This is a genomic window from Bacteroides ihuae, assembly GCF_900104585.1.
Lineage (GTDB): Bacteria > Bacteroidota > Bacteroidia > Bacteroidales > Bacteroidaceae > Bacteroides > Bacteroides ihuae.
The window spans coordinates 1,038,088-1,095,758 of the sequence record NZ_FNVX01000006.1 but is presented as its reverse complement, the minus strand read 5'-3'; the positions used below and the strand labels follow the sequence as shown (position 1 = coordinate 1,095,758).

At 39.8% G+C, this 57,671-nt stretch carries 53 protein-coding genes and 1 tRNA gene (2 of these 54 only partly in view); 23 read left to right on the top strand and 31 right to left on the bottom strand.

Annotated features, from left to right (window positions below; all coding sequences use genetic code 11):
- From purD to BQ5338_RS15095, 10 genes are all read left to right on the top strand, one after another.
- On the top strand, positions 1-292 hold the 3' end of the coding sequence (gene purD, locus BQ5338_RS15140) for a phosphoribosylamine--glycine ligase (RefSeq protein WP_071147610.1). It extends 983 nt beyond the left edge of the window; 292 of the gene's 1,275 nt are visible here — the last part of the coding sequence; its start codon lies off the left edge, out of view; its stop codon occupies positions 290-292.
- Positions 292-1,290, top strand: a complete 999-nt coding sequence (locus BQ5338_RS15135; protein WP_071147609.1) for a hypothetical protein — start codon at positions 292-294, stop codon at positions 1,288-1,290. Before purD ends, BQ5338_RS15135 begins: the two co-directional genes overlap by 1 nt.
- The gene (locus BQ5338_RS15130; RefSeq protein WP_071147608.1) at positions 1,275-1,754 is read left to right on the top strand and encodes a YqaA family protein; all 480 of its coding nucleotides are present in this window, start codon (positions 1,275-1,277) and stop codon (positions 1,752-1,754) included. Before BQ5338_RS15135 ends, BQ5338_RS15130 begins: the two co-directional genes overlap by 16 nt.
- A gap of 54 nt (positions 1,755-1,808) precedes the next feature.
- On the top strand, positions 1,809-2,471 hold the full coding sequence (mnmD, locus tag BQ5338_RS15125; RefSeq protein ID WP_071147929.1) for a tRNA (5-methylaminomethyl-2-thiouridine)(34)-methyltransferase MnmC2: 663 nt from the start codon (positions 1,809-1,811) through the stop codon (positions 2,469-2,471).
- A gap of 48 nt (positions 2,472-2,519) precedes the next feature.
- Positions 2,520-3,392: a metal ABC transporter solute-binding protein, Zn/Mn family gene (locus BQ5338_RS15120; RefSeq protein WP_071147607.1), complete on the top strand. Its 873-nt coding sequence runs from the start codon at positions 2,520-2,522 to the stop codon at positions 3,390-3,392.
- Complete coding sequence (locus BQ5338_RS15115; RefSeq protein WP_071147606.1) at positions 3,389-4,159, top strand: metal ABC transporter ATP-binding protein; 771 nt, start codon at positions 3,389-3,391, stop codon at positions 4,157-4,159. Before BQ5338_RS15120 ends, BQ5338_RS15115 begins: the two co-directional genes overlap by 4 nt.
- Positions 4,160-4,283: 124 nt before the next feature.
- Positions 4,284-7,622 (top strand): DUF2723 domain-containing protein, encoded by a 3,339-nt coding sequence (locus BQ5338_RS15110; RefSeq protein WP_071147605.1) that lies wholly within the window; start codon positions 4,284-4,286, stop codon positions 7,620-7,622.
- A gap of 1 nt (position 7,623) precedes the next feature.
- Positions 7,624-8,232 (top strand): polysaccharide deacetylase family protein, encoded by a 609-nt coding sequence (locus tag BQ5338_RS15105; protein ID WP_071147604.1) that lies wholly within the window; start codon positions 7,624-7,626, stop codon positions 8,230-8,232.
- A 10-nt stretch (positions 8,233-8,242) separates the two neighbouring features.
- Positions 8,243-9,232, top strand: coding sequence for a tRNA epoxyqueuosine(34) reductase QueG (queG, locus tag BQ5338_RS15100; RefSeq protein ID WP_078063514.1), 990 nt, complete (start codon positions 8,243-8,245; stop codon positions 9,230-9,232).
- 180 nt (positions 9,233-9,412) lie between these two features.
- A complete protein-coding gene (locus BQ5338_RS15095; RefSeq protein ID WP_078063513.1) occupies positions 9,413-13,762 on the top strand; it encodes a hybrid sensor histidine kinase/response regulator transcription factor in 4,350 nt (1,449 codons plus the stop codon).
- Positions 13,763-13,915: 153 nt separating this feature from the next.
- Here BQ5338_RS15095 and BQ5338_RS15090 read toward each other — a convergent pair whose 3' ends face one another.
- The 4 genes from BQ5338_RS15090 to BQ5338_RS15075 form a co-directional block, all read right to left on the bottom strand.
- Positions 13,916-15,508, bottom strand: coding sequence for a pectate lyase family protein (locus BQ5338_RS15090; RefSeq protein ID WP_317042354.1), 1,593 nt, complete (start codon positions 15,506-15,508; stop codon positions 13,916-13,918).
- 216 nt (positions 15,509-15,724) lie between these two features.
- Entirely contained in the window at positions 15,725-17,890 is a 2,166-nt protein-coding gene (locus BQ5338_RS15085) for a hypothetical protein (protein ID WP_071147602.1), read from the bottom strand.
- 21 nt (positions 17,891-17,911) lie between these two features.
- Positions 17,912-19,900, bottom strand: a complete 1,989-nt coding sequence (locus tag BQ5338_RS15080; protein ID WP_071147601.1) for a RagB/SusD family nutrient uptake outer membrane protein — start codon at positions 19,898-19,900, stop codon at positions 17,912-17,914.
- A gap of 20 nt (positions 19,901-19,920) precedes the next feature.
- A complete protein-coding gene (locus BQ5338_RS15075) occupies positions 19,921-23,178 on the bottom strand; it encodes a SusC/RagA family TonB-linked outer membrane protein (RefSeq protein ID WP_071147600.1) in 3,258 nt (1,085 codons plus the stop codon).
- A gap of 317 nt (positions 23,179-23,495) precedes the next feature.
- Between BQ5338_RS15075 and BQ5338_RS15070 the strand changes: the two genes are divergently transcribed.
- On the top strand, positions 23,496-24,011 hold the full coding sequence (locus BQ5338_RS15070) for a TlpA disulfide reductase family protein (protein ID WP_071147599.1): 516 nt from the start codon (positions 23,496-23,498) through the stop codon (positions 24,009-24,011).
- Complete coding sequence (locus BQ5338_RS15065) at positions 24,008-24,601, top strand: thioredoxin family protein (RefSeq protein WP_071147598.1); 594 nt, start codon at positions 24,008-24,010, stop codon at positions 24,599-24,601. The genes BQ5338_RS15070 and BQ5338_RS15065 overlap by 4 nt, the downstream gene beginning before the upstream one ends.
- 321 nt (positions 24,602-24,922) lie before the next feature.
- Here the strand turns inward: BQ5338_RS15065 and BQ5338_RS15060 are convergent, their stop codons facing one another.
- From BQ5338_RS15060 to BQ5338_RS15040, 5 genes are all read right to left on the bottom strand, one after another.
- The gene (locus BQ5338_RS15060) at positions 24,923-25,897 is read right to left on the bottom strand and encodes a sensor histidine kinase (RefSeq protein WP_071147597.1); all 975 of its coding nucleotides are present in this window, start codon (positions 25,895-25,897) and stop codon (positions 24,923-24,925) included.
- A 304-nt stretch (positions 25,898-26,201) separates the two neighbouring features.
- Positions 26,202-27,443: a DUF4861 domain-containing protein gene (locus BQ5338_RS15055; RefSeq protein WP_071147596.1), complete on the bottom strand. Its 1,242-nt coding sequence runs from the start codon at positions 27,441-27,443 to the stop codon at positions 26,202-26,204.
- A gap of 108 nt (positions 27,444-27,551) precedes the next feature.
- The gene (locus BQ5338_RS15050) at positions 27,552-28,346 is read right to left on the bottom strand and encodes a gluconate 5-dehydrogenase (protein WP_071147595.1); all 795 of its coding nucleotides are present in this window, start codon (positions 28,344-28,346) and stop codon (positions 27,552-27,554) included.
- 37 nt (positions 28,347-28,383) lie between these two features.
- Entirely contained in the window at positions 28,384-29,226 is an 843-nt protein-coding gene (gene kduI / locus BQ5338_RS15045; protein ID WP_071147594.1) for a 5-dehydro-4-deoxy-D-glucuronate isomerase, read from the bottom strand.
- Positions 29,227-29,497: 271 nt separating this feature from the next.
- Positions 29,498-29,854 carry a family 20 glycosylhydrolase gene (locus BQ5338_RS15040; RefSeq protein WP_071147593.1) on the bottom strand — a complete coding sequence of 119 codons (357 nt, stop codon included), beginning with the start codon at positions 29,852-29,854 and terminating at the stop codon, positions 29,498-29,500.
- 285 nt (positions 29,855-30,139) lie between these two features.
- Here BQ5338_RS15040 and BQ5338_RS17235 point away from each other — a divergent pair, with 285 nt between their 5' ends.
- The 5 genes from BQ5338_RS17235 (at position 30,140) to BQ5338_RS17230 (ending at position 34,478) form a co-directional block, all read left to right on the top strand.
- Entirely contained in the window at positions 30,140-30,325 is a 186-nt protein-coding gene (locus BQ5338_RS17235; RefSeq protein ID WP_394331136.1) for a hypothetical protein, read from the top strand.
- Between the two features lie 207 nt (positions 30,326-30,532).
- On the top strand, positions 30,533-31,486 hold the full coding sequence (locus BQ5338_RS15035; protein WP_071147592.1) for a HaeIII family restriction endonuclease: 954 nt from the start codon (positions 30,533-30,535) through the stop codon (positions 31,484-31,486).
- 5 nt (positions 31,487-31,491) lie between these two features.
- Positions 31,492-32,502 (top strand): DNA cytosine methyltransferase, encoded by a 1,011-nt coding sequence (locus tag BQ5338_RS15030; protein WP_071147926.1) that lies wholly within the window; start codon positions 31,492-31,494, stop codon positions 32,500-32,502.
- Entirely contained in the window at positions 32,499-33,881 is a 1,383-nt protein-coding gene (locus BQ5338_RS15025) for a DNA cytosine methyltransferase (RefSeq protein WP_139265270.1), read from the top strand. The genes BQ5338_RS15030 and BQ5338_RS15025 overlap by 4 nt, the downstream gene beginning before the upstream one ends.
- A 357-nt stretch (positions 33,882-34,238) precedes the next feature.
- Complete coding sequence (locus BQ5338_RS17230) at positions 34,239-34,478, top strand: transposase family protein (RefSeq protein ID WP_078063512.1); 240 nt, start codon at positions 34,239-34,241, stop codon at positions 34,476-34,478.
- 19 nt (positions 34,479-34,497) lie between these two features.
- Here the strand turns inward: BQ5338_RS17230 and BQ5338_RS15015 are convergent, their stop codons facing one another.
- On the bottom strand, positions 34,498-34,773 hold the full coding sequence (locus tag BQ5338_RS15015) for a hypothetical protein (protein WP_317042358.1): 276 nt from the start codon (positions 34,771-34,773) through the stop codon (positions 34,498-34,500).
- A gap of 117 nt (positions 34,774-34,890) precedes the next feature.
- Between BQ5338_RS15015 and BQ5338_RS15010 the strand changes: the two genes are divergently transcribed.
- Positions 34,891-36,093: an IS4 family transposase gene (locus tag BQ5338_RS15010; protein ID WP_071145038.1), complete on the top strand. Its 1,203-nt coding sequence runs from the start codon at positions 34,891-34,893 to the stop codon at positions 36,091-36,093.
- A gap of 79 nt (positions 36,094-36,172) precedes the next feature.
- Here the strand turns inward: BQ5338_RS15010 and BQ5338_RS15005 are convergent, their stop codons facing one another.
- From BQ5338_RS15005 to BQ5338_RS14930, 17 genes are all read right to left on the bottom strand, one after another.
- Entirely contained in the window at positions 36,173-37,066 is an 894-nt protein-coding gene (locus BQ5338_RS15005; RefSeq protein WP_078063511.1) for an ISAs1 family transposase, read from the bottom strand.
- Positions 37,067-37,384: 318 nt separating this feature from the next.
- Positions 37,385-37,455, bottom strand: a tRNA-Gln gene (locus BQ5338_RS15000).
- 79 nt (positions 37,456-37,534) lie between these two features.
- Positions 37,535-38,827: a tyrosine--tRNA ligase gene (gene tyrS / locus BQ5338_RS14995; protein WP_071147588.1), complete on the bottom strand. Its 1,293-nt coding sequence runs from the start codon at positions 38,825-38,827 to the stop codon at positions 37,535-37,537.
- A gap of 108 nt (positions 38,828-38,935) precedes the next feature.
- Entirely contained in the window at positions 38,936-39,571 is a 636-nt protein-coding gene (locus tag BQ5338_RS14990) for a TatD family hydrolase (RefSeq protein WP_071147587.1), read from the bottom strand.
- Between the two features lie 5 nt (positions 39,572-39,576).
- A complete protein-coding gene (yidD, locus tag BQ5338_RS16575; RefSeq protein WP_078063510.1) occupies positions 39,577-39,798 on the bottom strand; it encodes a membrane protein insertion efficiency factor YidD in 222 nt (73 codons plus the stop codon).
- The gene (gene rnpA, locus BQ5338_RS14985) at positions 39,795-40,184 is read right to left on the bottom strand and encodes a ribonuclease P protein component (protein WP_071147586.1); all 390 of its coding nucleotides are present in this window, start codon (positions 40,182-40,184) and stop codon (positions 39,795-39,797) included. The genes yidD and rnpA overlap by 4 nt, the downstream gene beginning before the upstream one ends.
- 91 nt (positions 40,185-40,275) lie before the next feature.
- The gene (locus BQ5338_RS14980) at positions 40,276-41,031 is read right to left on the bottom strand and encodes a uroporphyrinogen-III synthase (RefSeq protein WP_071147585.1); all 756 of its coding nucleotides are present in this window, start codon (positions 41,029-41,031) and stop codon (positions 40,276-40,278) included.
- 4 nt (positions 41,032-41,035) lie between these two features.
- The gene (locus tag BQ5338_RS14975; RefSeq protein ID WP_078063533.1) at positions 41,036-41,863 is read right to left on the bottom strand and encodes a DUF4271 domain-containing protein; all 828 of its coding nucleotides are present in this window, start codon (positions 41,861-41,863) and stop codon (positions 41,036-41,038) included.
- A 47-nt stretch (positions 41,864-41,910) separates the two neighbouring features.
- The gene (locus tag BQ5338_RS14970) at positions 41,911-42,498 is read right to left on the bottom strand and encodes an LOG family protein (protein ID WP_071147924.1); all 588 of its coding nucleotides are present in this window, start codon (positions 42,496-42,498) and stop codon (positions 41,911-41,913) included.
- A 149-nt stretch (positions 42,499-42,647) separates the two neighbouring features.
- Complete coding sequence (metK, locus tag BQ5338_RS14965; protein WP_071147584.1) at positions 42,648-43,940, bottom strand: methionine adenosyltransferase; 1,293 nt, start codon at positions 43,938-43,940, stop codon at positions 42,648-42,650.
- Between the two features lie 194 nt (positions 43,941-44,134).
- The gene (folK, locus tag BQ5338_RS14960; RefSeq protein WP_071147583.1) at positions 44,135-44,611 is read right to left on the bottom strand and encodes a 2-amino-4-hydroxy-6-hydroxymethyldihydropteridine diphosphokinase; all 477 of its coding nucleotides are present in this window, start codon (positions 44,609-44,611) and stop codon (positions 44,135-44,137) included.
- A gap of 9 nt (positions 44,612-44,620) precedes the next feature.
- The gene (gene queA, locus BQ5338_RS14955; RefSeq protein ID WP_071147582.1) at positions 44,621-45,679 is read right to left on the bottom strand and encodes a tRNA preQ1(34) S-adenosylmethionine ribosyltransferase-isomerase QueA; all 1,059 of its coding nucleotides are present in this window, start codon (positions 45,677-45,679) and stop codon (positions 44,621-44,623) included.
- A 20-nt stretch (positions 45,680-45,699) separates the two neighbouring features.
- Positions 45,700-46,401 (bottom strand): tRNA pseudouridine(55) synthase TruB, encoded by a 702-nt coding sequence (gene truB / locus BQ5338_RS14950; RefSeq protein ID WP_071147581.1) that lies wholly within the window; start codon positions 46,399-46,401, stop codon positions 45,700-45,702.
- Entirely contained in the window at positions 46,401-47,291 is an 891-nt protein-coding gene (locus tag BQ5338_RS14945) for an undecaprenyl-diphosphate phosphatase (protein WP_071147580.1), read from the bottom strand. Before BQ5338_RS14945 ends, truB begins: the two co-directional genes overlap by 1 nt.
- A 3-nt stretch (positions 47,292-47,294) precedes the next feature.
- Positions 47,295-47,528 carry a DUF3098 domain-containing protein gene (locus BQ5338_RS14940; protein WP_071147579.1) on the bottom strand — a complete coding sequence of 78 codons (234 nt, stop codon included), beginning with the start codon at positions 47,526-47,528 and terminating at the stop codon, positions 47,295-47,297.
- A gap of 26 nt (positions 47,529-47,554) precedes the next feature.
- The gene (locus BQ5338_RS14935; RefSeq protein ID WP_071147578.1) at positions 47,555-48,436 is read right to left on the bottom strand and encodes a cell division protein FtsX; all 882 of its coding nucleotides are present in this window, start codon (positions 48,434-48,436) and stop codon (positions 47,555-47,557) included.
- Positions 48,436-49,335 carry a class I SAM-dependent methyltransferase gene (locus tag BQ5338_RS14930; RefSeq protein ID WP_071147577.1) on the bottom strand — a complete coding sequence of 300 codons (900 nt, stop codon included), beginning with the start codon at positions 49,333-49,335 and terminating at the stop codon, positions 48,436-48,438. The genes BQ5338_RS14935 and BQ5338_RS14930 overlap by 1 nt, the downstream gene beginning before the upstream one ends.
- A 187-nt stretch (positions 49,336-49,522) precedes the next feature.
- On the opposite strand from BQ5338_RS14930, the gene BQ5338_RS14925 reads away from it, so the two are divergent.
- Positions 49,523-49,714, top strand: a complete 192-nt coding sequence (locus BQ5338_RS14925; protein WP_071147576.1) for a PspC domain-containing protein — start codon at positions 49,523-49,525, stop codon at positions 49,712-49,714.
- Between the two features lie 167 nt (positions 49,715-49,881).
- Here the strand turns inward: BQ5338_RS14925 and miaB are convergent, their stop codons facing one another.
- On the bottom strand, positions 49,882-51,249 hold the full coding sequence (gene miaB, locus BQ5338_RS14920) for a tRNA (N6-isopentenyl adenosine(37)-C2)-methylthiotransferase MiaB (RefSeq protein WP_071147575.1): 1,368 nt from the start codon (positions 51,247-51,249) through the stop codon (positions 49,882-49,884).
- 500 nt (positions 51,250-51,749) lie between these two features.
- Here miaB and BQ5338_RS14915 point away from each other — a divergent pair, with 500 nt between their 5' ends.
- Positions 51,750-52,937, top strand: a complete 1,188-nt coding sequence (locus tag BQ5338_RS14915; protein WP_205409935.1) for an IS256 family transposase — start codon at positions 51,750-51,752, stop codon at positions 52,935-52,937.
- A gap of 87 nt (positions 52,938-53,024) precedes the next feature.
- Here the strand turns inward: BQ5338_RS14915 and BQ5338_RS14910 are convergent, their stop codons facing one another.
- The gene (locus BQ5338_RS14910) at positions 53,025-53,261 is read right to left on the bottom strand and encodes a hypothetical protein (RefSeq protein ID WP_139265269.1); all 237 of its coding nucleotides are present in this window, start codon (positions 53,259-53,261) and stop codon (positions 53,025-53,027) included.
- 288 nt (positions 53,262-53,549) lie between these two features.
- On the opposite strand from BQ5338_RS14910, the gene BQ5338_RS14905 reads away from it, so the two are divergent.
- Together BQ5338_RS14905 and BQ5338_RS14900 are read left to right on the top strand one after the other, a co-directional pair.
- The gene (locus BQ5338_RS14905; protein WP_071147573.1) at positions 53,550-53,969 is read left to right on the top strand and encodes a hypothetical protein; all 420 of its coding nucleotides are present in this window, start codon (positions 53,550-53,552) and stop codon (positions 53,967-53,969) included.
- A 35-nt stretch (positions 53,970-54,004) separates the two neighbouring features.
- Positions 54,005-55,501 carry a butyryl-CoA:acetate CoA transferase gene (locus BQ5338_RS14900; protein ID WP_071147572.1) on the top strand — a complete coding sequence of 499 codons (1,497 nt, stop codon included), beginning with the start codon at positions 54,005-54,007 and terminating at the stop codon, positions 55,499-55,501.
- Positions 55,502-55,550: 49 nt separating this feature from the next.
- On the opposite strand, the gene dacB is transcribed toward BQ5338_RS14900, so the two are convergent.
- Positions 55,551-56,966 carry a D-alanyl-D-alanine carboxypeptidase/D-alanyl-D-alanine endopeptidase gene (dacB, locus tag BQ5338_RS14895; RefSeq protein ID WP_071147571.1) on the bottom strand — a complete coding sequence of 472 codons (1,416 nt, stop codon included), beginning with the start codon at positions 56,964-56,966 and terminating at the stop codon, positions 55,551-55,553.
- A 9-nt stretch (positions 56,967-56,975) separates the two neighbouring features.
- Positions 56,976-57,377: a PH domain-containing protein gene (locus tag BQ5338_RS14890; RefSeq protein ID WP_071147923.1), complete on the bottom strand. Its 402-nt coding sequence runs from the start codon at positions 57,375-57,377 to the stop codon at positions 56,976-56,978.
- Between the two features lie 185 nt (positions 57,378-57,562).
- Here BQ5338_RS14890 and nadB point away from each other — a divergent pair, with 185 nt between their 5' ends.
- Positions 57,563-57,671, top strand: partial view of an L-aspartate oxidase gene (nadB, locus tag BQ5338_RS14885; protein WP_071147570.1) — the beginning only. Its footprint extends 1,463 nt past the window's final position; only the first 109 of its 1,572 coding nucleotides appear in the window; its start codon is at positions 57,563-57,565; its stop codon lies off the right edge, out of view.

The following is a 57,671-nucleotide window of genomic DNA, read 5'->3' as shown; positions in this document are numbered from 1 at the left end:
AGACCCTCGCACAGCTGTTTGCGTAATGCTAGTAAGCGGAGGATATCCCGAAGAATATCACAAGGGCTACCCCATCACTGGCTTCAACTTAGCAGAAACAACTGACAGCCTTTTGTTTCATGCTGGAACAACCGTCAAAGAAGGACGCGTGGTAACAGACGGCGGGCGAGTAATAGCTGTCTGCTCTTATGGTGATTCAAAAGAAGAAGCACTTGAAAAGAGTTACAAAGTAGCCGACTTAATAAGCTTTGATGAAAAATATTTCCGACGCGACATCGGATTTGATTTATAGTGAGAAACAATTATCTACAGAAAAAGATGACGACGGGCAGATTAACTCTTCCCGTCGCCATTGTTATTTCCATCGCTTGTTGGGTGCTGGCTTCGCTCTTATTACCCGTTTTACCACAGCAAAAGATGACTTATTCGCTCTTCCAACTTCTTGATCTATCAACCATTCCTAATTGGGCAAACAAAACTATCAGTTTCTTGCTCTATGCTGTAATTGGATATTCACTAATAGAATTCAATAGCACCTTTGCCATCATTCGCATGAGAGCATCAGTGCAAACATCCCTTTTCTTTTTGTTCACCGCTGCTTGTCCTACTCTGCAACAAGTACATGCAGGGAACATGGCTGCAATAGCAATCCTAATATCAGTCTATTTTCTCTTTAGAAGCTATCAACGCCACCAGTCATCGGCCGACTTATTTCATTCTTTTGTTTTTATAGGTATAGGCAGTTTAGCATTTCCCCAATTTATTGTGTTAATTCCTATTTGGTTTATCGGAGCCTATAACTTTCAATCTCTCAATATACGAAGTTTCTTTGCTGCAATTATCGGATGGAGCATTCCCTATTGGTTCTTACTTTGTCATGCTTACTATCACAATGATATGAGCCTATTCTATAAACCATTTATTGACTTAGCATCCCTTCAACCAATTGACTTTAGTGTTATTTCATTACCTGAAATAGTTACATCTGCTTATTTATTCATCTTATTTACAGTGAGTTCTATACATTGCTTCGTCACTAGTTATCAAGATAAGATACGTACCCGTTCTTACCTACGATTTCTTATTTTCGTTAACTCTGTCCTTTTTATCCTTCTTGTGCTACAGCCAATGCATATTGCTTGCTTGCTATCCTCATTACTTGTGGGAGTTAGTATCTTAGTGGGCCATTTGTTTGTACTGACAAATAGCAAAGCCTCCAATCTGTTTTTTATCTTTTCATTATTCGGACTTATTTCATTATATCTATTCAATCTATGGACGCTTTTGTAACTGGACTTATACAAATACTCATTGATTGGGGATATTGCGGACTTTTTCTATCTGCTCTTGTGGCCGGCAGCGTTCTTCCTTTCAGTTCAGAACTTGTACTGGTAGCATTAGTGAAAGCAGGGCTCAACCCTACATTTTGTATACTTGCTGCAACAATGGGAAATACCATTGGAGGCATGACATGCTACTATATAGGACATCTAGGGAAAACCGATTGGGTGGAAAAATATCTAGGTGTAAAGCCTGAAAAAATCATCAGAATGCAGACGTTTTTGCAAGGAAAAGGAGCATTCATGGCTTTCTTTGCATTTCTTCCTTTTGTTGGAGAAATTATCGCCATTGCCCTAGGCTTTATGAGGAGTAATGTATGGCTTACTACTTTCTCTATGTTCATAGGTAAACTGCTACGATACATCCTGATGTTATTGGCTTTAGAAGGTATTATAAATCTATTCATCGGTTAATATAAGATGCAAAAAGAGAATCATCATAGACCACAAATGTCCCATAGTACAGAGATAGAACGGCTCGTAGAAGCAACAGCCGATGGCAGTAATACTTTGTTTATACCTGGCATGAATGAGCATTATCATTCGGTGAAAGGCGCCTTGACCGAAGCGGAGCATATTTTCGTGAACATGGGATTCCAACATTCGCCCACTGCCTCACCCCGCATACTTGAAATAGGATTTGGAACAGGCTTAAATGCTTTTCTTACTCTCGTTGCAGCTGAAAAATTCAGGCGAAAAACATCTTATTGTGGCATTGAACTATATCCATTACCTTGGGAAACCATCCAAAAGCTACAATATAGCATTAACCCCTCATTGCATTCCATACACAGTACTAGCTGGGAAGAAGAGGTACAAATCACTCCTTACTTTACACTGCAGAAGATTCAAGCCGATTTTGCATCAAGCTCTTTCAGCTTCAAACAAACAATATATCCCCCATTTGATGTGGTCTATTTTGATGCATTTGCTCCCGAAAAGCAACCAGAAATGTGGGATAGTCAACTATTTGAACGTTTATACGTTAATATGAACAAGGGGGCTATCCTGACCACTTACTGCGCCAAAGGCATCGTACGCAGAATGCTTCAATCAGTAGGGTTCATAGTAGAACGTCTTGAAGGTCCACCGGGAGGGAAACGAGAAATATTACGAGCCATCAAACCTTGATAAGGCATATTTATATACCTTTGTTCATTGAATAACAAACCATTTATTATGAAACCATTCTTCATCATTTATTCATTCGCTCTTTTACTACTGGTCAGTTGCAACGGACAACCGAAGAAAGAGAAAAACGATAAACGAATCATCATGGTTACCATGGAACCGCAACGTTTCTTCACGGAAGCCATCGCTGGTGAAAAGTTCAACATAGAAAGTATGGTCCCCAAAGGAAGTAGCCCCGAAACATACGACCCTACGCCCCAACAGTTAACTCAGTTAAGCAAAAGCGAAGCCTATTTTCGTATCGGATACATTGGTTTCGAGCAATCCTGGATGGAACGCCTAACAGATAATGCACCTCACATGAACGTGTTCGATACATCAAAAGACGTAGAACTGATCCATGAAACCGGGCACGACCATGGAGATCACCACCATCAGGGAGGAATTGAGCCACATATATGGAGTTCGACCGCAAATGCCCAAATTATTGCAAAAAATACCTTCAATGCTCTCTGCACACTGGATAAAAAAAATGAAGCGTATTATTTGGAACGCTACAGTTCATTGTCACAACGCATAACGCGTACAGACAGTATCATTCGTAACATCTTTGCATCCTCTCATGCAGACCGTACATTTATGATTTATCATCCTGCATTATCCTATTTTGCACGTGATTACGGATTACATCAAATATGTATTGAAGAAGGGGGTAAAGAGCCTTCACCTGCTCATTTGAAGAACTTGATAGATATTTGCAAAGCCGAAGGAGTACGAACGATTTTTATACAACCCGAATTCGATCGTCGTAATGCCGAAATTATAGCCAAGCAAACTGGAGCAATAATAGTCCCTATTAATCCTATTAATTACGATTGGGAAAAAGAAATGATACACATTGCAAAATCACTTTGTAAATGAACGAAGATCAATCACTTCTGATTCAGATAGAATCTCTTTCTGCCGCATACGAAAACCAGACCGTATTGCACGATGTAAATTTATGTATCTACGAAAAAGATTTTCTAGGTATTATCGGCCCTAATGGCGGCGGAAAAACAACACTAATTAAAACTATTTTGGGGTTGTTGAAAGCGTCTGAAGGGAAAATAAACTTCTATGACAACGGGCAACCAGTAAGCAATATCTCGATGGGATATTTACCTCAATACAATAGTATCGACCATAAATTTCCCATTTCAGTAGAAGAAGTTATATTGTCAGGCCTCAGTTCAAAAAAATCATTAATAGGAGCATTTACTCATGAACATCGTGAAAAAGTACGCCAAGTTGTAGCGCGTATGGGCCTTGAAGGACTTGAGCACCGAGCTATCGGTCAGCTTAGTGGGGGGCAGCTACAACGTGCATTGTTGGGCCGTGCCATTGCCTCGGATCCTCAAGTGGTGATTCTCGACGAACCAAGTACTTATATTGATAAACAATTTGAAGCACGCCTCTACGAATTGTTGTCTGAAATCAATCATGACTGCGCTATCATACTCGTTAGCCATGACATCGGCACTGTACTACAAAATGTGAAATCAATAGCTTGTGTAAACGAAACGCTGGATTACCATCCAGATACCGGTGTTACTCCAGAGTGGCTGGAACGCAATTTTCACTGCCCCATTGAGTTAGTAGGCCATGGAGGCTTACCCCACAGAATCTTGGGTAAGCATCAGCACTAAGTAGTTACAGTTTCTTAATTCCCCTTTTCAAACACCTATTTCTTTACTCATCATTGTTCATTCTTCATTCAAATAACTATCTTTGCCCTTTGTAACATGTTAATTAATAAACAACTATAGTTTAATGAAACAGTTCAAAACCGTTAACAATCTTGCGGGCTGGCTTACATTTATTATTGCCGCTACTGTCTATTGCCTGACAATAGAGCCCACAGCTAGTTTTTGGGACTGCCCAGAGTTTATCACCACAGGCTATAAGCTTGAAGTAGGACACCCACCTGGAGCCCCTTTCTTTATGCTAACGGCCAACCTCTTTACACAATTTGTAAACGATCCATCACTCGTAGCCAAGATGGTGAACTATATGAGTGCACTAATGAGTGGTACTTGTATTCTATTTCTATTTTGGAGCATCACCCATTTGGTACGTAAGTTGGTTGCTAAAGACGAAAATAATATCACACTCGGACAGATAATAACCATCATTGGCTCAGGATTGGTCGGTGCTTTGGTATATACCTTCAGCGACACTTTCTGGTTCAGTGCAGTAGAAGGCGAAGTATATGCATTCTCTTCCCTGTTTACAGCTCTTGTATTTTGGTTGATATTAAAATGGGAAGATGTAGCTGACGATCCACATTCTGATCGTTGGATCATACTTATTGCCTACCTCACAGGATTAAGTATCGGTGTACACTTACTCAACTTGCTATGCTTACCAGCCATTGTCTTAGTATACTACTATAAAAAGAATCCTAATGCAAATGCCAAAGGTAGCCTTTTAGCTCTGTTAGGTTCAGGAGTTCTTGTAGCGGCTGTACTCTACGGCATCGTACCTGGTGTAGTTAAAGTAGGTGGATGGTTTGAGCTTTTATTCGTTAATAGTTTTGGCATGCCTTTCAATGCAGGAGTTATTGTATACGTTATTATATTAGCCGCCGCCATTATATGGGGTGTATACGAGAGCTATACTGAAGGAAGCCGCACCCGAATGAATATTTCTTTCCTCACCACCATAGCTCTGCTTGGAATACCTTTTTATGGACATGGAGCAAGTAGCATTATCATTGGTCTCATCGTATTGGGAGCATTAGCGATCTATCTATTTGCAAAGTTAAACCAAAAATATCAGATCAGTGCACGCACCATGAATACAGCACTGTTGAGCATGATGATGATTATGATTGGCTACTCTTCATACGCACTAATCGTTATTCGATCCATTGCTAATCCACCAATGGATCAAAATTCACCTGAAGATATCTTCACACTGGGAGAGTATCTTGGTCGCGAACAATACGGCACACGCCCTTTATTCTATGGCCCGGCTTATTCATCGCGTGTAGCCCTTGACAAACAAGACGGCTATTGCGTACCTCACGAATCTGAAAGTGCAACCAAATATATCCGTAAAGAGAAAACATCAGCCAATGAGAAAGACAGCTATGTAGAAATACCTGGACGAGTAGAATACGAATATGCACAAAACATGTTCTTCCCACGTATGTATAGCAGTCAACATGCTGCTCAATACAAACAATGGATGAATGTTAAGGGTTATGACGTTCCCTACGATCAATGCGGTGAGATGGTGATGGTAAATGTGCCTACTCAGTGGGAAAATATAAAGTTCTTCTTCTCATATCAGATGAATTTTATGTACTGGCGATACTTTATGTGGAACTTTGCCGGTCGACAGAATGATATTCAAGGCAGTGGAGAAATAGAACATGGTAATTGGATTACCGGTATATCCTTTATTGACAACATGTTGGTAGGTAATCAACAACTCTTGCCACAAGACCTGAAGAATAACAAAGGGCACAACGTATTTTACTGCCTGCCGCTCTTACTCGGAATCATTGGACTGCTCTGGCAAGCCTACCGTGGACAGAAAGGCGTTCAACAGTTTTGGGTTGTATTCTTCCTATTCTTTATGACAGGAATAGCCATTGTGCTCTACCTCAACCAAACACCTAGTCAGCCGCGTGAACGAGACTATGCTTATGCAGGTTCTTTCTATGCCTTTGCTATCTGGGTAGGTATGGGTGTGGCCGGCATTGCCAAACTATTACAAGACTATGCCAAAATGAAAGAGCTACCGGCAGCAGCTCTTACAGCAGCAGTTTGCCTACTCGTACCTATCCAGATGGTAGGGCAAACGTGGGACGACCATGACCGTTCAAACCGCTATGTCTGCCGTGACTTTGGACAGAACTATCTGATGTCACTACAAGAAAAAGGAAATCCGATTATCTTCACCAATGGCGATAATGATACCTTCCCATTGTGGTACAATCAAGAAACTGAAGGCTTCCGTACGGATGCACGCACCTGCAACTTAAGCTATCTGCAAACAGACTGGTATATCGACCAAATGAAACGCCCAGCCTACAATTCTCCTTCGCTACCCATCACTTGGGATCGTGTAGAATACGTAGAAGGAACGAATGAGTATATTTCTATTCGCCCGGAGATAAAAAAGCAGATTGACGCTCTATATGCACAGGCCGACTCTAATATAGCTAATCCCGAATCAAAAGTTGACGTGCGCAAGGAATTTGGTGATAACCCTTATGAATTAAAGAATATTCTGAAATATTGGGTGCGTTCCGACAAAGAAGGGCTACATGTTATACCAACCGATAGCATCGTAATCAAGATAGATAAAGAAGCCGTTCGACGTTCAGGCATGAAAATTCCTGATGCTTTGGGAGATTCTATTCCTGACTATATGCACATCTCGCTAAAGGGTAAACGAGCACTGTACAAGAGTGAGCTAATCATGCTTGAGATGCTTGCGAACGCTAATTGGGAACGTCCTATATATATGGCAACCACAGTAGGATCAGAAAACCGCCTGAACATGGATAACCATTTTGTCCAAGAAGGTTTGGCTCTACGCTTTACGCCGTTTGACACGCAAGCATTGGGCGCTACTGTAGATAGCGAAAAGATGTATGACAACCTAATGCATAAGTTCAAATTTGGTGGCATAGACAAACCGGGCATTTATATTGATGAAAACACTATGCGCATGTGTTATACCCATCGCCGTATCTTCACCCAATTAGTAACACAATTACTGAAAGAGGGTAAAAAAGACAAAGCTTTGAAGGCAGTTGACTATTGCGAAAAAATGATACCATCATTCAATGTCCCTTACGACTATCAAAACGGCTCCAATAATCTGGCAGAAGCCTACTATCGACTTGGACAAAAAGCAAAAGCTGACAGAATAATGGATGTACTTGCTAATAAATCAGTAGAATATCTCATTTGGTACCTTAGTATGAACGACCAACAGTTAGCCATTTCTAACCAAGAATTTGTCTATAATATCTCTTTGTTGGACGACGAGGTTAAAATGATGGAGAAATATGGCTCTAAACAAGCTCCACATTACTCTACAAAACTTGATGAACTGTACAACATGTACACAGTGCGAATGAAAAAAAAATAAAATGTTTATAGAGCAACCACCGCAATTTTTCCGAGCTCTGTATCCGTGTGCACTATGGCGAATGGACCCAAATGAAAAAGCAGTATACCTGACTTTTGATGACGGGCCCATTCCCGAAGTAACACCTTGGGTACTCGAGCTTCTTGATAAACATGACATTAAAGCCACATTTTTTATGGTAGGCGATAATGTACGTAAGCACCCAGAAGAATATAATATGGTAGTGGAGCGAGGTCACCGTATTGGCAATCATACCTTTAACCACATCCGCGGATTTGAATTTCTGACAAAGAACTACATGGCCAATGCAGATAAGGCAAACGAAGTGATGCAAACAGATCTTTTTCGCCCTCCACATGGGCACATGCGCTGGATGCAATATCTAGCACTGAAGCGTCGATACAAGATAGTAATGTGGGATTTAGTGACACGCGACTACAGTAAGAAACTTCGTGGCCCTCAAGTGTTAGCTAATGTAATGAGATATGCCCGTAACGGCTCCATTATTACATTTCATGACTCTTTGAAATCGTGGAACAATATTCAGTATGCCTTGCCACGCTCAATTGAATTCCTAAAAGAAGAAGGATACGAGTTCAAACTTTTATAGCGTAAACATCATGGAAGCTAAAAAAGCAGTGCAAGTCTCGACAACCTTTAATGAAACGGCCGTTTCAATTCGAGATAAATATACCAACCAGATAAAAGCCGAAGCCTTACGCCTCGGCTTTTCTGCATGTGGCATAGCACCAGCCGAACCCATAACACCCGAAGCGGAACAACATTTCAAAGAGTGGCTATCAGCAGGTTACCAAGGAGAGATGGCATATATGGAGAACAATCTGGAGAAACGATGCGACCCACGCCTATTAGTGGAAGGAACCCGTAGTATCGTCTCCTTAGCTCTCAATTACTACCCACAACAACAATTACACAAAGATCAGTATCAATTTGCCTGGTATGCCTATGGCAAAGATTACCATGACGTGATGCGAGAGAAAATGAGCACACTCTTCGCCTATATCAACGAACAAATCTGCCCCGTAAACGGCCGCGTCTTCTGTGATACTGCTCCCGTACTAGATCGCTACTGGGCTTGGCGTGCAGGGCTCGGGTGGATAGGCAAAAACACTCAACTTATCATCCCTCGGGCAGGATCCACTTTCTTTTTGGGAGAACTCTTCATCGACATAGAGTTGGCTTATGACACCCCACAGAAAAATCGTTGCGGCAATTGTAATCGTTGCCAACAAGCCTGCCCTACGCAAGCTTTTGAAGCTCTTTATAAGCTCAATGCCACTAAATGCTTATCCTATCTTACTATCGAGAACCGCAGCGAAATCCCACCGCAATATGCGTCTAAAATGGATGGCAGAATCTATGGATGTGACGAATGCCAACGCGTCTGCCCCTGGACTCGCTTTGCCACCCCTTGCACCACCCCTGAACTAAAGCCCAGCCAAGACTTTATTCAAATGAGTAAAGAAGAATGGCAAACACTAACCGAAGAGCAATATCGCACCCTCTTCAAGGGAAGCGCCGTAAAGCGAGCAAAATATTCCGGTTTGCAGAGGAATATTGAAGCAGCAGAGTCTACGAATCAGATCTAGCAAAATAAGTAGCAAAACATTTAGTACTAAAAGTTTTAAAGGAACATCCATTCAATAAAGAGGATGCTAGGAGTAAAATACGAGTAAAAATTCGTATTATCTGTTCAATTAAAGACGCTACATCGTATATTTAATCTGATTATTGTATTTTTACTTCAGCAATACCAAAGAGACCTTACTATGAACAAACACTTATCCTTTTCGTGCGCATTCTTTATGATCCATTGCATGACAGTCATCGCCCAACCATTATGTAAAATCAAACAATTTACTGTTAATAACGGTTTGGCCCAGGGCATTGTCACGAACATCTTACAAGATCAAAAAGGGTATATTTGGCTTAGTACTTGGAGCGGACTGAATAGATATGACGGATATGAATTTAAAAACTACAAAGCACTTCCAGGTGACGGATGCACCCTAACCAGTAATCGCATTTCTTATATCTGGAAGACTAAGTATAACGATATTTGGTGTCAGACCTACGACAACAGAATTTACTTATTTGATACAGCCAAAGAAAAGTTCGCAGATATATTGTTACCTATTGAGAAGCTACAACAGCAAACATACAATGTTATATCAGTATATCCATTGACTAAAGGTGTTAGTTGGATCGTTTGCAAAGGGGGAAATGCATTTAGAATGGACGATCGTTTGTGCAAAAAGGGCAAAGGAATATTGCAATATGGAACGTATAATCAAACTTTGAAAGGCGACAATATTATTTCCATTTATGAAGACTCTCAATGCGATGAATGGATACTTACCAATAAAGGCGTTAATATAATCGGTAAAAAAAAGATTGGAAGCGATTTCCCTTTCCAATTTATTAAAGAATACGGCGGCTCTATCTTCCTTGTGTCCTCGTCAGCTAGAATAGCGATTTACAACATTGTCACACAGCAATTAAAATTTATAAAACTTCCCGACGAAGTTAGTAAGATTAATACAGTTGAACAAACAAATGACGGTTCTCTCCTATTAGGAACAAATAACGGATTACTAACAATGAACATGAGAGATGCTCAGTATAAACTATACGATATCCGGACACCCTCGCAAACGATCAATAACATAAAATATGTCTTCAAAGATAGTAAAGGATACGTTTGGATGTTTACAAAATCCCCTGGAATAGTCCGACTCAACATCCATACAGGCAACGTAACCCACATGGAGACACCAGCAGAAGAAGTTATTAAATATGAACGAAAAAATAGAAAAATGATTTTTGAAGACAAACTCGGAACCGTCTGGGTAATACCTACAAATGGCAATTTTTCTTATTTTGACTCTGACTCAAACAAACTAAATTCATTTATGACCGATCCAGGAAATCCTCAATCAATTTTCGCACCTAACATACGAAATTATTACATTGATTATCAAGGAAATTGCTGGCTATCTTGCAATAGAGGCGTACAACAAATTTCTTTCTTTCCTCACACCTATGATCTAAAATTGATCGACCCCAAATATGAAATACGTTGTTTTTTCAAAGATTCTTTGAAAAGAATATGGGTTGCTTCTAAGAGTGGTACAATACGCATCCTCAACCAAGATGGTTCTTTGTTTGGATTCTTAAATGCCAAAGGAGCAATTAGCAATACAAAAACCTCTTTTGGACGAAATGTCTACTGCATATTTGCCGATAATAAGGGAACGATATGGATGGGAACAAAAAAAGATGGTTTATTCAAACTAAATGCAAAAAGTCTAAATCAATTTGAAATCAAACAGTACTTACATCAAGAAAACGATCCATACAGCATTAGTCATAATAGCATATACAGCATTTGCCAAGACAATAAAGGGCATATTTGGCTAGGGTCCTATGGAGGAGGATTAAACCTATTACAGGAGGATCAACATAGCAACTTGAAATTCCTGCATAGTGGCAACCTTTTAAAAAACTACCCGGATGAGCATGGAATGCGCATAAGGCATATCAGTAAGACATCTAAAGGGGTAATTCTTATTGCGACTACAGATGGATTAATAACATTCTCTGAACAATTCAGGCAACCTGAAGAAATTAAGTTCTACCGAAACGTTCGCATGCCCAGAGTTGCATCAAGCCTTAGTAGCAATGACGTTATGTACTCCTTTACAGATAGCAGAAACGTAACGTATATTGCAACATTAACAGGTGGAATCAACAAAGTTCTGTCAAATAGCCTACTCACTGACTTTATCCAATTTAAACATTATACGATAGAAAATGGCCTAGATTCCGATCTAGTATTATCCATATCTGAAGATGCTCACGGTTATTTGTGGACTGTATCCGAAAACAGCTTATCCAGATTCGACCCAAAACGTGAATTATTCGATAATTTTGGCTCTAAGCTTATGCAGCAAGAATTTAATCTATCCGAAGCACCTTCACTTTTAATATCCAATAATCAGCTACTTTTTGGAACAGATATGGGTATACTAATAGTAAATGCTGATAAAATGAGAAAGAGTCATTACATTCCCAACATCGTATTTACAAGACTAAAAATTCAAGGAAAAACTCAAAGATCTTCCTTGGAAAATTTGAACGTATTATCATTAAATCCTTCAGAAAGAAATGTCACTTTTCAATTTGCAGCTATCGACTATACAAATCCTGATGAAATAAACTATGCATACAAATTAAAAGGTTTGGAAGAAAACTGGAACTATGTCGATAAAGCCCGTACCGCCAACTACATTAACCTACCTCCTGGCAAATATGAGCTACAAGTACGTTCTACTAACGGCGACGGAGTATGGGTCAACAATATTCACTGTTTATCCATACACGTTTTGCCTACATTTTGGGAAACTTATTGGGCTTGGATATTATACGCATTTCTATTCACGTGCTTTACATTAACCGTTGTTCACATACAATTTTATATATATCGATTACGGCATCAAGTAAACATAGAACAACACCTATCTGATATCAAATTAAAATTTTTCACAGATATCTCTCATGAGCTTCGCACACCGCTAACGCTGATTTCAAGTCCTGTCAACGAGGTATTAGAATTCGAAGAGCTTTCTCTGAAAGCACGTAAGCACCTTACTCTAGTACAGAAAAACACGGAACGCATGTTGCGTTTGGTAAATCAGATTTTAGATTTCAGAAAAATTCAAAACAAAAAAATGAAACTGTTCATAGAAGAAACAGAAGTATCTGCATTATTGAAAAAAGTGATGGAACATTTTAGTCTGATAGCTGAAGAGAAGCAGATAAACTATGGCCTACAAACAGATGAGAAAAGCATATATGCATGGATTGACAGAGATAAATTCGAAAAAATACTCTTTAATTTACTCTCTAATGCATTCAAATATACTCCTTATGATAAATCGGTCCTGATAAAATTAAGCAGCGAACAAAATTGTTTTTCCATTTCAGTGACGGACGAAGGAAAGGGAATAGAGCCTAGTAAATTGATCTCTCTTTTCCAACGCTTCGAAACACTAGCCAAAAGCAATATACTACAACCTTCATCGGGTATCGGACTTTCATTAGCCAAAGAATTGATCGAACTGCATCATGGAAACATACAGGTGAAAAGCGAATTAGGTAAAGGTAGTGAATTCACTGTAAAGCTACCATTGGGCCGAGATATCTATGAGGCTGACGAGCAAGCAGAGTTCATAATGAGCGATAGTATCGAAACAAATAACCAGCCTCATGCACAGCTCGAATACAATAAAGAGTTGATAAATTGCCCTCATTGCAATGAAGAAGAGTTTTCTATCTTAATCGTAGAAGACAACAATGATTTAAGAAGTTTCCTTCGGGATATTCTTAATACAAACTACCAAATAGTTGAAGCTTCCAATGGACAGGAAGGAGTAGAAAAAGCCTTGCAGTTTATTCCTGATCTAATTATCAGTGACGTAATGATGCCAATTATGGATGGACTCGATATGGTAAAAAGAATAAAAGAAAATCATAATATTTGTCACATACCAATTATCTTATTATCAGCAAAGTCTTCGCTGGATGACCGTATTACAGGACTTGAGCAAGGCATTGACGATTACATCACCAAACCATTTAGCTCATCCTACCTTAAAGTACGAATAATATCTTTACTTAAGCAACGAAAGCTTCTTCAAGAAATGTATATGGCTAATTTCTCCAACAATAAGATAAAAAAAACATCAAGTGCATTTTCTCCCTCTACACCAAAAGTCACCTCTTATGACGACGAATTTATTAAACAAATCATGATATTTATAGAAGAGCAAATGGACAACTCTGAGCTGACAATAGACGAAATAGCCGAGAATCTAATGCTAAGCCGTACAGTTTTTTACAGAAAGTTAAAATCCATCGTAGGCCTTTCACCTGTCGATTTCATACGTGAGATACGGATAAAACGTGCCGCACAACTTATAGAAACTGATGAATTAAATTTCTCACAAGTCGCATACATGACGGGATTCAATGATCCTAAGTATTTCAGTAAGTGTTTCAAAAAACAAATGGGAATCACCCCTTCAGAATATAAAGATAGATTACATGAAAAGCAATAATTCATAATCAGAAAAAGATGCAACATTGGATGTTTCCATCGAAAGAATACTTCGTTTGCGCGCATCAACAGCATCTTTTTTAATGATAAGAAATTAGAATAATCAACAATAGTAGCATTTCAAATCTGGCTATATCTAAAGAACCTCAAATTGCTATGGTTTACCCAAGCCATTTTGCATTGCCGTAGTATGCTCAACAAGGCTATTCAAGTAAACTTCTAGATTCGTATATCCTATCTTACTCAAGGAAATAGCAACACCATCAGAAACCTGATTAGGATTTAGGCTATTTTTCACCTCCCAAAAGTTTGGTATACCATCACCATCAGAATCCTTTAAGTCATCTGCACTAACTCCACCGTTACTTAATTGGGGCCATGGACTAACACTCCCTTCGGGCATTACATCAGCAGGGTTATCAATTAACCCGGGAACCTGATTGGCATCAATAGATTTGCTACCCACATATGTAGCAGTTCCATCGCGTGTTTCTTTAACAATCCTTTCGTCAATAATATCTCTCCACTTAGAACATCCGGCATACAACAGCACTTTTTCAAATGCTTGCTTCGCAGTATGGGTTGTAACAGAATCGACTATTAATGGTCCATTTAAACGAATTGTATCTCGGGTAATTGATGAAAATAGCCCATCACACGAAGCGTTGTCTATTTGCTCATAAATGCCTTTTGTCCAATTATCATTGGTCACTTCTTCCGAACCTTCCATAAAATTTCCTTGCACATAAAATTTTCCCCATACATGCTCCATCAGTTTCCATGCATTAAAAGTGCCATCCGATCTTGTGCAATATTTTGTAGTACGTATGCCAATGGAAGCAATTCGATGTCTAATATTCCCTTTTTTAGGAGTTGCCGGACCAGGTTTATAGTAATTATTAATAATATTTACTTTCATTCCTTCACCTCCATAACATCCATTCCCAGCCCAATTATAGAATACGTTATTCCGTAGATCCATATATTCGTTCTGTTGTGTAGCAGGCCGAGGACCAAGCCGAGGAACCCGACTCTCATGATGGGCCATCAAGTTATGATGAAAAGAAGCTCCTGCTCCACCCCAATTACCACCATATCCATGCTTGCCCTTACTATGTCCTGAAGAACGAAGACTCTCAGAGACAATACACCACTGAACTGTTAAGTTTTCACCTCCATACACAGAACAGCATTCATCAACAGACCAACTGACGGAACAATGATCAATGATAACATTTTCATTTTCTATGCCTCCGAGTCCATCGGGTTCATCTCCGCCTTCATTACCAACCCGAAAGCGCAAATACCGGATAATAATATTATTAGAACTAATAGTCACTGGATATCTTGCAATACAAATACCTTGTCCCGGGGCTGTTTGCCCGGCAATAGTTAAATCACCAGTACTGATATCCAACTTATTTGCAAGAAAAATTGTCCCAGCTACATCAAAAATAACAGTACGTGGTCCTTTCTGTGATAAGGCATACCGCAATGTTCCTTTTTTGTTACTATCTTCAAGCGTTATTACATGATATACCTTCCCGCCACGTCCACCAGTGGTATGCATTCCAAAACCTTCGGCACCAGGGAAAGCTAATAGATCTTCCCCTATTTCAAAATTTGTCGCCAATTTTTCAGAAGAATATCCAGACGAAAACCAAATTCTCTCTGCGCATGCTCCCCTAAGAAACGAAGGGAAAACAAGCAAACATAAAATCACTTTGTAGCAACTATATTTACACATAATTTTTCATTTAAATACCACATTACCATCATCTCGAATCACCTAATTTACTTACATTAAATAAATTCATACATTTTTTGAGATGGAAATCAGCGCAATCTTTTGATTCAACCATTTATTAGCTTTCAAAATAGAGGGTGCATTGATATATAAAACCAAAACACCCTCTATTTAAAAATATTCAATAAAATCTCACATTTTTATCTATATGCTGTTTTAAGGCATTACAGTCTTAGCCCATCTCGGGTCACCGATACCAAGCTTGTAAATTTCGTGGTTACGAACGACATTGGTATTCTTGTAATAGAGACCGTCGAGATTGTCTACTTCGTGCATATTTGGATCAAGATTTATATGAGGTGGATTCGGACTTACCATCAAATCAATCGGCGAAATTCCAACTTCACCCAAATGAACTTCTAACTCGTCTTTACCGGGAAGATTGTATTCTGACCAATAACCAGCACTGTTCTTATTGGCGCTGAATCCAGAAGATGAGAAAATACTTCCGTTGATTAAGTTCGTATTCGTTGAGTAGTTCTTTTCGATATCGAATGTAATCTCACCTGAACCATTTATCTGACGGATATCCATACCTTCCATGTACAAGTTACGATCATCACCATCTTTCTTTGTCAAAATGAAGAGGTTATTCTTCACCGTAATCTTACTTCCACCCGGCAAATAGCGTAGGTCGAAAATTTTACGACCGGAAGAACGGGTACTGTAATTTACAAAGGTATTGTTTTCCAATGTAATGTTATAATGGATATTACTAGGCCATGAAAGGCTCTTCCCATTATCAGTAAAGAAGCAAGTACGCGGAGAATCATAAAACGTATTGTTGCGGAAAATCATGTTTTCGAAGATATTGGACTTACCTGTAGAAGGAGTACCGTCACCGGCTATCCATGCATAACCACGACCGGTATTGTCATAATAGCCGCAATTATAAAACAAGCAATCTTCAACGAGAAATTTTTCAAAATTCTTACGATTACTACCTTGTACACGAACGAAACCACGAATCATGCGTTGGAAAGTACAATCTCTTAATTCAAAAGATTGGAGCGTAACTGCCATACCGTTAGAATACATGTTAATGAAATAGTTACCAGTTGCAGTGCCATCACCATAATTTGTTGCTAGCGGGCAATCAAAATCAATGTCTTCGAAAATAAGCGACTTAATGTTGATACCGCCAAGCTCGCCAGATTGTGGTTGACGGCCAAACATAAAGTTCATTGCCTGACAGACTCCATTAATTGCAGACATACCATTCATTAGCACTTTAGCGCGACCAGTTCCCGCTTTAGTGCGAAGGGTCAAACCTTTACACAGCGACACACTGGTTGCAAAATAGTAAGTCTTTCCACCTTCCAGTTCAAAAACAGTACCTTCAGCCAATGATGCATCGCTATTGTAATTGGATAAAATGGTATCAAGACGTGAAGCATTATAACTCGTTGCTCCCGGAATGGTGTCGTTGGGATCACAGATATGTTCAACTAGAATAGGATCTCCAGATTCACCATCCATACGAATAACGCAGGTGTTATAAATAGCATCCCAATGAACAGGAATATTCTTATTCTCTGCATTAATTACGTACACACTATTTTCTTGCAAACCATCCACGTCAATATAGCCACGTTCAAAGTCTGCGGAAGTAATCGTGTAATTTACCCATTTCTCCGCCACGGTTGCGTCAGGATTAGTAGGAGATGCTCCAACCGAAATAGTCTGAATCACGAAATTGCCATTTTCATCAACTTCAAAATTGGTTTTGAAAGTACCGTCATCACCTGATGTAGCATAAGCACGGTCGATGTTGATACGGAAAGTGGTCTTTGTGACTTCGTTTACTACTATTACTTCAGGCACATTGTATCTATCTCCAGTTGTGATCCCCAGATAGTCAGCCCACTGACGTCCACTGCCATATCCATACCACTTAGAGTGGTAGCCTTCACCTTTTGTAGAAAGAGTTCGAATGGCAAAACGATACTCGGTACTGTATTGAAGGTCTTTTATCAAAAGATCTGTCACTTCGGCACCAACAATCGTATCAATCAAAATATAGTCCTTATTTTCCCAGTCTTTTGCTAAGCCTGAAGAAACATTGGGTTGTAAAGCCATCTTAATCTCGTAACCGGCACAATCTTTCACTCCATACCAATAAAGCTGGATATCGTTTAGATCAACAGTTTGACATTGATACGGGTCAGAGTCCCCCTTACCCGTATTGTCATCTTTACGGAACATCGTCATGAACTCTCTTTCGGAAGAGTAACCATCACTGCTGACCACCTCATCATCCTTACAAGAAAAGGTTGATATGGCAAAGAGGAGCATCAGTAGATAAAATAATTTATTTTTCATATTGTATTATTTTCAATTTGATTATTTGGTATAACCATAATAGTTTTTATACACACCCGCACCGCGTTGAATTGCTGCATTCGGATAAGGAAGGATATAGCGCACTATCGGTAGATTTGTAGGTCCTGTTTGTGCATATGTCTCACCATCTTTTACAAGATAGATATTCCCCCCTCGGTCACCACGTATAAAACCGTAGAATGAGAAGAGACATTGATCTTTCGGACATCCATCAGCGTCATTCCACCATCCGTAATAGTCTCCTGATTGCCATTCCGATCCTGGGTATTTATCAGACTTGTATGGATTATAGAGTTCCAGAACATCCAATGCGGTATTGGGATATGCATTTATGTTATTCGTGTTACTAATAATCTTGTAATAGATTGTATAAGGTAGAGTAAGTTCCAAGTAACCGGGCTTACCATCGTATTGTTCTACTACCCCAATATGATCTGAAGTTCCTGCTGCATTTTCAGCTACTGCATAGTAACGTAGAAAACTGTAATAAAGCACTTCGCTATATAAGTTGTTACGAACCAAGTCTTTCCAACGCATATTTTCGCCACAGAATTCCCATTTACGTTCGTTGAGAACAGCTTTTAAGAAATCCTCCTTAGAGCCTGAGACAGAGGCAATATAAGTGTCTACCTTGCTAGCATCTGTAAATGCCCGAGCGCGTACCTGACGAAGAGCTTCAAGTGCTTTAGTGCCATTAGCGCCACTTACGCCGTCTTCCAACTCATTAACAGCCTCAGCATACATCAAGAGTATATCAGCATAGCGCATATAAGGGTAGTTAACACCTGTATTGCCAGCACTGCCAACACCCATAGTATTTCCTGAATTTGCCCAGAACTTAGACCACTTGTTGTCGAATACCGTGTAGTCTGTGAGGATTGTTGGAGTACCGTCATACAAATAATACCACATACCATTTACATAGTCACGACGGGCATCTTCTTCATCAAATGAGTAACGATAGAAAGCACTCAGACGGGCACCACCGTCACTTTTACCCCAAATGTTCTTGCCTGAGGTTGCACCTTCATAGTTTTCACCTTTCGGACCTTGAATGTAGCCAATACTACCGGTTGAATTCTTTGCGAACGGAATCTCGAAGATGGGATCATCATTGTTGCTTACAATGTAATTACACTCGTTGATAAAGACTTGGCGATAAGGAAGTGTCAAAGAGTGAGTGCCAGAAGAAATAACAGAATCGCAGTATGCCTGCGCCACTCTGTAATATTCTTGATAATTAGTTGGACGTTGCATGGTACCATAGCTAGTAGAATTATCTTTGTCCGGATGAAGTGAATAACCACCACAAGTCAAAGCCATACGAGCAATCATTGCCCAACAGAATTCTTTGGATACACGCTCCACGCCATCGCTCAAGTCTTGAGCGAATGTCATGTAGGGAGCAACATCTTTCAAGTCCTCAATCAAAGTCTTATAAATCACTTCACGATCTTCAACAGCCATTACAAAGCTTTCTTCCTTGTTATTGGGGATTAAAGAAAAAGGTATGTCACCAAACATCACAACAAGGTCATGATAGAACATGGCACGAATCACTTTCGCTTCTCCCAATTGTTGCATCAGTTCTGCATCATCTTTACTAAAAATAGGGCTATTCTCTAAACCAGAAATAAAACTATTGGCATACTCCACGCCTTGATAGGCTGCTGTCCAATATTTGTTGATATCCCCCCCTAGACTGTTACAGTCAAAACGACGATAGTTATTATCTGTTGCAACTTCATTAGAAGAGATTGACATATCCACATCACTATTTAAGCAGAAAGTGCTCAAATAAGCGCTACCATAGGTGTTCCCATTCAAAAGTTGAGCATAAACACCATTCAATGCACGATTGATTTCGGTCTTTTCGCTGAAAACATACTCAGTGTCATACTTCGAGATGGCATCTACCTTCAAGAAATCGTTGCATGAAGAGAATCCAACCGCAACCAGAGCAGCGATAAAAATATTTTTAATTTTCATATATAATCAGTTTTTATGTATTAGAAAGTAATATTTGCTCCAAACACGAAACTGCGGCTACGCGGATAACGGTTGTAGTCCATACCACATGTCAGACCAGTTTGTACGTCAACTTCAGGATCGTAACCCGAGTAACCGGTAATGATGAAAAGATTAGAGCCACTGACATAGAGACGCAGTCTTGACATACCCCATTTATTAGATAACGATTTGGGCAAGGTATAGCCTAAGGTGATGTCTTGGCAACGAAGGAATGAACCATCTTCGATGAAGTAAGAATGGGTAACCTTGTTGGTAACGTCAGCAGGATTCCATAGTGTCTTACCTGCATTTAACTCTTTATAAGTCTCTACAGAGTTTTCAAGGTAGTTATTCTTATACATACATTCACCATCTTTCCCTACATAAGTCCAGCGATTGTTAAATTTACTAAGTACATTGAAGAAATTTTGACTGTTACCTTCTGATGAAGACAATTGGTAAGCAGTGGCATTGTTCACGTCGAAATCATACATATAGTTGAAGTTGGCTGTGAAATCAAAGCCTTTCCATTGTCCGCTCAAACCGAAACCTCCTTGGAATTTTGGGTTCGTATTACCAATCACTGAACGATCATCTTCCGTGATTTGACCATCAGGTTTACCATCTGGTCCGCTGATATCTTTGAACTTTATCTTACCCGGAAGAGTAGCCACGCCAGAGTTGCTATTATTGAGCACATTATTAATAATAGTACCTTCCTTGGGTACGGCCAGAAGATTTTGATTTGGGTCAAAATCAAATTCATCGAAACTATACAAACCATCATAAACAAAACCATAAATCAAGCCTACTTGGTCACCCACTTTCAAACAATAGTCGTTATAGCTTGATTTCCAACGGTCGTTTTGGTCCCAAATCACGTCGTCCGTATTATTCAGCTTGTCCACTTTCATCTTGTTGAAACCTAACGTAAAGTTACCACTCAAGACATAGTCTTTACCGCGAAGGATATCGCCATTGATGCTCAATTCGAAACCTTTGTTAGTAACTTGGCCAATGTTTTGCATCTGTTGAGTATAACCTGTTGTTGAAGGAACGTCTGACTTGTAAAGAAGGTCTTTAGTAGTATTCCAATAAACTTCCGGAGTTACGGTCAGACGGCCATTAAACAAATCCAAGTCGAAGGCTAAGTTACGAGTCAGGGTTGTTTCCCATTTAATTTTAGTATTGGGGAACACACTCTTACCGCTAGCTTCACCATACCATTTCTCACCGTTCTCAGTAGCTTCACCAAAACCTGGACCACCAGTCGTATTTACAGCGTAAAGATAACGCCACATATCATTGTCAATACGGTTATTTCCGGCCAAACCAACAGCTCCACGCAGTTTAAGGTTGCTGATTATCGGATTGTTTTCCAAGAAACGTTCCTTAGATAGTACCCACGCACCAGAAATTGATGGGAAATAACCCCACTGTTCGCCCGGAGCGAATTTCGTGGAACCATCAGCACGGAACGTACCCGAAACCAGATATTTGTGATTGTAGTTATAGCTAGCTTGCCCGAAGAAAGAGGCTGTGCGTTCAGGGGTGGAAAGGGATGAAGTTGATTCCCAAGTCGTTCCCAAACCCATGTTGTTGAGTGCTCTTTCGCTAGAGATGTTGCGTGGAAAATAACGATTCTTTATGTAGCTTTCCTTGGTTCGGTCGTGCTGGATTTCCTGTCCCAATAAGAAAGAAAAATTGTGTAATTGATCAATCTCAAAGCCATAAGAAGCTGTATTGGTCCAGGTATATTTCTCTGTATGTTTGTTTTTTATGGATGCTACTGGCAATTTTTTATTGTCTTGGCCTTCATCGGTCATGGCACCATAGAAACGGTTTTCATCGTTGAACGAAATGTAGTAAGCAGCTTCAGTACGCAAAGTCAAACCTTTTATGGGTTGCCAATCTAAACTAAACTGATTCGTATAAGCATAAGAATGCTTCTTCAGCGTATTTTGGCCAATGTCGTTCTTCGGGTTGGTGTACTCGAAGACGGCTTCATCATCCGGATCAACTGTTTCAGGATCCCAGAAAGCGAACTCGCGCAAACCATTAGTTGGGCGATAGCGAAGTACATCAATAATACCACCGCCACCAATCTTATCACCACCGGCTCCGGTATCGCGACGGAAAGTGAATTTCGGATTAATCGTTAATGTTAAATTATTAGTAAGTTGAATATTCATCTTGATGTTCAAATTTGTACGACGAACACCAGATCCCAGAATAATACCTTTATCTTCAGAATTAGTAAGAGACGTATTGAAGCGGAACTTTTCGCTACCTCCTCCTACTGTAAGATTGGTTGAGTAGTTAAACGGAGTCTCACCCATCACTTCGTCTTGCCAATCGTGTGTTGTAGCACGCTGGTAGATGTCGAGGTCGAGTGGATTACCAAAATTGGCACGATAATACTTTGCGTTCGAACTACGAGTACCGTTTGCAGCAGCCCAGTCGTACTGATAGCGTACAAAATCAGCTGTGTTCATCAAGTCGAGTTTCTTAGCTAATTTACTTACTGAAACCTGTGTATTGAAACCAACCTGAACTTTACCTTGCTGAGCTGATTTGGTCGTTACCACAACGACACCGTTACCACCCTTTGCTCCATAAATAGCAGTTAGGGAAGCATCCTTCAAGACGTCGATAGATGCAATATCCGTCGGTGGAATGTCGTTAATGTTATCAGTCTGGAAGCCATCAACAATGTAGAGAGGGTCATTGCTTTGAGTTACAGACGTTCCTCCACGTACACGAATATTAATATCTGCACCTGGAGCGCCGTCAACCGTCGTTACCTGCACACCGGCAATTTTTCCCTGTAAAGCAACGGCTGCTGAAGTCACCGGCACAGCGGCCAGTCTAACGCCCGAAATAGAACCTACCGAACCCGTTAAGTCCTTACGTGCTCTACTGCCGTAGCCAATCACAACTATTTCGTCAAGTGCCTGTGAATCATCTTTCAGGACAATTATTAATCCTTTACCGACAATAGCGTCCACTTCCTGAGTCTCCATGCCAATATAAGAGATTACTATTTTCTTCCCTTTGCCGACAGTAATAGAAAAATGGCCATCCAAATCGGTGATAACACCGTTTGACTTATTGCCTTTCTCCACTACGGAAGCACCAATAATCGGCTCGCCTTGCGAATCGCTTACATTGCCTTTTACCACAATGTTCTGAGCCGCTAATCCAACGGGGAACATCAACAGTATAGACAATAGCCATACATAATACTTGTTTTTCATTTTAAAAGATTTTGGTTTAACATCATAAGTTCTATTTCTTTTGCAAAGAACTAAATTACTGAATAACCAAGGGGGCAAATTTTATTCAAAAAGGAGGAAAATGGATGCAGGGCACTCCCAGATAAAGATTTTTTAGTCACAGATAAGCCTTCAATAGTTTTGGAAGCAAATTCTATTTTATAGAATAATAAGTTCTTTTAAGTCATCGGGAGTGTTTTTTTAGCTGTAATCATTGTTATTATTTTAATCAAGCAGAAATTGTTGCTTCTACGTGTAAACAGCAACATTCGCTTAATCACCATTTAAAGCCACTGACAATGAAACTATTTATAATTACTTTCACACTATTATGCAGCACTTTCTCGCTGAGCATTAAAGCCCAGCAAACGGTGAAGTCTGAGAATGTAGAGATTCCGATCTATGATTATGCTCAGCTGGAACCTATGCTTCACCCAAAAGCTGATAATGATACTACTTATATTTTCAATTTTTGGGCCACGTATTGCATTCCTTGCATCAAAGAGTTGCCCTTCTTCGACCAAATCGGGGAAAAATACGCTTCTAAAAAAGTAAAGGTCGTGCTGATTAGTATGGACTTCAAATCAAAAATAACCTCTCAGGTAATTCCCTTTATCAAAAAGAAAAACGTACAATCGCACGTCGTTCTGCTTAGCGACCCCGATGCCAATAGCTGGATTGACAAGATCAACCCAACATGGAGCGGAGCACTACCTGCTACGTTGATAGTAAAAGGGAACAGTCGGGAGTTTTACGAAAAATCATTTACGTATGATGAGCTTCAAGTATTAACAATTAAATTTTTAAAACAATGAAACGTATCGTTCTTCTAATAACACTCGTTCTTGCAGCATTTGCAGGCATCTCTGCCCAAGGTTATAAAGTTGGTGACACTGCGGCCGATTTCAGATTAAAAAACGTTGATAACAAGATGGTTTCTCTGGCAGATTTCTCAAAAGCCAAAGGTTTTATCATTGTGTTTACATGCAACCACTGCCCATATGCAATAGCCTACGAACAGAGAATCGTTGCTCTAGACAAAAAGTATAAAGCCAAAGGTTATCCGGTAATTGCCATTAACCCCAACAATCCAGCTACTGTGCCTGCCGATAGTTTTGAAGAAATGCAGAAACGCCATAAAGAAGCCGGATTTACCTTCCCTTATCTGTTTGATAACGGACAAAAGATATATCCCATATATGGTGCTACCCGCACACCCCATGTGTTCTTGTTAGAGAAAACAAAGAAAGGGAATGTAGTTCGCTACATAGGTGCCATCGACGATAATTACGAAGATGCTTTAGCAGTGAAAACACCTTATCTAGCCAACGCGGTAGATGCTTTGTTAGCAGGGAAAGAAGTAAATCCCAGCTCCACCAAAGCTATTGGTTGCGGTATAAAATAAAGTACTTCTTTCTGCGGAAAACAGCTATAGATTCTTTTTAAAATAGCTGCTCATGCTCAACAACATCCCCATGTTGTCTATAAATACATCCCCATGTTCAATCACATAACATCCGGATGTTTTATAGAAGAACATGGGGATGTTCTTTGGATGCAAGTTATGAGAAAAAGAAGGTTAAAAAGAACGTTTATAAAGAGAAAGTATATACATCAAAACGATAGCCATCCTCTAATTAAATATCCAAAAAAAATCAGAGTCTTCTTCAATATAGCTCTCTCAGAAGTTGAACTGTAATTCTTTCACATTCAACTATCACTACGTTCATCTTTCAATCAATTTTAGCCTTACTTCAAACGCTTCGTCGGTATGTGTAACGATTATTCCTCCTCGAATGCCTAAGAAACTATAGCGCTTAGCTATGTTATCTAAGCCAAAGCCCGATTGTGTTGTTTCCATTAGTTTCGGCCGTATATTGTTCTTCACAGAGAGATAGACCCCATCAACACAGGTAATAGAAATTAGCAGAGGACTAGTTGATGACAAACTGTTGTGCTTAAAACAATTTTCAAGCACAATCTGTAAACTAAGTGTCGGAATAAGATAGATGCCTAGAGATGCTTCATCAATATCCATCGAAACTTTCACACCTCCATCATTTCTAGATTCAACCAAGAATAGATAAGATTTCAAAACACTCAATTCCTCAGATAGTGCAACGATAGGAGATTCATTGTATTCGAGCGCTTGCCTATAAAAATCGGATAAGCTCATAACAAATCGCTCCGAATCCGGCTGTTTACGGTGGACCATCATTCGCAACGTATTCAATGAATTGAAAAGGAAATGAGGATCGACCCTTGTTCTTAACTCTAGTAACTGCACTCTATAATTTTCAGCCTGCACTTCTTGCTTCTCGAGTTGCAAACGAGCAATATCAGCATTGGCTGCAAGCACACGCTGTACAATAAGAAAGAGAGCCGAAACTGAGAATAATTTTAATATTAGGTTCCAGCGAATAGGCTCCCATGTATTAAAAAGAAGAAGAGTAGAGAAAACATAAACAAAAGTAGATCCAACTACTACAGTAATCACAATCCTTAAAACTCTATATTTCACTCGAGAATGAGATGCTCTTTCTAATAAATGCCACAGAAAATAAAGCAACACTGAAGCTAAAAACCATCGATGCAAGACATCAAGGTTAAACTCAAACACCTCTATATTAGAAAACAAATGCAATACCGGCAAAAAGACAGCCATTGCCACAGGTAACATGATATTTTTTAAACGCTCCATATTTAGTTCATAATTAATGCATAGTGATATTATAGTATTATTACTACCCGGCTTTGGACAGATATTTCTGAGTATAGAGAAAAATATTCAGAAATATAAAGAATCGGTCATAACCTAGTATAACGAACAATCCTTTCATCCACAAGTTCAATAACACGATCAGAATTACAAGCAAAATCATCATCGTTCGTAACTGCAATGATCGTTTATGGTCAACTATTGCCAACAAAAAGTGCGAATGCTTCTCTTAAAGAAAAGCATTCGCACTGCAATATAATAAGGTCTATTTCTCCCTACAAAGCTGTCACTTGATAGTCACCGTAAGTGGATTACGCACCTTTTGGGCGTAGTTAGCCACATATTTATTCCAATCGGCAGCACTTTTAATCTCCGTTTTACTCCAAGCAGAACCCCAATAATAAGTATAGTCTGAACCGGGTTCATAGTCGCTAATAGCGAGTACATGTCCGTCGGCGCCTCCTCTTTCGGTTTTTTCCTTAGCAGAGAAAAGCGCAGACTTGGCTTCTTTGACATAGGCAGGAAAAGCGGCTCCAACAAAGATCTTTCCATTGTCATTGTTCACATTGTCTGTTGGGTCAACGTAAGTGATGTAACCATTCTTAGCATCAGTAAGCACTTCTCCGTTAGGCTCATGAAGGACAATTCCAGTAGCTACCGGAATTGCCTCTTTAAGATTGGAGTAAGCGATAACTGCCTTGTTCATATATGAACCTGCATCAAGAGTAATAATACGAGTTTCGACAACAGAAGCATCGCCTTTCACAGTCAAAGGATTATAAACCAATTTCACCGTAAAACGCAATGGGCCATTATCTAAAATTTCTTGTGTTTTATAGCAATATGGATAGATGATAGTATCGCCCGCCATCAAAGCTGCCGTTCCACCACCGAGCGTAGGACCTACCTTATAGCAATCCAAGCCATTACCATGATCCACATGATAAGAAGTTTCTTCACGAAGAGCTTTAGAAGCCTCAGGATCAATTGTCTTTAAGCTATCAATTCTTGCCAATGTAACAGGATTGAGTTCCATAGCATAACGGGCCTCAACAACAGGGTCGGTAGTAGCACGCTTCGCCCATACATCATATCCGTAAGCTTTTTCTCCCGTAGCTTGCAAAGCCGGTCCATAGGTACGAAAAGCAACAAGATCGTTTTCCCAAGCCACATCGTCCACACGTTCGGGATAATACTTACCGCAAGCTTTTACACCAAAAACTTCCGGGGTACCTGTCTGAATAGTATAAGTAGCCGCACCATTGGCATTCACGCTCGCCTGAAAAATGAGTTTTTCATCATACGTAATCTGATAAGGGACTTGTTGCCCATCAGCATTGAGCACCACAACCTGAGCTGTATCAGCTAACTTCAATCTGTTAGCAACTTCACCCATCGCTACCTCTACCATCTCGTTGTCACGATTGAGAGCCGTAGGATTAGTTACCGTTACTGTTACAACGGTCTTGCTTTCAACGCACGAAGCTATAAAGAAAGCGCCCACCAATAAATATAAAAACTTTTTCATGAAATAGAATATAAATGGTATAACATAAAGGAAAGAAACAAAGAAGGAGCTAAAGCTATCAAGAAAAGCCCTCGATAATTTTAACTCCTTAAAAATGTTCAAACCGAATTACTTAGGCTGTTTGCCGATGTAAGCCAAGATACCTCCATCTACGTAGAGCACATGACCATTTACAAAATCGGATGCTTCTGATGCTAAGAACACAGCAGGCCCCATAAGATCTTCGGGAGTTCCCCAACGGGCAGCAGGAGTTTTAGCAATGATAAAAGAGTCAAAAGGATGACGTGAGCCATCAGCTTGCGCTTCTCTCAAAGGAGCTGTTTGAGGAGTAGCAATGTAGCCCGGTCCGATGCCATTACACTGAATATTGAACTCTCCGTATTCTGAAGCAATATTACGAGTAAGCATCTTCAAACCACCTTTGGCTGCTGCATATGCAGAAACTGTTTCGCGGCCAAGTTCACTCATCATAGAGCAGATATTAATAATCTTGCCATGCCCCTTTTTAATCATTGAAGGGATAACTGCTTTTGAAACAATAAACGGACCATTAAGGTCGATATCAATCACTTGACGGAATTCTGCAGCACTCATCTCAATCATCGGGATACGCTTGATGATCCCGGCATTGTTAACCAAGATATCGATTACGCCTACTTCCTTCTCTATTTGAGCTACCATAGCGTTTACACCATCTTCGTTGGTTACATCGCATACATAGCCATGAGCTTTAATGCCTTCAGCAGCATAAGCAGCTAAGCCTTTATCTACCAATTCTTGTTTAATATCATTGAACACAATAGTAGCGCCTGCCTTAGCAAATCCGGTTGCAATAGAGAAACCGATGCCGTAAGAAGCACCTGTTACAAGCGCAACCTTACCATCTAATGAAAAATTTACCATCTTCTTATATTATATTAAAAATTAGGGTCTAACGTTTTTATTTCAAATCAGTAATCAAAGAGAAGTCTTGATCGCCATAATCAAGGTTTTCGCCTCCCATACCCCAGATGAAAGTATAATTATGGGTCGCTGCAGCCGAGTGAATAGACCATTCGGGAGAAAGTACGGCCTGATCGCCTTTCATCCATACGTGGCGGGTTTCGTCTACTTCGCCCATAAAGTGACATACTGAATGATCTTCAGGAACTTCAAAGTAGAAGTAAGCCTCCATACGACGAGAGTGAACATGAGCCGGCATAGTATTCCATACGCTACCAGGAGCAAGTTCGGTCATACCCATTTGCAACTGACAAGTAGGCAACACTTGATTAACAAGCATCTTATTTATATAACGGTGATTAGAACCTTCAAGAGAGCCCATTTCTGCGACTATCGCATCACTCTTAGTCACCTTTTTATCAGGACAATTTTTGTGAGCAGTCAGAGAGTTGAAATAGAATTTGGCAGGATGCTCCGCATCTTTGCTTTCAAAAGTTACTTCTCTATCACCAGAGCCTAAGTAAAGAGCTTCTTTATAATCCAGTTCAAATACAGCATCACCTGCTTTCACAATACCGGGGCCACCTACATTGAAAATACCCATTTCACGTCGTGTAAGGAAGAAAGGCGCTTTCAATGGATCGATAGCTTCAAGTTTCAACACTTCAACAACAGGCATTGCGCCTCCTACTACCATACGATCATACATCGAATAGATCATATTTACTTCATTAACTGCGAATACTCTTTCGATAAGGAAATCTCTACGGATTCTCTTAGTGTCATAGCTTTTTGCATCTTCAGGATGCGCAGCATAACGGATTTCATAGTTTGTCTTCATATTATTTCAATATATAAATGATTCATCGTTTACGTACACAATGCAAAGATAGCAAAAGAAACGAGCAAAAGGGAGTAATAATATCCTTATTATCTTAGCTTTTTGTCCTTAAATAGACTGGATTTGATTTGTTTAACAAAATATAATACGAAGAGGATGATAAGCGTATTACAAATATACAACGTAAAACACTCTTTGTCAAGTCTTTCAGTTGTTTTTTCACGATTTCCCTCATCGTAATTTAATCCGGCAAGAACTATCTAGCGCTTTCTCAAGATATCTTGCACCCGAAAAAAGGCTTCCAAATAACGGGCTCCCCACAAGTCGTAGCGTTGATACTGCTGTTCTGTTTATTAAAAATACCCCAAGTCAATGCACATTTCTTCGCTTCATCAGGCGTAGTGCTAAATTGTGGGTAAGTAGCCAACACAGCCATGCAGTGCCCCGGAATATCTATTTCAGAAATCACAGTGATGTAACGTTCGGCAGCATACGCCACTATTTCCTTTACTTGTTCATGAGTATAATAGCCACCGTAAGGAAGAGGAGTATAAACATCGGGGTATAAACCCTCTATTTCACCTTCCCGATAAGTACCAGCCTCCGTGAGTTCAGGTCGATATTTCATCTGACAAATGTGAATAAAAAGAACAACGTTGTTGAGCTAATATATTTACAATTTTATAGAAAAACATATGCACAATGAAAATGAAGAAAGAGAAATGTTTGAGCTGTAACACAGGACATTAACCGTAGTACTCATAAGTTTTTTGATTTAATTTCCTGTTTAACCTTGCAGTACTCAAGGCATAAAAGGACACGAAGCCAGAATGGATTGTACGGCGTTACTTGTTTTCAAGGGGGGGCGTTATCGTAAAAGCGTGAAAGGATTGCTGGTACGCCCGATGTAGTATTGAGCAAGTATGGTATTGTAATATTTATCCATGGATGTTTTTGGCATGACCATAAGGTAGACGGGCATATTCCACATTCCAGCAATGATTACTGGCACAAAAAAATAGACGTAACCAACAAAGGGATGAAAAAAATAAAGAGGCTGGAAAGTTATGACTATTTGGGAGTGCCGGTTGAAACCTGACGTAAAAGAGCAGACTTTACACGAAATGGAGTATTGGATAAACCAGAGTTTTTTGCAACATTATCGGCAGAAAACTTATGAAATTATAGAAAATCCTCCCTGCATTGCGATCGATAATATAGCGAAGTATGGGAAAAAGAAGAACTGAGAATAGCTGTTTTTACAAGAATTTCAGTAATTTCGCATCTAAATAAACATCAAATATTTATGAGTAGTAAAAGTAATGACCAAGGAAGGGCTTATGAATTCACCTGCTTACTTACTCTTGAAGAGGAAATCGGAAAGCTTCGTCCTGTCAATATAGTTAAAAACAGTAGTTATTTCGCAGCAGAACATGCATGGAATACTTTGCCCGATGAAATGCAGAGAACTTACAAGGCAAGCTCTTATGTTGCCGTTACTAAGGTTTTTGAGTTAGAGCCTCGTATTGTTGAGAACAACAGTGACGTTTTGGATTTGCTGATACAAACAGATGCTAAAGGAAAAGAAGGTGATGTACGAGATATTCTAATAATCCGGCACAATATCCAATGGGAGATTGGGCTAAGCCTCAAGCATAACCACTTTGCAGTAAAACATAGCCGCCTAAGTAAAAAATTGGACTTTGGGAAAGAATGGTATGGAATTTCTTGCTCACAGGATTATTGGAATGGAGTGAAACCTGTGTTCGATTATCTCATAACCGAAAAAAGCAAGCGTACAAAATTTAGCGAACTGCTGAATAAAGAAAAAGATGTCTATGTTCCTTTGCTAACTGCTTTTATAAATGAAATCAACCGTCAATACCAAATTCATAAAGACATTCCCGGTAAATTGGTTGAATACCTTTTAGGCAAGTATGATTTTTACAAAATAATTAGCATGGATAGGGAACTGACTACTCAAATTCAATCTTACAATTTGCACGGCACGCTCAATCAAAACAGCGAATCAAAACAGGCATCCATTCAAATTCCAATAGCATCCTTGCCAACACGCATTGTGAGTTTGGATTTTATTCCAGACAAAACAAATACAGTTGAGCTTTATATGGATGGAGGTTGGCAATTTTCTTTTCGCATACATAACGCAGAAACCTATGTTGCGCCAACTTTGAAATTTGATATTCAAATAGTAGGTATGCCCACTGCTATAATCACAATAAATTGCCTTTGGAAATAAATATGATGAATTTGATTAGTCTTTTCTCCGGTGCTGGAGGCTTGGATTTGGGCTTTCATAAAGCCGGTTTTAAAACAGTTGCCGCAAATGAATTTGATGCAAAAATTTGTCCAACCTTTCGTGCAAATTTTCCAGATGTCAACCTAATTGAAGGGGATATCCGCGATATACCATCATCTGAGTTCCCTGATAACATTGCCGGCATAATAGGCGGACCTCCGTGCCAATCATGGAGCGAAGCAGGCTCTTTAAAAGGTATTGAAGATGCCCGAGGGCAGTTGTTTTATGAGTACATTCGTATTTTGAATGACAAGCGACCTTTGTTTTTTGTTGCCGAGAATGTATCCGGCATGTTGGCTAAGCGTCATACAGATGCCGTGCATGGCTTTATGGAATTATTTGATAAAGCTGGCTATGATGTAAACTTGAAAATGCTTAATGCCAATGATTACGATGTTCCCGAAGACCGTGATCGTGTTTTCTATATTGGATTCCGCAAAGATTTGAATATTCACAATTTTGAATATCCTGCACCACAAAAGCACAAGCCAACGTTGCATGAAAGTATTTGGGATTTGCAATATACAGCTATTCCGGCTCTCGAAAAGAACAAGACAAATGGAAAAGATTGTAAAATAAATAACGAGTACTTCATTGGTGCATACTCACCTATATTCTTGTCCCGAAATCGAGTTCGTTCATGGGATGAACCAGGTTTTACGGTTCAAGCAAGTGGTCGTCAATGCCAACTGCATCCGCAAGCACCAAAGATGATTAAGGTTGAGAAGAATTTGCAGAAGTTTGTTGAAGGCTATGAACACCTTTATCGCAGAATGACAGTCCGTGAGGTCGCCCGTGTACAAAGTTTCCCCGATGAATTCCAATTTATATACGACGATGTTAATTATGGCTATAAAATGATTGGCAATGCGGTTCCGGTAAACTTGGCTTATCATGTAGCAATGCAGATAAAGAAAACTTTGATAGAAAAGAGAGGCATTATCGATTCGGAATGAAAGTAGCATCTTTTTTTGCAGGATGCGGCGGATTAGACCTTGGCTTTGAACAAGCAGGCTATGAGGTAATTTGGGCGAATGAATTTGACAAGACTATACACGGAACCTATCAATTCAATCACCCAAATACTTATTTATGTAAATCCGACATTTGCACATTAAAGGCAACCGATATACCCGACTGCGATGGATTTATAGGAGGTCCCCCCTGCCAATCATGGAGCGAAGGAGGCAAACAGTTAGGACTAAATGATAAACGAGGTCGTTTATTTATTGATTATATCCAATTGATAAAAGAAAAACGCCCCAAGTTTTTTATAATAGAGAACGTACAAGGAATTATCAGCGACAAACATTTCAAAACATTCCTGTCATTCCTTTCCAGTCTTGAATGTGCCGGCTATGTGGTAAGCTATTCGTTGCTGAATGCTGCTGACTACTGCATACCACAAGACCGCTTCCGCGTATTTATTGTTGGTTTCATAAAAGAATTGAATGGTACATTTAAATTTCCGAAACCATTAAACAAGCCTTTTGTGACGCTACAAAAAGCAATCGGTGATATTACTGAAAAACCGCGTTTATATAATAATGAACGTGTAAACCAAGAATATGGGAAATGGGCTAATCACGATGCCTTTACTGGTCCCTTCGATGCAAAATTTATGGCTCGCAATCGCGTACGTTCTTGGAATGAAGTATCATTTACCATACAAGCACAGGCTAAAAATTGCCCATTGCATCCACAGGCACCAACTATGAAGTACATTTCACCAAACCAACGTGTCTTCCTTCCCTGTTACGAACACCTATACCGTCGATTGAGCGTAAGGGAGTGTGCCAGAATCCAGTCATTCCCCGATAAATTCCGTTTTTTCTATACAGACATAAAGGATGGTTATAAAATGGTAGGAAATGCCGTACCACCCCGGTTAGCTAAATGCTTAGCTTTAAACATTAAGAATGCTTTGGACTCTATGGGAGAAAAGAAGAGGGCAGGTGTTCTTGTTGCTTATTATAAGGACGAGCACCAATTACGTATGACATTAAGGAATAAACTTTACTATGTACGCACAGGATTTCGCCGAGGAGCACTGCAAATGCCAGTGGGTGCTACCTCTCCTAAATACTTATTACTACATAATAGCAATAGCCGATTTTTATATACAATGGTCGAAGAATGCCCCAAAATTATGTCTGCATCAGAACTCTCCCACCTTGGTTTTATGCCTTCCGGCAATGAATATTTGACTTTCAAACTGGAAGATGCAGAATGTATAAATATTGAAGGTCTAGATTTAGCAGATGTGAAATTTCGAGAAAAGAAAAGAGATATAGCAATCCCTTATGTTACAAATATTCAAGAACTTTTCTCTTAAGAAGTAATGCGGAAGTGAAAAAGAAATTGTGAATACAGAAAGGGGGGGGGCATATTAGAGTTAATAGTAGATTAGATTTATTATGTATCGCGCATACGCGTATTTTTATATCATGAATTATAAAGAGCATAAAGAGAATCCCAAGAGTTTCCGTGCCTTAACGGGCTTGACTCATATTCAGTTTTCCCACCTGCTTCCTTACTTTGAGGCAGCCCATGATGATTATTTGTCTGAATATGAAATAAACAGTAAACTTCGAAGCCAACTTCGTAGCTTCTGCATATATAAGAACAGCCCCTTGCATCTTGTATCAGGGCACCAGCACATCAAGGATATGCTCCCTGAGGGGCGAGCGTCATTCAACCGATTAAGAAAAGAAAGGGAAAGGAGCTTTTCCAAGAAGAAAAAGAACTCAACAGGGAAATTTCCCGTATCCGGGTACGCATGGAACATACCATCGGAAGTATCAAGTTCATGAGGATCGTCAAAGACGAATGCCGCCCTAAAGCCAACCTCTTCGTTGAGCGTATCTTTGCGACATATGCCGCTCTGCATAATCCGAGGATTAAAATCAAGCCGCAGGCATATAAAAACTAATTTACGCAGGGCTGACGCATTAAAAATTCTGTGGCAATAAAAGTTCACAAAGGAATTGTGTATCCCATCCAGCAGCCTTTCTTTTACCTTTAATGCTGCCTTTTCTGGGACTTTTCTTTAATAACATAAGAGCAATCTTATTCATCAAAGAAAAGTTCTGGGCAGCATTCCCGGTTTTTCTTCCCATGTCTTCTCCAAAAGAGACGTCCAACTGCCAATGCAGGCAATTTTCCACAGACCAATGCGCACGCACGGCACCTGCTATTTTCTCAGCATCCAATCCAAGAGAGGTTATATAATATTATTGCTGTCCGGTAAAAATTAGTGGACCAAAAAATTAGGGCTGTTTTCCTCTCTTGGAATCCAGCCCTTTTTCTTTCCTTTGCAGTTACCACACCTAAAAGGAAAATCTATGGGCAAAAATACATATTTTACCGGACAGCCGCTTTATGCGCAGCTATTAAAATTGATCGATAGCCAAGAAATTGCAAGAATAAGCCGAAAAGGTTTGCATGAGCGCTATGTGAAGAAGCTAGACGGCTACTCTCACTTTGTAATAATGCTCTACGCCGTGCTGATGCGCTATGATTCTCTACGTGAAATCGTAATAGGAATGCTCTCTGAGGCAAATAAGATCAATCACCTAGGCATAGATTACATGGTAAAACGCAGCACTTTGGCAGAAGCCAACAATAGGCGCAGTAATGAGTTCTTTGAGCAGATATATTTCTCCCTATACCGGAAATACAAAAATGATTTAGCGGACAGCCGAACGGACAAGGCTTGGGAGCGCTTGCTGCACATCATGGATTCTACTACAATAACACTGTTTTCAAACGTTTTGAAAGGTGTAGGCCGCAATCCCAAGCATGGAAAGAAGAAAGGAGGCATAAAGGTTCACACTGTGCTCAAAGCCGAGGAAGGAGTACCTTATAACATTCATTTCACATCGGCAGCAACTCACGATCATGTTATGCTTACTAAACTAAAACTGACAAATGGGGCATTCATAGCCATGGATAGGGCATATATAGACTATAAGGTCTTTCAAGAATTAACAGACAACGGAGTCTTTTATGTAACCAAAATGAAGAAAAGCCTACGCTACACCCCTCTTAACGGCCATTTTCTTGTGAATAAAGATGGGCTGGTTGTACTAAGCGATCATATGATAGAGCTTAAAAAGGACGATATAACACATGTTTCACGTCGGATAGAGTATTGGGAGGAAAAGAAGAAGTACTCAAGCGTTCTTCTGACCAATAACTTTGAGTTGGAACCGGAAGAAATTATTGCCATTTATTTACGGCGCTGGCAGATAGAGAGCCTGTTCAAGCAGTTGAAGCAGAATTTTCCACTCAGATACTTCTTTGGAGAGAGCGTAAACGCAATCAAAACACAGATATGGGTAACACTTATTGCAAACTTACTATTATCTGTCATAAGAAAACGAATTAAACGGAAATGGAGCTTCTCAAATCTTGTAACAATCATAAGGCAGACACTCATGTACTACATTGACCTCTATATGTTCTGCGAAAATCCGGAAAAAGCATGGTTGAGAATCATTAACCAGTCCAGTTTATCACCTCCAGAACCAACACTCTTTGATTAAGAGGGCTTGCTTTTTGAAGGAAAAAGCCGAACTGCCTTTTTATAGGCAATTCGGACAGATATTTTATGCTTTTCAATTTTTACCGGACAGCAATAATATAATATCTTTTTTCCACGGATGTCTTGCCTGTCTTAAGAATTGTCCGTTCTGAAGTAACTCTGACTACAGACTTTATGCCGGTCCATTGGGGAAAGATGAGTCCCATTGTACGGTTGTTATAGACAAAACATTCTCTTATTTCCCTGCGACCATGCCCTGTCTCTTCTGTCCTGAACTTGGCATACCGCCGCGCATAATATTCCTTATTCACGTCTACCCTTTTTGCATCCATGTCATCAAACCATGATTCCAAGCTCTTGTGTAAATTCTTGTGGTTATCCTTCACGTGCAACACATAATCGGCTTTCCTTTCTATTATCTTTTTGGCTATCTCGGTCTGGCATCCCATGGCATCAATGGTCACTATGCAATTTTCCAAATCCAATGCGTTCAAAAGTTCGGGGATTGCCGTGATCTCATTGCTCTTTTGACTAACCTTAACCTGACCCAGTGTGATTCCGTTTGCTGCCGCCCAGGCACTGACCATATGAAGCTTGAAGCCTTTCTCTCCATCAGGGTTGGAACGGCTGCATTTACTAGCACCCCGGATAGTCTTTCCGTCAATAGCCACTACACCTTCATACTTCTGGCACAGTTCTGACATCCAGCACCGAAAAACACCTTCAAAATACTCAGGAGAAAGACTGCTGAAGAAACGGTTGAAAGTATCATGAGAGGGAATGCGGTTCAAGGACGGTATACGGTCGGCGAAAAAAACTTTCCGGGAGCGCCCGAACTCTTCTATTTCATACCAACTCTCTGCTCCGCAAATAACTGCGGCCATAGCGATATACACAATCACTTCTACCGAATGCTCTCTTTTTCTGTCGACACGCATGTCTGTTATTTTTTCACAAAGCTTAATTATACTCATTTTGTCGTTAGTTTATCTCTCTTTTTATTTATAAATATACAAATTAAAAACAACATAATAAACAATTAGAACCTTATTTTATAGATAAAAAATGGTAAATACAAAATGAATATATTAAACCTTTTAAGTAAAATATATAATGCGTAAGCCCTGCTAATTTACGTAAACTCTATTAAAACATCGGGATGTTCTTACTGAAAACATCCCGATATTCTTGTCTTTTCATTCGTAACAAACTTATTACCCAGAAGGAAAGAGGTTTGAAGCAATAAAAAAAGCGTCTCAACTATCTTTTATCGATAATTGAGACGCTTTACGTTGTCCTACGAAGATTCGAACTTCGACAAACAGAACCAAAAACTGTTGTGCTACCATTACACCATAGGACAAGCTCAGATGCTTTCTTTTAAAAAGCGATGCAAAGATAGTGGTATACGGCTAAACATCCAAATATTTAGCCGTATTTTTTCACTTTGCGATGATAAGGAAATAGTTTTTCTTCCCTCGTTGAACCAACAAATACTTTCCATCAAGCAGCTCTGATGTTCCTATGAGCTGATCAAAAACAGCTAATTTCTCTTTATTCACAGAAACGCCACCCCCTTGAACCAATTTACGCATTTCACCTTTTGAAGCAAAAACGGGAGCATGATCTGTAAACAGATCGACTGCTTTAAGACCTTCACCCAAAGCTTCTTTGGAAACCTCAAATTGAGGAACACCTTCAAAAACAGCAAGCAAAGTAGCTTCATCAAGCTTCTTCAATGCAGCCGAAGTTCCATTGCCAAAAAGAATTTCAGAAGCCTCTACCGCGGCATTATATTCCTCTTCTGAGTGTACCATGATGGTAACTTCCTTTGCTAAGCGCTTTTGAAGTACACGCAAGTGAGGAGCCTCAGCGTGCTCTGCTGTAAGGCGGTCTATTTCTTCTTTCGTCAGAGAAGTAAAGATCTTGATGTAACGAGCTGCATCATCATCACTAACGTTCAGCCAGAATTGGAAGAATTTGTAAGGTGACGTATATTTTGCATCGAGCCACACATTGCCCGACTCTGTCTTTCCAAATTTACCGCCATCTGCCTTCGTTATAAGCGGGCAGGTCAAGGCAAAAGCTTCACCACCATTGGTGCGACGAATCAGCTCACTACCGGTCGTGATGTTTCCCCATTGGTCCGAACCACCCATTTGCAGTTTACAGCCTTTTGTTTCATATAAATGAAGAAAGTCATAGCCTTGTAACAATTGATAGGTGAATTCGGTGAACGACAATCCGTCGCGAGACTCTCCGTTCAAACGTTTCTTTACTGAATCTTTTGCCATCATATAGTTCACAGTAATGTGTTTACCTACTTCACGTGCAAAGTCTAGGAAGGAAAAATTCTTCATCCAGTCGTAGTTGTTCACCAGTTCGGCTTTGTTAGAAGCATCCGATTCAAAATCAAGGAACTTAGCCAATTGTTCTTTTATACACGCTTGATTATGACGCAACGTTTCTTCATCCAAAAGATTCCTCTCTGCAGATTTACCCGAAGGATCTCCGATCATTCCAGTTGCTCCACCAATAAGAGCCAATGGCTTATGCCCGCAACGTTGGAAGTGCCTCAACATCATCACGCCGCACAAATGCCCAATGTGTAACGAGTCAGCTGTAGGATCAATACCTAAGTAAGCAGTTACTTGCTCTTTAGCCAACAATTCTTCCGTGCCGGGCATCATTGTATGCACCATTCCACGCCATTTTAATTCCTCTACAAAATTCATCGAATGATAATCTATTTTATTTATATGCGGACAAAAGTACGATTCTTTATTTGAACAAACAACTCTTACAGCCTAAAAAGGCACCATTTGAGAAGCAAAAGAAGCGATTCAACGACCCCAGAAGATCGCATTGATATTTTGCTGAATCTGTATACTGAAGTTCTCTACAGGAAGAGAGTGGATAAGTGCAGCTTGTTCATAAAGCAAACTTATCTCGATAGCGCTTTCGTCTGTTTCCAAAAGCAATCGGTCAATGGGAACGATACGGAGCACATCATCCTGATATCTTTCACCAAAAGAGAGGAAGATGTCATGGCGAATGTATTGCAAAGCTTGCTCTTTCTTCCCACGAAAACCATGAATAATCCAAGGCATATGAGGTTGAATTTTCTTTTTCAACTCAATAATTTCGTTAGCAGCACGGACACAGTGAATGATTAAGGGCAATTCCATTACTTCCGACAGTTCTATTTGTCGCTTAAAAACATCCATTTGCAAGTCAAAAGGCACATCAACAGCTTTATCCAAACCCGCTTCTCCTATAGCAAGCACATTCGGATGATGAGCAGCAAGCATAAGCCAATCCCATTTTTGTTGAATATTATCAGCAGTAAGATGCCATGGATGTATCCCTACCGAACAATATGTCGGGAGTTCTACCACAAGCATCTCAGGGGAATAATTGAAAATAGCCTGTTCAGGATGAAGCGGCAAGTGATGAGTATGTATATCCAGTAATTGCATAATGATTAGGGAACCGGATCATAACCGGAGCCACCCCAAGGATGACAGCGAAGAACCCTTCTAATCGTTAGGTAGAGACCATAGAATGGGCCGTGCTTTTTGATCGCCTCAATTGCATATTGAGAACAAGTAGGCGTAAATCGACATGAAGGAGGCTTCATAGGAGAGATACACAAACGATAGAAGTAAATAGGAAGAAGTAATAAATAAGAAAGTAAGCGTTTCATGCTATTTTTTCGGCTATACGAACAAGTAACGAGTTTAATTTCTCTTCAACTTCGGCGGATGAAATCAATTCATTCGACAAATAGATAACAGCAATCATCAGGTTTTGTTCCTTTTCTTCGAGCAAATTTAGCAAAGGATGCTTATTCTTCCGGTATGCTTCACGTATCTGCCGTTTAATGCGGTTACGTTTCACGGCCCGCTTGAAACGCTTCTTGGGGACACTTATCAAAAGAGAAGCACCAGCAGCTCCCTCTTTTTTCGCTGTTTGCATAAACACCACACGCAACGGAAAGAGAGAAAAAGACTTAGCACTCCCTGAAAACAACTTTTCAATTGCTATTTTACTATTTAACCGTTCCGACTTAGATAATGTGTTTACACCCATAAATAATGATTAACGGCCACCGATAAATTTCAGGAGCCAGTGTAGAAATACTTTAGACTATCCTCCTGATGATTTATCGGTGGCCGTTTTTTTACTTAGCTCCCTTGTTGGTTTCTTTAATAAACATCTCAAGAGCAGCAGTCATAGAAGGCGCTTGTACACTTGGAGCCTCCAAGTCCAAACGAAAACCAGCATCACGCACAGCCTGAGCAGTAGTAGATCCAAAGGTCCCTATTCTTATTTCTTTTTGATCAAAATCGGGAAAGTTCTTTTTTAATGAGGAAACACCAGAAGGGCTAAAGAACAACAACATATCATAATCAAACTCTTCTCCATTCACAAAATCATTGCTCACCGTACGATACATTACTGCCTCAGTATGGTTAATTTTATTCTTATCCAGCAAGTTTTTTATTTCATCGGAATGCACATCAGACATCGGAACAAAATATTTCTCTGAATTATGCTTCATAATAGAAGGCATCAAATCTTCTATTCTCCCAGTATTTCCAAAGAAAATCTTTCTCTTACGATATTGTATATATTTCTGGATATAGAGAGCTACCGATTCCGTCATACAGAAATATTTCATGGCTTCGGGAATAGCAACACGCATCTCTGTACACAAAAGGAAGAAATGATCTATCGCGTGACGAGACGTAAAGATTACGGCAGTATGATCTAGGATAGTCACTTTCTGCTGCCTAAATTCTTTAGCAGAAAGGCTCTCTACCTTAATAAATGGGCGGAAGTCTATCTTTATCCCATACTTCTCTGCAATATCGTAATAAGGAGATTTCTCTGAAGCAGGCTTCGGCTGCGACACAAGTACTTTCTTAATTTTCAACGTCCTAAAATTTTATTAACAATAAGTTATTAATTTGAACTAATCCCTGATAAGCTATAAGACAGGGCAGAATTTCAAGCGCACAAAAGTACAAAATTAAAAGGAGAAGGCCATAAACATTATTAAAAAAAAGCTTTATCCACTTATAGAATATCAATATTTTAGTGGAAATTATCAAACCTAAACTTATTGAGACAAAAAAAGCCAGATCCAAATCAAAATAAATTAGGAATAAGGCGAAAAAGAACAGGACAAATCCCGTATAATAAATGATTGTAGAATAAGAAGACATCCATAAACCTGTTCGATATTTATCAAAAAACACCCAACCCAAAAATGAATAAAAAAACCATTTTATCAACAAATATAACAAGCAAGCTCCAATATAAACAGACAGTAATATATAGGGCGAAAGATGCTCGGTTAACGATGGACGTACAGTGATAAAATAGTCAAAAAGGCAAAGGCCAGAGAGAACACCTGTTTGCAGAGCGAGCGAAAGCAAATGCCGTACATCTGCCGCAGTAGAAGTTGCAAAGATACTAGTCCTGCCACGATGAAGAATAAAGTCTTTGATCTGCTGAGCAAGAAATTTCTTACTGCGCGCCAGCACATAAGCTGAGACGAAAAAACAAAGGAGAAGGATTGCTGCTATTGCATCATCTCTCTTAGGAGTATACGGAATAGACACACCTTCAAATCCGGATGCAAATTCACGCATTGAATGATAAGGGGTAAGCTCTATGGAATCAGCCGAAACAAATGGTTCTTTATAAAAGAGCCCTATCGTATCAACTCTGGCGGTATCAACTTGCAACGTATCAATCGCCATGCCAGTAACGATTTGCACCGTGTCCACCTGTAAAGAATCTGCTTGATTCATATTGAAGCTAATTTTCGAATAGAAGCATCCCATATTGGCATATCAAAAATCAAATTTAAAGCCTTTTCGGGGGTAGTTGCCACACTCCAGATAGCACCGTGCTGAGAACGCATAAAGTTCTCTTCGATAGCTTTATCGAGCATAGCAAGAAGGGGATCATAGAATCCGTTTATATTCAAGATCACAATAGGGTTAAGATATAACCCTAATTGCTTCCAGGTGATGATTTCAAGCAATTCTTCAAGCGTTCCACAGCCGCCCGGCAAAGCTATGACAGCATCGCTAAGATCGGCCATCAACTGTTTACGTTCGTGCATGCTCTCCACTGTAATAAGTTCCGTTAAACCAGTATGATGCCAACCTTGCTCAACCATAAATTCAGGAATAACACCTGTCACCCTACCTCCAGCCAACAAAGTGGCATCGGCCACCGAACGCATCAAACCGAGATTTCCCGCACCATTAATTAAGCGAATTTGTTTTTCGGCTAACAAGCATCCCAATTGTTCAGCCACCTGAAAATAGACAGAATCTATCTTAGTACTCGAAGCGCTATAGACACATACAGAGGTTATTTCATTCATCATCATGCACATTTACGTATTCTGCATGCAAAAGTACTGAAACTTTATGTATTTCCACAAACAAAACGACGGAAGGTCGCCCATGCTGTTGCATAAAACAACAGGCAGAACAACCTTCCTATAAATAAATAGCTGTAAAGCTACGCTGATTACAATCCAAATGCGGCTTTCACCTTGTCTACATAGTCTAATTTCTCCCACGTAAACAACTCTACTTCCAGCACCTTATCTGAAAGATAACGAGAATGGAAATGCTTAGTGACCACCTGAGGCTCACGCCCCATATGTCCATAAGCAGCCGTCTCACTATAAATAGGATAACGGAGTTTCAATCTGTCTTCAATAGCTTTAGGACGAAGATCAAACAGCTGATCTATCTTCTTCGCTATTTCTCCATCAGTCAAACTCACACGACTACGGCCATAAGTATTGACATAAATATTAATCGGTTTGGCAACACCGATAGCATACGATACCTGTACCAGCATCTCATCAGCCACACCGGCAGCCACCAAATTCTTGGCAATATGACGGGCAGCATAAGCCGCACTACGATCTACCTTGCTCGGATCTTTACCCGAGAAAGCACCACCACCATGAGCACCTTTACCACCATACGTATCAACAATGATTTTACGACCAGTTAGCCCGGTATCTCCGTGTGGTCCACCAATTACAAATTTCCCTGTAGGGTTAACGTGATAAGTGATGTCACCATCAAACAATGCCAGAATATCGGAATGGCCTATAGAAGCTATCACACGAGGCATCAATATACCTATCACGTCTTTCCGTATGATCGCTAACATCTCTTCGTCTGCTTTCAACTGAGCCGCAACCGAATCATCGGCAGGCTTTACAAAGTCATCGTGCTGAGTAGAAACTACGATAGTATCAATACGAACAGGTTCACCATTATCATTATATTCGATAGTCACTTGACTCTTAGCATCAGGACGAAGATAGGTCATTTCTTTTTCTTCTCGACGGATTTCGGCCAAAGCCAAAAGTATTCTATGAGCCAGATCAAGTGATAATGGCATATAGTTCTCCGTTTCATTGGTAGCATAACCAAACATCATTCCTTGATCGCCAGCTCCCTGATTCATGGGATCTTCGCGCTCAACGCCACGATTAATATCAGCACTCTGCTCATGAATAGCAGAAAATACACCACATGAATTTCCCTCAAACATATATTCACCTTTAGTATAGCCAATGCGTTTGATCACATTTCTGGCTACCTCCTGCAGGTCTACATATGCTTCGGATTTCACCTCTCCCGCTAGTACCACCTGTCCGGTAGTAACTAAGGTTTCGCAAGCTACTTTAGAGCTGGGGTCGTAAGCCAACAACTCGTCAAGTACAGCGTCCGATATTTGATCGGCCACTTTGTCGGGGTGTCCTTCAGACACCGATTCGGATGTGAATAAATATCCCATAATCAAATTATGAATAGTGATTTATAAACTTAGAATGTGAGACAAGAAGAGTAGTGATGCGAGACAGACGAGAATGTTTGTTTTAGCATTTTTTTCTGTGGTTGCAAGCTACTCAAATCTTTCCACATTTCATTTCTGAGGACAAAGATAAGGATTCTTGAGAAAAGAAACAGTATTCTTGCAATATAAATATTTTATTTTTTAGGAAAAGAAAGAAGCTGAAGCAAGGTTTTCATCGTTTTATGTAAGAACGGATGCAGCAGATTTGGGGCAATTTCAGCCAATGGCTCCATCACAAAAAGCCGCTGAGTCATCAAAGGATGAGGAAGAACAAGCTCATCAGTGTTTAATAGCAAATCATCATAAAGTAACAAATCAATATCAATTAGACGGTCAGAATAGATACCGCCAACCGACTTATGGGTACGCCCCATCTGTAGTTCAATCTTCTTTGTTTCAAGCAAAACAGAGATGGGAGAGAAGGATGTTTCCACACAGATAGCCGCATTAAGAAAAGAGTTTTCAGAATCGAATCCCCAGGGAGTAGTCACATAAAAAGCGGACAAGGAGATTATTTTCCCTATCCGCTCTTCTATCTCTTCAATTGCATTGCGAAGATTTTGTTCCTTATCACCTAAATTAGTGCCTAGACCCAAATATACTTTCGCCATTCTTTCTATTTATTTATCCAGAATCAGCATGGCATCGCCATATGTACCGAAACGATAGTCCTCCTTCAAAGCCACCTGGTATGCATCCATCACCTGATCATAGCCACCAAATGCTGCTGTAATCATCAACAAAGTAGAGAGTGGCATGTGGAAATTGGATATCATGCTATTGGCCACAGTAAAGTCATAAGGAGGGAAAATGAATTTATTCGTCCATCCTTCAAATAGTTTTAAATGACCATCTGTACTTACCGCGCTTTCAATAGCACGCATCACTGTCGTTCCTACTGCACAGACATTATGTCCGTCATCTTTCGCATTGTTAACGATATTAAGCGCTTCTTCCGTAACAAACATCTGCTCTGAATCCATTTTATGCTTGGTTAAATCCTCCACGTCAATATCGCGAAAGTTTCCTAATCCTGCGTGCATGGTGACAAAAGCAAAATCGATGCCTTTAATTTCCAAACGCTTCATCAGTTCACGGCTAAAATGCAAATTGGCAGTAGGTGCCGTAACAGCGCCTTCGTTTTTAGCAAAAATAGACTGAAAGCGCTCAGCATCTTCTTCTTCAACAGGACGTTTAATGATACTATGAGGCAGGGGAGTTTCGCCCAAGGCATATAACGATTTCTTAAACTCATCATGAGGACCGTCATAGAGAAAACGAAGCGTCCGACCACGTGAAGTAGTGTTGTCAATTACCTCAGCAACCATCGAATCATCATCTCCGAAATAAAGCTTATTTCCAATACGTATCTTACGAGCCGGATCAACCAACACATCCCACAATCGAAGCTCAGAATTCAATTCACGCAGCAAAAAGACCTCAATCTTCGCACCGGTTTTTTCCTTATTTCCATACAAGCGAGCAGGAAACACCTTCGTATCATTGAAGATAAAGACATCCTTATCATCAAAGTAACCCAGGATGTCCTTGAACGTTTTATGTTCTATCTCTCCTGTGTTTTTATGTAGCACCATTAGGCGCGACTCATCTCTGTACTTTGCCGGATGCAAAGCAATCTTCTCTTCGGGTAGCTTAAATCTAAATTGCGACAGTTTCATATTATAGGCTGTTTATTCATTTAATTCTCTTCTTCAATACTCTGGTGATCAAGCCACTCAGGAAAATTATCAGGACTGAGGCAGTGAGCTAATGTCACATCCCCCACTCTAGTACGTATCAACCCGATCAAATGAGCTCCACTTTTTAAGGCTTCGCCTATATCTCGTGCCAAGGCACGAATATAGGTACCTTTGCTACAAACAACACGAATCTTTATCTCGGGCAAGTTACATTCGAGCAACTCTATCTCATCTATAACAAGTGTCTTCGGTTTCAGTTCTACTTCTTTGCCTTTTCTTGCAAGATCATATGCGCGAGTACCATCAACCTTACAAGCTGAAAAGGCAGGCGGTACCTGTTGAATCTCTCCAATAAACCGATCTAACACCTCTTTCACCATTTCTTTAGTGATATGCTCCGTAGGATAAGTCGCGTCTATCTCTTTTTCAAGGTCGAACGAAGCAGTCGTAGCCCCTAACTGAATGGTAGCAATATATTCTTTGGTCTGATACTGAAACTCTTCGATTCTCTTAGTGGCCTTACCTGTACAAATAATCATTACCCCTGTAGCCAAAGGATCTAACGTCCCGGCATGACCAACTTTCAATTTCTTCATTTTCAATTTACGACTCAAGTGAAAACGTACTCGCGCTACGAGAGTAAAAGACGTCCACTGCAACGGTTTATTAAAATAAAGAACTTCTCCTTCTTTAAAATTCATCAAACAATTTCTAAGTTATGACCCAACAACAACATCACAAGAATCAACCCTCCAACAATAATACGGTAATAGCCAAAAGCCTTAAATCCGTATTTCGTTACAAAAGTGATAAAAAACTTTATGGCCAATAAAGCAACTATAAAAGCCACAACATTCCCGATAATCAGTGCAGACAAATTATCCATTAACACTTGACTACCACCATTCATAAATAACTTGAGTACCTTATAGCCAGTAGCGGCAAACATTGTTGGTACAGCTAAGAAAAAAGAAAATTCAGCAGCATCTTTACGAGTCATCTTTTGTGCCATACCACCCACAATAGTAGCCATTGAGCGTGAAACGCCCGGTATCATGGCAATGCATTGAAACAGACCGATACTAAATGCTTTTTTCTCCGTTAACTCTATATTTTCATCTCCTCTCGAGAATATTTTATCACAAAACAGCATGAAGATACCACCAAGTACAAGCATCACAGCGACCACTGCTACACTCTCGAGCATATCATCAATTTTATCGCTAAACAACAAACCAAAGAAAGCCGCCGGTATAAAAGCAACAATGAGCTTCCAATAAAAATCAAATTTGTATAAGAAACGTTTCGTATATATAGCACAGCGAGTTTCAAATGCTTTGCCAACTACTGCTTCAGGATCAAAAATACGACATTTTCTCAATTTGAAGAACCGTTTCCAATATAAACAAACCACAGAGAGAATGGCACCAAACTGAATGATAACTGTAAATGCCTTCACAAATTCGGTGCTCTGAACACCAAGCATGGCTTGCACAATAATCATGTGCCCGGTAGAAGAAACCGGAAGGAATTCTGTCAATCCTTCGACTATTGCTATAATGATAGTCTGCAGCGTAGTTAAGTCTCCCATATCTTACTCTTTCGTTTTAGGTTTGCGCAACACGGCATAGATCATAAACACAAAACCAAACAAGCAGACCACCGGCGCTACTTTTATTCGACGAACACTGAAGATATCCGGTTGAAAGACAGACTCTGTTGAAGATGGACCTGCCATCAATACAAAACCCAAAATAACAATCACCATACCGATAGCCAACAAAATAAAGTTTGTCTTATCGAAAGCGAACTTTTGTTTATCCACCATTTTATTTATTTTTTAAGTTTCCTATCTTAAATATAATATAGAGAGCTAGCCTTCATGCGCAAGTATTTATTAATAGAGAGATAAGCGCATAAGAATGTGATAATCACTCCAAAAGCTAAAACCGAAAGAGAGACCAATAACATCACATCGGGCGTAATCACACGAATCAATTCCGGTTCATAAGAGACTAGAGAATAGGCCGTACCCATCAAAATAGCGTCGGCAACAACAGCAGCCAACACACCACTCCAAATATTTCGAGTCAGAAAAGGTTTACGGATGAATCCCCAGCTTGCTCCAACCAACTTCATGGTATGAATAAGAAAACGCTTAGAGTAGATGGCTAAACGAATAGTATTGTTTATCAAAGCAAAAGAGATAAATGTAAGTACCACTGCCAATACCAGCAAAACTAAACTAATATTGCGTATATTTTCATTCACTGCGTCTATCAGATCTCTCTGATAAAGTACATCTTGTATATTCGTATTTCTTTTTATGATCTTCTCTATCTTAGCAATGCTATCCGAATTAGCATATCCAGAATGCAACTTGACCTCTATGGATGCAGTAAAAGGATTATATCCTAAAAACTCTTCAGGATTAGTGCCCATTGCTTCCGATTGCTCCTTTAGTGCCTGACTTTTTGAGATATAAACAGATTCTTTCACAAAAGGCTCTTCATTGAGATTTTTTTGCAATTTGATTATATCAGACTCCTTCATTTCATCATTGATAAGGATAGAGAAATTAATGTTTTCGCGCACATAGACGGACAGATTATTAGCCGCCAACACAAAAAAGACGACCAATCCAAGTAACAACAACACAAGCATAGTGCTGATACTTGAAGTAATAAACTGCATATCGAAATAGGAAACTGAATTATTTCTAACTTTACTCTTCATTATCGCTTCTTCCTGAATACATAAATCATTGAACTACTTCTCTCCTTTTTTGCCTGTGCACTAAGCCAAGCTAATGAACCAACCGCCACCCCTTTAAAAAAAGAAGAGGAATTACCACGATATTTTTCACTTAGCATTGACACATAAAAAGCATCAAAAGGCATTGGATGTCTGGCAGCAAGTATAAACCCGTGTTTTGCACCCCATTGTTGCATAGTAGCTGGAGTGAAATGCCATAAATGTCGAGGAACATCATAAGCAGCCCAATGTTCGGCATATTTATCGGCATCATAAGACGCGCAGTTCGGCACGGCAACAACAAGTACCCCCCTATCAGTCAGAAGTTCAAAAATGCGTTGCCAAGTTTCTCCCAAATGCTCTAGGTGCTCCATCACATGCCAAAGAGTTATCACGTCAAAGCTTCCTGATGGGAAATTATTCAATGCTCTTTCATCTTTTACATCCAACAAAAAATGCTCTTTTGCAAAAGTACGAGCAGAAGCATTCTTTTCAATCGCTTCCACTTCCCAGCCTCTCAATTGCATCGCATTGGCAAAATAGCCGGTCCCCGTACCAATATCAAGAATCTTTCCTGATCGTAAACGAGTCTCTTTTAGCACCAATTGAGCTTTTTTGTTCAACATGTGTCTCCGCACATAATGATAAATAAAGTTCATAGCTCCCTTCTTCGTGTCAGAATGAGAAATATAATCAGGCGTTTCATAATACTTTCCAATCTCACTTTCCAAGGGACATCCTTGCGTAAAAGTAAAGCTACAATCATCGCATCTGAATAATTCAAATTGTTCTCCGGAAGCATAAAAATCCGTACAAGTGATAAAGTGCTTTATATGTGAACCATCACAAAGCGGACAAGTATCTATAGTGAGTCTATTCATTGGTTTTATTACAAATTAGATCGCAACTCATACCAACAAGCTGCAATACGCCCGAATTTGGTGCAAATAAACAAATAAAAAGTGACGTAAAGGGTCTTTGTTAAGGTCTTTTAATATTATAATAAAGCGAGAGATAGGAAAATATCTATATATTTGTCAGAGTACCAAACTTATACATATTAAAATAATGAACAAAGCATTAACAAAATCCAACAACAAACAGATTGCTGGTGTATGCGGTGGATTAGCCGAGTATTTCGGATTCGATTATACCATAACCCGATTAGTTTATACCCTACTAACCTTCTTCACTGCATTTGCAGGCGTAATAATCTACATCGTCTTGTGGATTGCAATGCCTGAAGCTGAACGTAAATAACAAAGAGAGAACGTGAAAAGTGCCATAAGTATCCACAGACTAACAGGCCATACGGATTGCCTTAGTAAAGATCATTCTGATAATCAGTAATTCACTAAAAAAAAACCTGTACCATCCTGCCAATCTGTAGATTCTGTCTCTGAAGTAGTTTTGCTATTAACTAATTCTTAATCAATAACCTCTCCCTTAAGTGTGGCAGAGCTGGATTCATATATTTTCACGTTTACAAAATCACCTATTTTGTGGTTTCCTTTATTGAATACCACTACTTTATTTTGCTCGGTTTTGCCAAACAGTTGCTCGCGCGATCGCTTAGATACTCCCTCAACAAGCACTGTGTACGTTTGGCCGATACAACGGTTATTCGACTGAGCAGACAAACGACTCTGTAATGCTATAATCTCATTTAAGCGAGCCACTTTCACTTCTTCAGGAATATCATCGGACAAATGCTTTGAGGCATACGTTCCGGGACGTTCCGAATATTTAAACATAAACGCAGCGTCGTAACCACACTCTTCCATTAATGAAAGTGAAAGTTGATGATCTTCGTCCGTTTCGGAATGAAAACCACAAAAGAGATCGGTACTCAACCCGCAATTAGGTATAATTCGCTTAATAGCAGCTACACGGTCCAAATACCATTCACGCGTATATTTTCTATTCATCAATTTTAGTATACGTGAACTTCCGCTCTGCACAGGCAAGTGCACATGCTTACAAACATTAGGCACATCCGCTATGACTTGTAACGTTTCGTCGCACATATCCTTTGGATGCGAAGTACTAAAACGAATACGCATTCCGGGTGCGGCTTCGGCTACAATACGAAGCAATTTAGGGAATGTAATAATACCATCCTCCCTCTCAAAATGATAAGAGTCAACATTCTGACCAAGTAGGGTCAACTCCTTATAGCCTTTACCAACAAGATCATTCACTTCATTAAGAATGCTAGCTACATCACGACTGCGCTCCCGCCCGCGGGTATAAGGCACAATACAATACGTGCAAAAGTTGTTACAACCACGCATAATGGAAACAAATGCAGAGACATGATTACTACAGATACGAGAAGGCATTACGTCTTCATAAGTCTCCGTGGTAGATAACTCTACGTTAATCGCTTTTTCACCAACTTCTACAGCTGCCACCAAATCAGGCAAAGTCAGATAAGCATCTGGTCCAACCACCAAATCGACATGGTGCTCTTCGATTAACTTATCTTTCACACGCTCCGCCATACATCCCAGCACACCCACAATAAAGTTTTTCTTCTTCTTTTTTAAAGAATAAAAATGCTCCAAGCGATTCAGAATCTTTTGTTCCGCATTGTCGCGGATAGAACAGGTATTCATAAACACGGCATCAGCTTCATCAAGCGTTTCAGCCACGGAATAACCCGCCATCTGCATTACAGAGGCAACCACTTCACTATCGGCTACATTCATTTGACAGCCATAGGTCTCAATAAACAACTTCTTGTTGTCATCAGCAGTTGCAGATTTAAAGTCTGCTCCCGTCAATTCATTCATAATTTCTATTGTTTTAATTAAATTAGAGACTGCAAAGATACTGCTTCATGATCAAATAATATCGGATAACAACGCCAAAAAGAAAGCTTTCCTGTGGAAAGGAAATTGAATTCCGTTGGAGACTAAATATGAAAGAGGGATATTAGAGTACGTATATTTACACAAATATAAGCATAATAAGTACGAAATAATGCCTAATAAAAGTATATATAGAACAAAATAGATATCGACGAATAATAGACACTAAAAGGTAAAAACAGAAACCTAGCTAAAAACCTAGACATAACCAGTAGAGAAGAGAAAAGTATAGAAGAGCAGAGAATATCGGCTACGTCGATAGAAAAAGAAGAAGAAAAAGAGAGTATTAAAGGCACTATCCAATATATTATGTAAACTCTAGCTCGGGTCTTTAGATTCGAGTTATTTTTTTTATCTTTAAAAATAAAAATATGGATAGTGTTATGTCAAAACGAGAAAAGCGCCAGGCAGTTCCTGCCGAGATGCTCAGTAAAGAGTTCTTGAGTCAATTCAAGACAGAGGAAGATGTTAGTCAGTTTCTCAAAGATCTTCATTCTCAAGTATTGGAACAAATGCTTCAGGGTGAGATGGATGCCCATTTAGGTTATGACAAGCATAGTACTGATGGTTATAACAGTGGTAACTCTCGCAATGGAAGCTTTAGCAAGAAGATTCAGAGCGAGCATGGTGAGCATCTAATCGAAGTTCCTCGTGATCGCAAAGGAGAGTTTGAACCTATTGTAGTTCCCAAACATCAAAGTCGTGGTTTATCTATAGAACGCCTGGTTATCTCTCTTTATGCAAAGGGAATGAGCGTATCTGATATTGAGGATGAGTTACGAGACATTTATCAAATAAACCTCTCTACCAGTGCAATATCAATCATTACCAATAAAGTCACTCAGACTGCAATTGAATGGCAGAATCGCCCGCTAGAACGATTATATATGGTTGTTTGGATGGATGGCATCGTATTCAAGGTTAGAGAATCTGGGAAAGTGATAAACAAGACTGTTTATCTATGTGTGGGGCTTAATAACCGTGGCTACAAAGAAGTTCTTGGTATGTGGATCGGGAAGACTGAAAGTTCTTCTTTTTGGATGTCTGTTCTAACGGATCTCAAAGCACGTGGTGTGGAGGATATACTTATAACGGTAACTGACAACCTAAATGGCTTTACCGAAACCATACGTGCTGTATTTCCCCAATCCACAACTCAAATATGTGTGGTACATCAAATACGTAATTCATGTAGATATGTTGTATGGAAGGATTTAAAAGAGTTTACGGCTGATATGAAAGAGATTTATACCTCCGTCAATCGAGACCAAGCAGCCATCGCATTGGAAGAATTTGAGCGAAAATGGGGTGCTAAATATCGTCATGCCGTACAAAGTTGGCATCGCAACTGGAACGATCTGACTGCTTTCTTTGATTTTCCCATAGAGATACGTACTATCATTTATACAACCAATTTAATCGAAAATCTGAATGGCAAGATACGGAAATATACCAAAACAAAATTATCATTTCCTACTGACGATGCCCTCAGAAAGTCCGTTTGGTTGGCTATTAGTGAGATTGAAAAGAAATGGACGATGCCTATAAGAAATTGGGGTGTGGTTATGAATCAATTTTTAGTTATCTTTGAAAACAGAATCGAACTTTAGCACTCGACTAAAGCTCGAACCCGAACATAGTTTACACAGAATTATGGATAGTGCCGTATTAAATTACTGCCGACAACAATCTTATTCTCAATAATCATTTCGACAGTTCATTTCATTCGCTAGAGGAATAAAGCATCTACAACTTTTTTCATCGGCAGATTGAGCCGTTGCGCAACTATTTGTTTCGCAAGCTTTCCACCATTCATCCATCACACAAATGACAGTTGCACTTTCACTTAATGACGGTTGCATTTCAGCCCAGTCACGGTTACATTCTTCCAACATACAAGCATCTAAGCAAAGAAGCATCAGAGACAAGTTCATTTCACCCTATTCCTCCGTTCTATCAAGAGATAAAAAAGATTATTAGCAGCATTCAATATTACAGATTATAATTAATGTTAAGCAAAGTATCTCTTTTTGAAGATTTACTTGCAATATTTAATTCAAATTCACATATTTGTGAAATGAAAGAAACATTAGATTTTTTCATAGTTAAGGTTTAGGTTAAAAAAACTAAGGGGAGCTGTGAAGTTGCCCTTTTTTCATGCTAAAATGTTGGCTACTATCAGATTAAATGTCTACCTTTGGACAATAATTCAAATATAGAGTATGGGAGATCTCCTGCAATTTCTATTGATAGCGGGTGTTATTGGCATCGCAATAATCAGACAAGTCAGCAAAAACAAAGTTGAAAAGACTGATACAACTTCCCGTACGCCCTTTCCAGAAGGACAAGAACAAGAGAGTACAGAAACAACCCTTCCTGGAAATTGGGAGCAGTGGTTCCCTACTGAGATGAAAAATGAACAACCCCATGCGAAAGCAGTTATCATTAAGGCAAAGACTGACCTTCCTCAAAAGAAAGAAAAAAAGTTAAAAGAATCAGCCTATTCTCCTCTCGACAGAAAAAACAACCCAACACCGAACTCGTCTCCACCCGAAGCTGACAAACAAGATTTTGGCATTCACTCTGCAGAAGATGCACGCCGAGCCATCATCTGGTCGGAAATACTTGAACGAAAGTATTAGGAATCATTAAAACTTAAGAAAATATACTATTATTTATGTCATTCAATTTTATTAGTGCAGCAGAAGCTGCAAGCCTTGTAAAACATGGCTACAACATCGGCCTTAGCGGATTTACTCCCGCAGGAACGGCCAAAGCTGTTACGGCAGAAATAGCTAAAATCGCAGAAACAGAACACGCCAAAGGTAACCCTTTTCAAATCGGAATCTTCACTGGTGCCTCCACCGGAGATTCGTGTGACGGGATACTATCTCGTGCGAAAGCAATCCGCTACCGCGCCCCTTACACGACAAACAAAGACTTCCGGGCAGCAGTAAACAATGGTGAAATAGCCTACAACGACATCCATCTCTCACAAATGGCACAAGAGGTGCGATACGGTTTTATGGGTAAAGTCAATATAGCTATCATCGAAGCATGCGAAGTTACTGCCGATGGAAAAATTTATCTGACTGCTGCCGGTGGAATTGCTCCAACTGTTTGCCGCTTGGCAGATCAAATTATCGTAGAATTGAATAGTGCCCACAGCAAAAACATGATGGGAATGCACGATGTGTACGAACCACTCGATCCTCCTTACCGCCGCGAAATTCCAATCTATAAAGCAAGTGATAGAATAGGCTTGCCATACATTCAGGTAGATCCTAGGAAAATCGTTGGTGTCGTTGAAGTGAACAAGCCGGACGAAGCTCGTTCATTTGCAGCAGCCGATCCATTAACTGACCAGATCGGACAAAACGTTGCCGATTTCCTTGCTGCAGACATGAAACGCGGAATCATTCCATCAACATTCCTCCCATTGCAATCAGGTGTAGGCAACATAGCCAACGCTGTATTAGGCGCTTTAGGACGCGACAAAACAATCCCTGCTTTCGAAATGTACACAGAAGTTATTCAAGATTCGGTTATTGCACTGATGAAAGAAGGACGTATCAAATTTGGTAGCACATGTTCGCTTACCGTTACGAACAACTGTCTTACGGACATTTATGATAACATCGACTTCTTCCGTGATAAATTGATTCTTCGCCCATCCGAAATATCAAACAATCCTGAAGTAGTACGCCGTCTAGGTATTATCTCTATCAATACAGCTATTGAAGCAGATATCTACGGAAACATCAACTCCACTCACATTGGCGGAACAAAGATGATGAACGGTATCGGTGGTTCGGGTGATTTCACTCGTAATGCATACGTGTCTATCTTTACTTGCCCTTCAGTGGCCAAAGAGGGTAAAATAAGCTCCATCGTTCCGATGGTATCTCACCAAGATCACAGCGAGCATTCAGTCAACGTACTCATCACCGAACAAGGTGTTGCAGACTTACGCAGAAAGAGCCCAAGTGAAAGAGCTCAAACAATTATTGAAAACTGTGTGCATCCCGACTACAAACAGATTTTGTGGGATTACGTGAAGATTTCAGGCAAAGGACAAACACCTCATTGCATACAAGCTGCACTAGGTATGCACGCTGCTCTTAATCGGACGGGTGACATGAAGAATGTAAACTGGGCTGATTATAAGCTCTAAAAAGCTGAAGACCTAGCTCTCATTCTCTTATTAAGTAATAAAGCGAATCTCATTTCATTGTACAAAGAAGCTCGCACAGCCTATCTTGGAATGTGCGGGCTTTTTTAGTATCCATAACATCTTGGTTCATAATAACAAAAGCTAACTCGTGTCCATTATCAGCCCGGAGATAACCAGCCAACGTGCTGATCCCCGATACAGATCCTGTTTTTGCTCGTACATTACCAAAAGCCTTCCCTTTTTTCATTCTGTTTTTCAATGTACCATCTATGCCGGCAACCGGAAGTGCATCAAATATCTCTTTATAAATTTCCGGCCGTTGGTATGCATATTTTAAGTAAGCAAGCATCAATTCCGGAGTCACATAGTCGTATAAAGAAACTCCACACCCATCGTGTATTTCGTAGCTATCAGGTTCCAGCCCAAACTCCTTAATAAATTGTTTGATAGCCGCCACACCATCTTTGGCAGAAACAGAACAAGTATCCTTTCCTTTTTGCCACGCACCTAGATGATAGAACAAAGCTTCTGCTGATAAGTTATCACTTACCTTCAATGCACGATGAAGCACATCAGCCGTTGAATGACTCTTCTCTATGAGCAACTGGGCATCAAGTGGCGTAGTTGCAAACCCTCCAAATCGTTTCATTGTTATTTCTTGTCCACGGGCACGTTCCATAAACGCATGCATAAAAAAATTCTCAGATCCGTAGACAGTTATAATACGATTGCTTTTAGCAGATACATAACCTGTAAGTAATAGTTTGTTATCATTGTGCATCCAATCGCGATCTACATTAAACTTGGCACCCTCTAATTGCGAAGAAACCGTACGATTATCAACCGAATAATAAGATGACAGCGGAGTTAAGGCTATTTTTGCAGGCTTGCCTATTCCATCAGGAGTAGCTGTTAACTCAACATATCCTTTATGAAACATCAACGGAGAAAGCATTGGCTGAAAATCATAAGGAGCATCGTCCCAACACCATCCCGCACCATAATAAAGAGAGTCCATAAACGAAACATCGCCATATACCTTCCCTTTAACTCTAGTAAGTCCTACCCGTTTAATATCAGTAACTAACTCATCCATATTACTATCCATAAACTCAGAATCAAAGCCCCCACGAACATAAAGATCACCGTGAAGAACACCGTCATCATCCAAACGGCCAGTGTATTTCACAGTAGTAGTGAAGCGACAGTCCATGCCTAACCTAGCCAGATGAGTAATGGAGGTGATCAGTTTTTCAGTAGAAGCCGGACGAGCCATTTTCTTATCTCGATAAGTATAGATAGGAATACTATCCGTAAGGTCATAGATAGAGATGCCCACATCCGAAGTCACCAACAGATCATCACCCAATAGCTGATCAATCTTAGCTGTAACTGTAGTTTGTCCCCATAGTGCAGGAAGACAAACAAACAAGACCAAACATGTCAACAAACAACTCTTTCTCATCCTTTAATATTATACAATGTCAGATAAACGTTTCTCTAAAAGTTCAATAAACTCTTGCTCATGAACAGGCAGCACAGCCACATATTTTTTATATCCATAACGAATTAAAACATATTTAGTAATTGAAAAACCTCCAAGCTGCATCGAGTTGGCTTTTTCAATCGAAAGAATCTCTGCAATAGCTATTTTGCGTTTCTTTGAAAAGCGACCAAAATAAAGGATAAGTTCCCCATCCGAGGTAACTGTATAAGTAGTATGAATAATCCTCTCAATAAGCACCACCATCAAAAGTGCAAACAATAAAGCAAACAGAGCGTTCTTCTCCCAGATCAAGAAGATCGTAATGAGAGCCAATAGAAGTAAATAAATTTGTTGGTACCAAATAATACGAGCATGAAAGATACGATTCATAATGCCTAATTTTGTCGGCAAGTTAGCAATTTTATGAATTAATGCCAACGAAAAGTACAATGAATAAAGTTATTTCGTAGTTTTGCAAAACAAAAATAATGTTGATGGCTAGTGCTAAAGCAAAGACAGCACATTAATCTGTCCGCTTTTGATACAAAAAACCTCAACTAGCAAACTACAACACCATGATTAAGAAATTCGATTTTCTGGTAATCGGTTCCGGCATAGCCGGCATGAGTTTTGCCCTCAAAGTGGCACACAAAGGCAAAGTAGCCCTCGTATGTAAAACAGAAT

Bases quoted from the DNA above. Each gene is read 5' to 3' on its own strand.
- BQ5338_RS15130 (WP_071147608.1), top strand. From the start codon at position 1,275: ATGGACGCTTTTGTAACTGGACTTATACAAATACTCATTGATTGGGGA.
- BQ5338_RS15120 (WP_071147607.1), top strand. From the start codon at position 2,520: ATGAAACCATTCTTCATCATTTATTCATTCGCTCTTTTACTACTGGTC.
- BQ5338_RS15115 (WP_071147606.1), top strand. From the start codon at position 3,389: ATGAACGAAGATCAATCACTTCTGATTCAGATAGAATCTCTTTCTGCC.
- BQ5338_RS15110 (WP_071147605.1), top strand. From the start codon at position 4,284: ATGAAACAGTTCAAAACCGTTAACAATCTTGCGGGCTGGCTTACATTT.
- BQ5338_RS15105 (WP_071147604.1), top strand. From the start codon at position 7,624: ATGTTTATAGAGCAACCACCGCAATTTTTCCGAGCTCTGTATCCGTGT.
- queG (WP_078063514.1), top strand. From the start codon at position 8,243: ATGGAAGCTAAAAAAGCAGTGCAAGTCTCGACAACCTTTAATGAAACG.
- BQ5338_RS15095 (WP_078063513.1), top strand. From the start codon at position 9,413: ATGAACAAACACTTATCCTTTTCGTGCGCATTCTTTATGATCCATTGC.
- BQ5338_RS15090 (WP_317042354.1), bottom strand. From the start codon at position 15,508: ATGTGTAAATATAGTTGCTACAAAGTGATTTTATGTTTGCTTGTTTTC.
- BQ5338_RS15085 (WP_071147602.1), bottom strand. From the start codon at position 17,890: ATGAAAAATAAATTATTTTATCTACTGATGCTCCTCTTTGCCATATCA.
- BQ5338_RS15080 (WP_071147601.1), bottom strand. From the start codon at position 19,900: ATGAAAATTAAAAATATTTTTATCGCTGCTCTGGTTGCGGTTGGATTC.
- BQ5338_RS15075 (WP_071147600.1), bottom strand. From the start codon at position 23,178: ATGAAAAACAAGTATTATGTATGGCTATTGTCTATACTGTTGATGTTC.
- BQ5338_RS15070 (WP_071147599.1), top strand. From the start codon at position 23,496: ATGAAACTATTTATAATTACTTTCACACTATTATGCAGCACTTTCTCG.
- BQ5338_RS15065 (WP_071147598.1), top strand. From the start codon at position 24,008: ATGAAACGTATCGTTCTTCTAATAACACTCGTTCTTGCAGCATTTGCA.
- BQ5338_RS15060 (WP_071147597.1), bottom strand. From the start codon at position 25,897: ATGGAGCGTTTAAAAAATATCATGTTACCTGTGGCAATGGCTGTCTTT.
- BQ5338_RS15055 (WP_071147596.1), bottom strand. From the start codon at position 27,443: ATGAAAAAGTTTTTATATTTATTGGTGGGCGCTTTCTTTATAGCTTCG.
- BQ5338_RS15050 (WP_071147595.1), bottom strand. From the start codon at position 28,346: ATGGTAAATTTTTCATTAGATGGTAAGGTTGCGCTTGTAACAGGTGCT.
- kduI (WP_071147594.1), bottom strand. From the start codon at position 29,226: ATGAAGACAAACTATGAAATCCGTTATGCTGCGCATCCTGAAGATGCA.
- BQ5338_RS15040 (WP_071147593.1), bottom strand. From the start codon at position 29,854: ATGAAATATCGACCTGAACTCACGGAGGCTGGTACTTATCGGGAAGGT.
- BQ5338_RS15035 (WP_071147592.1), top strand. From the start codon at position 30,533: ATGAGTAGTAAAAGTAATGACCAAGGAAGGGCTTATGAATTCACCTGC.
- BQ5338_RS15030 (WP_071147926.1), top strand. From the start codon at position 31,492: ATGAATTTGATTAGTCTTTTCTCCGGTGCTGGAGGCTTGGATTTGGGC.
- BQ5338_RS15025 (WP_139265270.1), top strand. From the start codon at position 32,499: ATGAAAGTAGCATCTTTTTTTGCAGGATGCGGCGGATTAGACCTTGGC.
- BQ5338_RS15010 (WP_071145038.1), top strand. From the start codon at position 34,891: ATGGGCAAAAATACATATTTTACCGGACAGCCGCTTTATGCGCAGCTA.
- BQ5338_RS15005 (WP_078063511.1), bottom strand. From the start codon at position 37,066: ATGAGTATAATTAAGCTTTGTGAAAAAATAACAGACATGCGTGTCGAC.
- tyrS (WP_071147588.1), bottom strand. From the start codon at position 38,827: ATGAATTTTGTAGAGGAATTAAAATGGCGTGGAATGGTGCATACAATG.
- BQ5338_RS14990 (WP_071147587.1), bottom strand. From the start codon at position 39,571: ATGCAATTACTGGATATACATACTCATCACTTGCCGCTTCATCCTGAA.
- yidD (WP_078063510.1), bottom strand. From the start codon at position 39,798: ATGAAACGCTTACTTTCTTATTTATTACTTCTTCCTATTTACTTCTAT.
- rnpA (WP_071147586.1), bottom strand. From the start codon at position 40,184: ATGGGTGTAAACACATTATCTAAGTCGGAACGGTTAAATAGTAAAATA.
- BQ5338_RS14975 (WP_078063533.1), bottom strand. From the start codon at position 41,863: ATGGCGATTGATACGTTGCAAGTTGATACCGCCAGAGTTGATACGATA.
- BQ5338_RS14970 (WP_071147924.1), bottom strand. From the start codon at position 42,498: ATGAATGAAATAACCTCTGTATGTGTCTATAGCGCTTCGAGTACTAAG.
- metK (WP_071147584.1), bottom strand. From the start codon at position 43,940: ATGGGATATTTATTCACATCCGAATCGGTGTCTGAAGGACACCCCGAC.
- folK (WP_071147583.1), bottom strand. From the start codon at position 44,611: ATGGCGAAAGTATATTTGGGTCTAGGCACTAATTTAGGTGATAAGGAA.
- queA (WP_071147582.1), bottom strand. From the start codon at position 45,679: ATGAAACTGTCGCAATTTAGATTTAAGCTACCCGAAGAGAAGATTGCT.
- truB (WP_071147581.1), bottom strand. From the start codon at position 46,401: ATGAATTTTAAAGAAGGAGAAGTTCTTTATTTTAATAAACCGTTGCAG.
- BQ5338_RS14945 (WP_071147580.1), bottom strand. From the start codon at position 47,291: ATGGGAGACTTAACTACGCTGCAGACTATCATTATAGCAATAGTCGAA.
- BQ5338_RS14940 (WP_071147579.1), bottom strand. From the start codon at position 47,528: ATGGTGGATAAACAAAAGTTCGCTTTCGATAAGACAAACTTTATTTTG.
- BQ5338_RS14935 (WP_071147578.1), bottom strand. From the start codon at position 48,436: ATGAAGAGTAAAGTTAGAAATAATTCAGTTTCCTATTTCGATATGCAG.
- BQ5338_RS14930 (WP_071147577.1), bottom strand. From the start codon at position 49,335: ATGAATAGACTCACTATAGATACTTGTCCGCTTTGTGATGGTTCACAT.
- BQ5338_RS14925 (WP_071147576.1), top strand. From the start codon at position 49,523: ATGAACAAAGCATTAACAAAATCCAACAACAAACAGATTGCTGGTGTA.
- miaB (WP_071147575.1), bottom strand. From the start codon at position 51,249: ATGAATGAATTGACGGGAGCAGACTTTAAATCTGCAACTGCTGATGAC.
- BQ5338_RS14915 (WP_205409935.1), top strand. From the start codon at position 51,750: ATGCTCAGTAAAGAGTTCTTGAGTCAATTCAAGACAGAGGAAGATGTT.
- BQ5338_RS14910 (WP_139265269.1), bottom strand. From the start codon at position 53,261: ATGAACTTGTCTCTGATGCTTCTTTGCTTAGATGCTTGTATGTTGGAA.
- BQ5338_RS14905 (WP_071147573.1), top strand. From the start codon at position 53,550: ATGGGAGATCTCCTGCAATTTCTATTGATAGCGGGTGTTATTGGCATC.
- BQ5338_RS14900 (WP_071147572.1), top strand. From the start codon at position 54,005: ATGTCATTCAATTTTATTAGTGCAGCAGAAGCTGCAAGCCTTGTAAAA.
- dacB (WP_071147571.1), bottom strand. From the start codon at position 56,966: ATGAGAAAGAGTTGTTTGTTGACATGTTTGGTCTTGTTTGTTTGTCTT.
- BQ5338_RS14890 (WP_071147923.1), bottom strand. From the start codon at position 57,377: ATGAATCGTATCTTTCATGCTCGTATTATTTGGTACCAACAAATTTAT.